Source organism: Pseudomonas sp. PH1b, assembly GCF_000633395.1.
Classification (GTDB): Bacteria; Pseudomonadota; Gammaproteobacteria; order Pseudomonadales; family Pseudomonadaceae; genus Aquipseudomonas.
The window spans coordinates 169,987-226,424 of the sequence record NZ_AYMU01000003.1 but is presented as its reverse complement, the minus strand read 5'-3'; the positions used below and the strand labels follow the sequence as shown (position 1 = coordinate 226,424).

The window sequence follows — 56,438 nt, the reverse complement described above, 5'->3', positions numbered from 1 at the left end:
CCCGCAGCGCAAGCAATCGCCGATAAAGCTGCAACAACGCACTGCGTCACAGTTTTTCAGCCCTCGGCCTCGCCGTTGCCCGAGCCGTGCTGGAGTTCGAAGAGCAGCAGCGAGCGCCCGGTGACCGAGTATTCATGGTCAAAGGCAAAGCGCTCCTGGCCACGCACCGCGGGCTGATTGGTGTCGATCATGCAGGTCCAGAACTCTCCGGCGGGCACCTGGGGCAGGCGGAAGTTGACAATGTCGTGGTGGGCGTTGACCACCAGCAGCACCGTGGCATCGGCCCCGGGGCGACGAATTCCGGTTTCCTGGGCGCGACCGTCGAGGAGCATGCCCAGGCAGCGGCCGTGGGCATCCTGCCAGTGCTCGGTGGTCATTTCCGTACCGTCCGGGGCCAGCCAGGTGACGTCCTTGACCCCGATGTCCTCGTTGTAGTTGCCCACCAGGAAGCGCCCGCGCCGCAGGATCGGGTAGCTCATGCGCAGCTTGATCAGGCGCTTGACGAACTTGAGCAGCGACTTGCCGTCGGCGTCCAGGTCCCAGTTGACCCAGCCGATCTCGCTGTCCTGGCAGTAGGCATTGTTGTTGCCGTGCTGGGTGCGGGCGAACTCATCGCCGGCCACCAGCATCGGTGTGCCCTGGGCCAGCAGCAGGGTGGCGAAGAAGTTGCGCATCTGGCGCAGGCGCAGGGCATTGATCTCGGGGTCGTCGGTGGGGCCTTCGACGCCGTGGTTCCAGGACAGGTTGTTGTTGCTGCCGTCCTGGTTGTTCTCGTCGTTGGCTTCGTTGTGCTTGTCGTTGTAGGACACCAGGTCGTGCAGGGTGAAACCGTCATGGGCGGTGACGAAGTTGACCGAGGCATAGGGCCGCCGGCCGCGCTGGTTGAACATCTCGCCGGAGGCGGTCAGGCGCCCGGCGAAGTCTGCCAACTGGCCGTCGTCGCCTTTCCAGAAGGCGCGCACGGTGTCGCGGAAGCGGTCGTTCCATTCCATCCAGCCCGGTGGGAAATTGCCCACCTGGTAGCCGCCGGGCCCGCAGTCCCAGGGTTCGGCGATCATCTTCACCTGGCGCAGCAGCGGGTCCTGGCGACAGGCCACGAGGAAGCTGTGGCGCTCGTCGAAACCGTCGTGGTAGCGCCCGAGGATGGTTGCCAGATCGAAGCGGAAGCCGTCCACGTGCATTTCCGTGGCCCAGTAGCGCAGCGAGTCGGTGACCATCTGCAGCACGCAGGGGTGGCTCAGGTCCAGGGTGTTGCCGGTGCCCGAGTCGTTGATGTAGAAGCGCTTGTCATCGGGCATCAGGCGGTAGTAGGAGGCATTGTCGATGCCGCGCATGGACAGGGTCGGGCCTTGCTCGTTGCCTTCGGCGGTGTGGTTGTAGACCACGTCCAGCAGCACCTCCAGCCCGGCCTCATGCAGGTGCGCGACCATTTCCTTGAACTCGGCGATCTTGCCGCTGGCCAGGTAGCGCGGGTCGGGGGCGAAGAAGGCGATGCTGTTGTAGCCCCAGTAGTTGGTCATGCCCTTGTGCAGCAGGTGCTGGTCGTTGACGAAGGCGTGGATCGGCAGCAGTTCCACCGAAGACACCCCGAGCTTGCGGATGTGCTCCAGCACATCGTCCACCATCAACCCGGCGAAGGTGCCCCGCAGGTGCTCCGGCACCGCCGGGTGCCGCATGGTAAAGCCGCGCACGTGGGTCTCGTAGATCAGGGTCTTGTCCCAGGGCACGCTGACCCGCTGGTCGTTGCCCCAGGTGTGGGCCGGGTCGATGACCTTGCACTTGGGCACGAAGGGCGCGCTGTCGCGCTCGTCAAAGCTGAGGTCGGCATCGGGGTGGCCGATGGTGTAGCCGAACAGCGCCTCGGACCATTTCAATTGGCCCACCAACTGCTTGGCATAGGGGTCGATCAGCAGCTTGTTGGGGTTGAAGCGGTGACCGTTGGCCGGATCGTAGGGGCCGTATACCCGATAGCCGTAGATCAGCCCGGGATGGGCGTCGGGCAAGTAGCCGTGGAAGATTTCGTCGGTGTACTCCGGCAGTTCGATGCGTTCGAGTTCCACTTCACCGGCGTCGTCGAACACACAGAGCTCGACCTTGGTGGCATTGGCCGAGAACAGCGCGAAATTGACCCCCAGGCCGTCCCAGGTGGCGCCGAGGGGGAAGGGCAAGCCTTCACGAATGCGCGAGGCGTCGCACTCGGGAGTGGAGGTTTGGGGCGGCTGGGGTCGGGTCATGATTGCTCCTGCAGTCAAGGTGTGCGCGGTTACTGGGCCGGGTGACGGGCCAGGTCGTCGGGTTTGTTGCGGGCGCGCGCGGTGGTTGTGGCGCCGCACGGCACCACGGGGGCACGCCAACGATCAGGGCGGGAGCGGTGTCAGTTGGCGGGCGGCTTGCGCGGTGCCCGGGGTTTCTTCGCCACCTGCGGCTGTTCGCCCGGCGGCACCACCAGGGCAGCGGCCGACTTGGCCTTGGGCTTGGCGGCGGCCTTGGCTGGCGCAGGTTTGGCCTTGCCGGCCCTGGGCGATTTGCTCGGCGCCAGGGCCTCGGCCTCGGCGAGCTTGCGCGCCATCTCCCAATGACGGGCCTCGTGGCCTTCAGGCTTGCCTTCCGATTCCCAGATCTGATAGGCAAACTCTCGAATGCGTTTGTCGTCGGTACTCATCGCAATGCTCCTGGACTGAACTCAAGGTTGGATCAAAAGGTTGAGCGCAAAATCTTGCAAAACGGCACTGATCATCAGCTCCCTGTGGGGTGTGACTGCCCCCATCGGAAAAAGTCCATTCAAGTTGCGAGCCGAGGCGGCGAACGGTAGCTGCACCCGGGTATCGCCCCAAAGTGGCGCATCCACCTGGGGCCGTGCGCTGTGCTCCAGCAGCCCGGCGACCTGGATCGGCACGATCACCAGCAGCCGTTGCGCCTGGTATTCGCGCATGAAGGCCAGGACCCGCCCGGCCTGTTCACCAAGCACCGGCAAGGGCTGGTAATGCCCCCGGCGAAACAGCTCCGGGTATTGGCGGCGCAGGCCCAGGGTGCGGGCAATCAGGCCTTGCTTGATACGCCCGTCGCGCCACTGGGCAAGCCACTCGCGTGGATCGTCCGGGCCCTCCAGTGCCCGTTGCCGGGCCAAGTAGTCCACGGGCCGGCGGTTGTCCGGGTCGACCAGGCTGAAGTCCCAGAACTCGTTGCCCTGGTACAGGTCCGGCACCCCCGGTACGGTCATGCGCAGCAAAGTTTGCGCCAGGCTGTTGAGGGCCCCGGCCGGGGCGATGGCCTGGACTGCCGCAGCGATCGACTGGCGCAGCGCCAGGCCCCGGGGTGAACGCAGCAGGACCTCGACGAAGGCCTGCACCGCGCCTTCGTATTCCGGGTTCGGGGCGGCCCAGCTGCTGTGCAGTTTGGCTTCGCGCAAGGCCTTGAGCTGCCATTGCCAGATCCGCCCGGCGTATTCTTCCAGGGCCTCGGGATCGTCGGCCTGCAGGTCCAGGGGCCAACTGCCCAGCAGGCTCTGGTAGAGGATCAGTTCATCGCCGGCAGAGGGGGCGTCGGCACGCTGGCGCAAGGCCGTCGCCTGCTGGCGCCAATCGGCAACCTGGCGTGCGTACCAGTCGGCGCGCTCACTGAGCACCGCCAGGCGCGCCCGGCTGTCTTCACCGCGCTTGTGGTCATGGGTGGCGGTGCTCAACAGGTTGTCGGGGAAGGCCTCCAGGCGCTGTTCGCAAGCCCTGTGGAAGGCCGCCGGCGGGGCGCTGAACTGCTCGGGGTTGAAGCCCACGTCGTTGCGCGCCAGCAGCACCGCGCTACGGTAGAAGGCGGTGTCCTCCACCGCCTTGGCCGCCGCCGGTGAAGTAAGTTGCTGGAAGCGCACGCAGGCATGGCGCAGCAGCTTGCGCGGGCGGCCGGGCGGCTGGCGGCGCCAGCCCTGGCCACCCAGCCAGTGCTGCAGGTAGTCGAGCACCGGCCAGTCGGCCTCGCTCAGGCGGGACCGGGCGCCGTCCAGGGCCTGCTGGAAAAAGTGCTGGTCCTGCCGGCCTCGGCCGCAGGCGCTGATGTAGGTGCGGTACACCGGGAAATGCACGATCAGCTCCTGCAGGGCCCGGCGGATCGCGCCCAGGGTCAGGTCGCGGCTCATCAGGTCCAGCCGCGCCACTTGCAGCAGGGCCTGGGCGACGCTTTCAAAGTCGCCGGCCAGGGAGCCGTTGAGGATCTGCTGGCGCGCCAGCCGGGCCTCGGCCTCGAAGTCGGCCGGGCGCTGGCTGTGCCGGCTCCAGAGCTCAGCCAGCAGCGGCTGGCCACTGGGCGCCTGTTGCAGCAGCGACAGCTGGTTCATGAATTCGTAGCCGGTGCTGCCGTCCACCCCCCAGTCGCGGTGCAGGGTCTCGCCGGCGCCAAGGATCTTCTCGACGTAGATCGGCAGGTGTTCGCCGGGGCGCAGGGCATCGACCCGCCGCCGCAGCTTGCGGCAATAGCCCCGGGGATCGGCCAGGCCGTCGACATGATCGATGCGCAGCCCGTCCACCAGGCCCTGTTCGATCAACTCGAAGATCTTCGCGTGGGTGGCCTTGAACACCGCCGGACGCTCGACCCGCAGGCCCCCCAGTTCATTGACGTCGAAGAAGCGCCGCCAGTTGATGTCGTCGGCTGCGGTACGCCAACTGGCCAGGCGGTAGCTCTGCTGCTCCAGCAGCTGATGCAGGCGGTTGAAACCTTGCGGCTGCCGGGAATCGTAGTGCTGCAGGTGGCCCTCAACGGCCTGGCGCAGCGGCGCCTGCTGCAGCCGTTGGCCCAGGGCCTGCTGCAAGGGCTGGGCCTGGGCATGGGCGTCGCTGTTGAAGCGCAAGGCGGCAAAGCCGTCGGCCAGGTCCTTCAGGGCGGCGGCCGCGTTGCTGTCCAGGAGGCTGTCCAGCCGCAGCAGTTCCCCGTAATCGGTGGGGCAGATCGGGAAGCAGTGTTCGTGGTGCTGCACATGAAAGCCTTGCAGGTCGTGGTCCAGCTGCAGCTGCAGGCTGCCTTCCTGCAGGGCCACGCCGTAGTCGCTGGCAAGGAAGGGCAGCAGCAACTGGCCTTCCATCAACGGGTCCGGGGAGTGCCACTGGATATCGAAGAACTCGCCGTACGGGCTCAGGCGCCCCCATTGCAACAGGTCCAGCCACCAGGGATTGTCGGCGCCGCCCACGGCCATGTGGTTGGAGACGATATCCAGGATCAGGCCCATCTGCTGCTGGCGCAGGGCCGCCACCAGGCGTCGGAGCGCAGCTTCGCCGCCAAGCTCCGGGTTGACCCGGGTCGGGTCGACCACGTCATAGCCGTGCATCGAACCGGCCCGGGCGCACAGCAGCGGCGAGGCGTAGAGGTGGCTGATGCCCAGGCGAGCGAAATAGGGCACCAGGGGCACGGCGTCGTCGAGGGTGAAGTCGCGGTGGAACTGCAGGCGCAGGCTGGCTCGCAGGGTGGGTTGGCTCGGCTCGTTCATCGATCACGCTCAAGGGCTTGTTGCCGGGCGCAGGCCAGCAGTTCCAGGCGCCGGGCGGCGTCGGCGTCGTCCAGCAGGTGCCGGCTGGCACTGGCCAGGCGCCGGCGCCAGTTGGGGTGAGTGTCGAGGGTGCCGGGCAGGTTGGCCTGCTCGTCGATGCCCAGGGCGTCCTCCAGCGGCAGCAGGACCAACGGGGCCCGGGTATGGCCAAGGAAGCGCACGCTGGCGTCCAGCACCTGGTCGGCTTCGTGGGCCTCTTCGCGAAAGTTCTGCGGGTCCTGGGCGAGGGCCTGGCGCAGGCCCTCGCGTTCACGCTGGCGGTGTTCGCGCCACTGCAGCGCACCGGGTTCGTCCACCAGGCCCAGGCGCAGGTTCCAGTCGATGTCGCGGCCGTGCCACCAGCCGTTGAGGGTCGGCAGGTCGTGGGTACTGGTGGTGGCCAGGGCATTGTCCGGCCAGTCGAGGATGGGTTTGAAGTGGCAGCCGTGGTCCTGTTCGAACAGCAGCACCCGCATGCCGAGCATGGCCCGGGCCGCGAGTTTCTCCCGCAGGCCGTCGGGCACTGTACCCAGGTCTTCGCCCAGGACAATGGCCTGGTGACGGTGGGATTCCAGGGTCAGCAGGCGCAGCAGGTCGTCCACGGGATAGTAGAGGTAGGCGCCGTCACTGGGAGGGGCGCCGAGGGGAATCACCCAGAGCCGCTGCAGGCCCATCACATGGTCGATGCGCAAGCCACCGGCGTGGGCGAAGTTGGCCCGGAGCATCTCGATGAAGGCGCGAAAGCCATGGCGTTGCAGGCCCTCCGGGGAAAAGGCGGAAATCCCCCAGCCCTGGCCCTGGCGATTGAGGATGTCCGGTGGCGCGCCCACGGTCAGCGCCGCCAGCAACTGGTCCTGGCGGCTCCAGGCCTGGCTGCCGCCGCCGTCGGCGCCCACCGCCAGGTCGGCGATCAGGCCGATGCCCATGCCGCTGCTGCGGGCTGCGCTTTGCGCCCGTTGCAGGTTGCGTGCGATCAGCCACTGGCAAAAGGCATGGAAGCCGATTTCCTCGGCCTGCTCCTCGGCGAAGCGAGCCAGGGCCGGGCTGGCCGGGTCGCGCCAGTGTTCGGGCCACTGGCGCCAGTCGAGGGGCTCGCCCCGGGCCGCGCGCTGGGCCTGGATGGCTTCGAAGCGGCAGTGGTTTTCCAGGGCCTCGCCGGCGGCCTGGCGGTAACTGGCGAAGTCCGGATGCAGTGGGTGCTCACTGTGGCAAAAGCCCTGGTACAAGGCACGCATGGCCTGCAGCTTGGCCTGGGCGGCCTGGGGCCAGTCGATCAGGGGCTGCTGCTCCAGTGCCTGCCACTGCTCGCTCAAGCCGCAGCTTTCGATCGCGTTGCGCCAGGCGCGCTCGCCGAAGATCGCCCCGGGGGCGGCGTACAAACTATTGAGGAACAGGCGGCTGGAGGGGGAGTAGGGGCTGTAGCGCTGGGGGTCGCTGCTGAACATCGCATGCAGCGGGCTGATGGCCAGGGCCTCGGCGCCACGTTCGGCAGCCTGGCGGGCCAGCTCCTCCAGGGCCTGGGCGTCACCGAAACCGCCGTCGCCGCTGCGGCGCAGGGCATAGAGTTGCACGCTCAGGCCCCAGGCCCGCGGGGTGGCCTGGTCCACGGCGTCGGCCACGCTGTAGCAGCGCTCGGGGGCCACGGCGAGGATGAAGCGCTCGTCCTCGACGTTCACCTGGTGGTAGCCGGGGGGCAGCAGCCCGGTCAGCCGGCTGGCGTCATCGAGTTGCAGTTGCAGGGCCTGGCCGTCTTCCAGTTGCACCTGGCATGGCGTCAGGGGCGCGAAGTAGCGGGCCAGGTCCAGGGCCTGGCCGACATCGGCGGTCAGCAGCGGTGGCAGGTGGCGGCTTTGTTGCTGTTGTTGCAACTGCTGCAGGCTGTCGCGGATCTGCTGGTCGTCGTCGGCCGGGTGACCGAGGCCGGCCAGCACCGCCCGCAGTACCCGGTCCTCGACCTTTTGCGGGCGGCCGTTGGCATCGATCCAGTCCACGGCCAGGCCGGCGCGGCTGGCGAGTATTTCCAGTGGCGCGTTGCTCATGGGCGTTCTCCATCAGGGGCGGTCTTGTCGTCCAGTTGCACCCGCACGCTGAAGGCCGGCAGGAATGGCGGGGCGCCGGTCGGGTGGGCCTGTGCTGGATGCTCGAAGCACAGTCGAGCGCCGCTCAGGGGGGCGCACTCGACCCGGTGCGGGCTGAGGTTCAAATCGATGCACAGCAGGCTGCCGTCGCCCAGGCGCCAACCTGCACTCAGGGCGCCTTCGGCCAGCACCCGAGCGCCCAGGGCGCGGGCGCCGGGCAGCCGCGGGATCAACTCGCGATGGCGGATCTGCAACAGACTGCGGTACCACTCGCGGGTCACCGCGGCCTGTTGCGCCAGGGCTTGCGGGCGCGAGGCGTGAAAGGTCGAAGGGGCATTCGGGTCGGGGATGCGCTGGCGTTGCCCGGCGTCGGCAAAGGCACTGAACGCGGCGAACTCGTTGCGCCGGCCTTCGCGCACCGCCTCGGCCAGTTCGCCCTGGTGGCTGGTGAAGAACAGGAACGGTTCCTGGGCGGCCACTTCGTCGCCCATGAACAGCAGCGGGATCATCGGCGACAGCAGCAACAGCGCGGTGGCTGCCTGCAGCGCCTGGGGCGGCGCCAATTGGTTGAGGCGCTCGCCAAAGGCGCGGTTGCCGATCTGGTCGTGGTTCTGCAGGAACAGCACGAAGGCACTGGGGGGCAGGTGCCCGCTGGGTTCGCCGCGGGATTCACCGTGGCGGTTGGCCTGGCCCTGGAAGGCGAAACCCTGGCTCAGGCAGCGGGCCAGTTGCTCGGTGGGCCGGTCGGCGAAGTCGGCGTAGTAGGCGTCGGTTTCCCCGGTCAGCAGCACGTGCAGGGCGTTGTGCCCGTCATCGTTCCACTGCGCATCGAAACCCTGCTGCAGCAGGCTGGCCTGGTTGAACTCGTTTTCCAGGTTGAGCCACACGTGACGTTCGGCCGGCACCGCCTGGCGCACTCGTTGGGCCAGCTCCACGAGAAAGTCCGGGTCGTCGATGGCGTGCACCGCATCCAGGCGCAGGCCGTCGAAGCGGTACTCCAGCAGCCACATCAGGGCGTTGTCGATGAAGAATTCGCGCACCGGGCGCTGGCGAAAGTCGATGGCTGCGCCCCAGGGGGTGTGCAGGTCGTCGCGAAAGAACGGCGCGGCATAGCGCTGCAGGTAATTGCCATCGGGGCCGAAGTGGTTGTAGACCACGTCGAGGAGCACCGCCAGGCCCAGGCCGTGGGCCGCGTCGATCAGCGCCTTGAGGTCTTCGGGAGTGCCGTAGGAGGCTTCCGGGGCATAGGGCAGGACCCCGTCATAGCCCCAGTTGCGTTCGCCGGGAAATTCCGCCAGGGGCATCAGCTCGATGGCGGTCACCCCCAGTTCCACCAGGGCTGGCAACGCCTGGCGGACCGCCAGGTAGCCGCCCATGACGCCCACGTGCAGCTCGTAGATCACCGCCTCGTGCCAGGGGCGGCCGCGCCATTGCTGGTGCTGCCACTGATAGGCCGCCGGATCGACTACCCGGCTGGGGCCGTGGACATCGCCATCCTGGGACCGGGACGCGGGATCCGGCACCTGGAGTTGGCCGTCGATGGAAAAGCGGTAGCGGCTGCCTGCCGGGCAATCGGCCTCGAGCACGAACCAGCCCTCGGGCCGCGGCTGCATGGGCAGCGACCGGCCGTGGTCCAGCTCGACGCTGACCGAGCCCGCATCCGGCGCCCACAGGGCGAAGCGGGTGCGCGCAGGATCCAGCAGCAGGGCGCCGTGGGTCCAGGTTTGCACGGTGCTTGGCGGCATCGGTGGGGCCTCCCTACTGCCGGGCGGCTTGTCCGAGGGCCTTGGCCACCAGTTGTTCGTAGAGCTCGGCGTAGGGCTCCACCGCCTTGCACCAGTTGAAGGGGGCCGCCATGGCGCGGCAGCGCATGGCGTTGAGCAACGCCGGATAGGCGAACACCTTGAAGGCCCGGGTCAGGGCTTCCTGGTAGCTGGCCACGGTGGACTCATCGAAGAGAAAACCGGTGACGCCATTCTCGATGGTGTCCGCCAGGCCGCCGGTGTTGCGCGCCACCGGCAACGAGCCAAAGCGCTGGGCGTACATCTGGCTGAGGCCGCAGGGCTCGTAGCGTGAAGGCATGAGCAGGAAGTCGCTGCCGGCGAACATGCGCCGGGCATCGGTCTCGTTGAAGCCGATGTGCACCCCGATGCGCCCCGGGAAACGCCGGGCCAGGGCGCTCATGGACTGCTCTTCTTCGGGTTCGCCGCGACCAATGATGGCGATCTGGCCGCCAGACTCGACAATGAACTGCGCCACGGCTTCGGTGAGGTCCAGGCCCTTCTGGTAGACCAGCCGCGAGACCACGGCGAACAGCGGGCCATCGCTGGGCTCCAGGCCGAACAATTGCCGCACGTGGCTGGCATTGGCGGCCTTGCCCTCCCAGTCACCGAGGCTGAAGGGGCAGAACAGATGTGGATCGGTGGCGGCGTCCCAGCTCTCGTCGATGCCATTGGGAATGCCGCTGAGCAGGCCCTGCTGGGTCTTGCTGGCAAGAAAGCCGTCCAGCCCGCAGCCGAAGGCCGGGGTGGTGATTTCCTGGGCGTAGGTGGCGCTGACCGTGGTGATGTGGCTGGCGTAGGCCATGCCAGCCTTCAAGAACGACAGCTTGCCGTAGAACTCCATGCCTTCCTGTTGCAGGGCGTGTTCGGGAATCCCCAGCTCCGGGCACGAGGCCAGGCTGACCACGCCCTGGTAGGCCAGGTTGTGGATGGTGAACAGGGTCGGGGTACGTTGCCCGCGCCAGTGCATGTAGGCCGGAGTCAGGCCCGCAGGCCAGTCATGGGCGTGCACCAGGTCGGGGCACCAGTGGATCTGCGCCAGGTTGGCGGCGATGTCGGCCGCTGCCAGCCCCAGGCGGGCGAAGCGGATGTGGTTGTCCGGCCAGTCACGGCCGTTGTTGGCGCCGTAGGGGGTGCCTTCGCGCTCGTAGAGCTCAGGGCAGATCAGCACATAGATCACCAAGCCGTCGGGCATGTCCATGCGCCCGATCTTGCACGCTGGCAGCGCCGCATGGCCGCCCAGTTCGCCGATGACATGGATCGGGTTCTCGCTGTGCAGCACCTGGGGGTAGCCGGGGATCAGCACCCGTACGTCATGCAGATGGGCCATGGCCCGGGGCAGGGCGGCGGAAACGTCGCCCAGGCCGCCGGTCTTCACCAGGTCGGCGAGCTCCGAGGTGACGAACAGCACCCGCTTGCGGTTGGGGTTCTGCCGTGCCAGCGGCAACAGGGTCTTGCCCCCCGGAACCGGTGTCGAGGGGGCGGCACGTTCACCGGCTGGCTGTTGAGGATGCTCTCCCTGAGTGTCCAATACGGCGCTGATCATATGTCTCTCCCGTTTTTTATCGATCTGTTCCTGTGCCTCAGCCGATGCTGTCGGCCAATTCCTGTGGCCGGGCGCAAGGCGCCACACTTCGATCAGCCTGAGCTGCTCGAATGCTGAAGCAGAAAGGGTGGAGGAGCCGTTGCAAGGAATGCACCAGTGGCAGCGACCCTACCTTTAAGCTGACCGTGGGCCGAAGCGAAAAGTTTCGACTTTTTCATGGCCGATGTGACTGCCCGGTCACGCGGCGAAAACCAGTCTAGGACAGAACCTAGAGCGGTGCCGAGCCGAGCGGTTTTTTTACCGTGCCCGGGAGAGCTGGGTGGATTTCTCCCGACGAAAGGTCGGCCGTGCACTGGCCCGGAGCGTGGCGTTGGCGCTGCCGGCACGAAAACGGTGAGGGGACGCAAGGGGCTGGTGCGCCGCCCCCCGGGCACTGCCCGAAAACGGGCAGCGTGGGGCGCGCCCGGGCGTTCAGTTGAGCCGGCGGATCGGCTGGCCGGCGTGCCAGGCTTGTGCGTCTTCGATCATCTGCGAAAAGAACTGGCGGTAGTTCTGCTGGCTGACGTAGCCGATATGGGGCGTGGCCAGGACGTTGGGCAGGCGCCGCAAGGGGTGGTCGGCAGGCAGTGGCTCCTGGGCGAACACATCGAGGGCGGCGCCGGCCAGCCGACCTTGCTCCAGGGCGGCGATCAACGCCGTTTCATCGACGATCGGCCCCCGGGCAGTGTTCACCAGCAGCGCCTGGGGCTTCATCCAGGCCAGGGCCTGGGCATCCACCAGGCCGCGGCTGCGCTCGCTGAGCACCAGGTGCACCGAGAGCACATCGGCCTGTTCGAACAACTGCTGCTTGCTGACATAGGTGACACCCGCAGCGCTGGCACGCTCGGCGGTAAGGTTCTCGCTCCAGGCAATCACGCGCATGCCGAACACCTGGCCGAACTGCGCCACCCGCTGACCGATGCTGCCCAGGCCGAGGATGCCCAGGGTCTTGCCCTGCAGATCGCCCCCCAGGCCCTGTTGCCAGTGGCCATTGCGCAGGGCGTTGGCTTCGTTCACCAGGTTGCGGCTCAGGGCCATGAGCAAAGCCCAGGTCAGCTCCGGCGCGGCGTGCTTGTAGCTGTCGGTGCCGCACACCTGGATGCCCAGGGCCGTGGCCGCCTGGAGGTCGATGGCGGCGTTGCGCATGCCGCCGGTCAGCAGCAGCTTGAGCTGGGGCAGGCCGCGCAGCAGCGGTTCGTCGAAGGTTGTGCGCTCGCGCATCACGCAGATTACCTCAAAGGGCTGCAGGCGCTGGATCAGGGTCGCGGTGTCCGCCGGGTAGTCGTGGAGGAAACTGACCTGGCCGATGTTCTGCAGCAGCGACCAGTCGACCACGTCGCGGGCCACGTCTTGCCAATCGTCGATTACCGCAATCTGCAGGGGCATGTCCGGGCTCCTCGGTCAGGGACCTTTCAACCAGCCCAGCAGGGCCTGGTGAAAGGGTTCGGGTTGTTCCATCTGCGGTGCGTGGCCCAACCCCGGGAACTCGATCAGGGTCGAGTGGGGGATGCGCTTAGCCACCTGGCGGCCCAGGTCCTGGTAATGGCCGATCCGCGCCTTGACCTCGGGCGCGGCGATATCGCTGCCGATCGCGGTGCTGTCGGCGGTGCCGATCAGCAGCAGGGTCGGCACCTTCAGGTCCTGGAACTCGTAGTACACCGGCTGGGTGAAGATCATGTCGTAGATCAACGCCGAATTCCATGCCACCAGGCGCTTGCCGGGGCCCTGGTTGAGCCCGGTGAGCATGTCCACCCAGCGCTGGTATTCGGGCTTCCAGCGCCCGGCGTAGTAGGTCTGCTGTTCGTAGGCCCGCAGGCCCTCGGCGCTTTGCTGCAATTCCCGCTGATACCACTGGTCGACGCTGCGCCAGGGGACGCCGAGGGCTTTCCAGTCCTCCAGGCCGATGGGGTTGACCAGGGCCAGTTGCTGCACCTGGTCCGGGTACTGCAGGGCATAGCGGGTAGCCAGCATGCCGCCGGTGGAGTGCCCGAGCAGGCTGGCCTGGTCGATTCCCAGGTGGTCCAGCAGTTGATGGGTGTTCTGCGCCAGTTGCTGGAAGCTGTATTGGTAGTGCTCGGGTTTGCTGGAGCTGCAGAAGCCGATCTGGTCCGGGACTATCACCCGGTAGCCAGCGGTGCTCAGGGCCTTGATCGAGCTGTCCCAGGTGGCGCCGCAGAAGTTCTTGCCGTGCATCAGCACCAGGCTGCGGCCATTGGCCGGCGCCTTGGCCGGGACGTCCATGTAGCCCATCTGCAGGGACTGGCCCTGAGACTGGAAATCGAAGTGCTGCAACGCATAGGGGTAGGCGAAGCCCTGCAACTGCGGGCCGTAGACCGGCGCCTCGGCCCCCAGGGCAGGCAGGGCCATGGTCAGCAGCAGGGGGCTCAGCCAACGAGGGGCAATGGGCAACATGGAAGCACTCCTGAGGGTGTGGGCGATGCTGGAATGGTGCGATTAGGGCAACGTTAAGCACAGGCAGCCCCGGCCGCCAAAGGTTCAACGGGGTCGCAGGAGTGGTGGGCTCAAGCCGCGGCAGGGGTTGCAGCCCCGCCAGGTAACGGGCTCAGGGTCAGCCGATCCAGCCCAGGGTCAGCCACACCAGCAGCGCATAGCGCAGGCCCTTGGCCAGGGTGACGATCAGCACGAAGCGCTTGAGCGGCTCGCCCATCACCCCGGCCACCAGGGTCAGCGGATCGCCGATCACCGGCATCCAGCTCAGCAGCAGCGACCAGTGGCCCCAGCGCTGGTAATGCACCCGGGCCCGTTCCAGGTGGCGCGGGCTGACCGGGAACCAGCGACGGTCCTTGTAGTGTTCGAGGCGCAGCCCCAGCCACCAGTTGACCAGGGAGCCCAGCACATTGCCCAGGGTCGCCACCAGCCACAGGCCGAGGACGGCGGCCTGACTGTTGAGCAGCAACCCTACCAGCAGCGCTTCCGATTGCAGGGGCAGCAGGGTGGCGGCAATGAACGCCGCCCCGAACAGGCTGAAGTAGGCGCCGAGGATCAACGGGCCGGGTAGTCCGCGACCACTACGTCCCGGCCTTCACGGGTCAGGCCGATGACCTGGAATGCGTCGGCGCCCATGCCGTCCATTTCCATGCCGGGCGAGCCCATGGGCATGCCCGGGGCAGCGATGCCCAGCAGGTCGTCGCGCTTGCGCAGGGCCAGCACCTGTTCGGCGGGCACGTGGCCCTCGACGAACTTGCCGTCGATCACCGCGGTGTGGCAGGAGCCCAGGCGGGGCGCGACGCCCAGGCGCTGCTTGACCGCGCTCATGTTGTCCTCCACATGGTCGGTGACGGCAAAGCCGTTGTCCTGCAGGTGCTCGATCCATTTCTTGCAGCAGCCGCAGTTGGCGTCCCGGTGCACGTCGATGGGGATCAAGTCGCCTGCCTGGGCCAGGGAGGTGAGGAACAGTGCGGACAAGGCCGCCAGACGCAGGGAGTGTTTCATGCAGTGTCTCGTGTTGAGCGAAAGAGAAGGCCCGGGAGGCCCGGGTGGATCGTCATGCATTTTGCGGTTTTTAACGCGCCAGGAGCGAGGCTTGTGTATCAAAGTTATACCAATCAACTGCGGGCGCTGGTCGGGCTCAGGGTGCCCAGCCAGGCCACCAGGCAGAGCACCAGTACTGCCAACGATGCCTCCAGTGTCAGGCTGCGGCGCAGGGCGGCGATCGCTGCCCGGTGGTCGCCGCTTTGGATCGAGCGCTGCAGTTGGGGTGTCAGCTGCCAGCGGTTGAGTGCGGCGAGCGCGAGCATGACGGCGAACAGCAGTAGCTTGAGCAGCAACAGCGAGCCATAGAGGCCGTCCTGCAGGGTGATGAACTCCGGGCCACTGACCAGCAGGTGATTGAGTACCCCACTCAGCAGCAGGCTGAACACGATCAGCCCACCGGCCTGCTCGAACCCCCTGAGGCGACTGGCCAGCAGGCGCACCTGTGCTTCGTCGGCCGGGGCCCGGCTGTACAGCAGCAGGAGGAATGCGGCCAACGCGCCGATCCAGGCTCCGGCCGCCCACAGGTGGAGGATGTCGTTGAACAGGTGCAGGACATGGCGCGTCCCTTCGCTCATGGCGCCATGCCCGGCCCAGGCCAGGGTCGCCAGGGCGATGCCTGCGCAGCCGAGCGCGATCCAGCGTCGGAGGGATGCCCGGGCATGGCCGGCCAGGGCCAGGACCGCCAGCAGCATCAGCAGGCGTACGCCCCAGCTCTGGCCGACGGCGGTTTGCGTCCACAGCATCCACAGCGTCTGGGCCTGCAACTCGCTGACGTGGCTCAAGCCGCTGAGGTCCAGGGCCAGCTGCAGCATGGCGGCCAGCGATAGCAGCAGGCCAAGCAGCGCCAGGCCCGGCACCAGGCGTTGCAGGTGCCGCGACTGGCAGGCTGTGGGGGTGTGAAAGAGCAGCAGGCCGAACAGCAGCATCAGGTCCAGGTACAGGGCCAGGCGCAGGCCGATGGTGATGGCAGGGTCCATAGCTCAATCCACGGTAAAGGTAACGGCACCGGTGATCGGGTGGGTGTCGGCGGAAACCGCCCGCCATTCGACCTTGTAGCCACCGGCTGCCAGGCGGCTGGCCGGGGTGATGATCATGGTCTTGGGGTCGCTGCCCGGCGCGATGCCGGCCTTGATCGGCATCGGTGGGTGAGCCATGCCGGGCATGGCGGTCATCATCAGCCGGGCGCCAGAGAAGGCCGGGGTGAGGCTTTCCGAAAACTTCAGTTCGATGCGTTCCGGCGCAGGGCCGCGAGCGCCTTCGCTGGGCAGCGAGGACAGCAGTTTCGGGTGGGCCTGGGCGATTCCGGCCAACAGCAGTGAGCAGCCGAGAACAAGGCTGAGTTTTTTCAGGTAGGGCATGCAAGGCTCCTGACGACAAGGGAGAGAGGTGGGGGATTGCTGTTGAGGTGCGGGGTACAGGCTCAGAACCACAGGCGCAGGCCCAGGACCCAGCGCGCCTCGCTGCGCTTTTCGCCTTCTTCGTGGCGATAGTCGGCGGTACTGCCATAGCTGCGGTTCCAGGTCACCCCCACATAAGGCGCAAACTGGCGGTGCAGTTCATAACGCAGGCGCAGGCCGGCTTCGGTTTGCGCCAGCCCGGAGCCGCTGCCGCGCTGCGGGTCGTTGCGGCTGTAGAGGTTGACCTCGGCTGTGGGTTGCAGGATCAGCCGGTTGCTCAGCAGGATGTCGTAGTCGCCCTTGAGGCGCAGGGCGGTCTGGCCAGCTTCGCCTATATAGAAGGTGGCCTGGCTCTCGAAGTTGTACAGGGCCATGCCTTGCAGGCCGAACGCGGCCCAGGTCTGCGGCGAACCGGGCTTGAAGTCCTGGCGCACGCCACCAACCAGATCCCACCAGGGGCCGATGGCGAGTCCCCAGAGGGCCTCGAGTTCGGCTTTTTCGGTGACCCCCGCGCTGCGTTCGCCTTCGCTGCGCAGCCACAGGCGATCGATGTCGCCACCGACCCAGCCGTTCAATTCCCAGGCCAGGGCGCTGCCCTGGTCGGCGTCCTGGTACTCCAGCTGATTGAGCAGCCAGAACGAGTTGATGGCCTTGTCATGCACGCCATGCCCGGACACTTCGGGAAAGGCGGCCCGGCGATCGGCATCGGTCGGTGTCGGTATCGGCGTGCGCGAGGTGCTGCGCGCCGGGGCGCTGTCCATGGCCTGCCAGCCATCGTCGGCCATTGTGTTCATCTGCAGCTGTTCGCCGGCACCGGAGGCTGGCCGATGGTCGGCGGCCTGGGCGCTGCACAAGCCGAGGCCGAGCAGGGCCCCGGGCAAGAGTCGGGAGAGTGTGAGCTTCATGCCGGGACCCTCGCTTCCTCGATTCGTACTTCGCGGAACATGCCCATCTCCATGTGGAACAGCAGGTGGCAGTGATAGGCCCAGCGGCCCAGGGCGTCGGCGGTGACCCGATAGCTGCGCCGGGTGCCTGGAGGCATGTCGATGGTGTGCTTGCGCACCAGGAAACGCCCTTGCTCATCCTCCAGATCGCTCCAGACCCCGTGCAGGTGGATGGGGTGGGTCATCATGGTGTCGTTGACCAGGGTGATGCGCACCCGCTCGCCGTAGGTCAGGCGCAAGGGCTGGGCATCGCTGAACTTGATGCCGTCGAAGGACCAGGCGAACTTCTCCATGTGCCCGGTCAGGTGCAGCTCGATGGTGCGGCTTGGCTCACGGCCATCGGGATCGTCGAAGGTACTGCGCAGGTCGGCATAGGTCAGGACCCGTCGACCGTTGTTGCGCAGGCCGATGCCCGGGTCGGCGAGCTTGGGCGCAGGGCTCATGGTTTGCATGTCCACCAGCGGGTTGCCGCTTTCCGATGCCGGATGGGACTGCATCGGGGCCATGCCGCTCATTGCTCCATGGTTCATGCCGGCCATCTGGCTGTGGTCCATGTTCGGCATGCTGTCGATCCTGGACGGGGCGCTGTGGTCCATGCCGGCCATCTGCTCCTGATCCATGCTCTGCAGCTCGCCGATGCCGGCTGAGGCACCGTGGTCCATGCCCGCCATGCTGCTGTGGTCCATGCCCATGTCGGCCATGCTGATCAGCGGACGCGGGTCCAGGGCCGGAACCGGCGCGCTGAGGCCCTGGTGCACGGCGAGAGTGCCGCGGGCATAGCCGCTACGGTCCATGGACTGGGCGAAGAGGGTATAGGCCGGCTCCCGGCCCGGCTCGACCAGCACATCGTAGGTTTCGGCCACGGCAATGCGCAGTTCGTCGACGCTGACCGGATGCACGTATTGGCCATCGGCGGCGACCACGGTCATTTTCAGTCCGGGAATCCGGACATCGAAGTAGGTCATGGCCGAGCCATTGATCAAGCGCAAGCGCAGGGTTTCCCCCGGCCGGAATAGCCCGGTCCAGTTACTGCCGGGAGTCTGGCCATTGAGCAGGTAGCTGTAGGTGGCGCCGCTGACATCGGCCAGGTCGGTGGGGCTCATCTTCATTTCGGCCCACATCTTGCGATCGGCGACGGTGGCGGCCCAGCCGTCGCGGCTGACATCCTCGATAAAGTCGCCAACAGTGCGTTTGTGCTGGTTGAAGTAGCCGGACTGCTTTTTCAGGATGTGCATCAGGCGTTCCGGTGCCTGGTCGCTCCAGTCGCTGAGCATCACCACCTGTTCGCGGTCGTACTTGAAGGGTTCCGGTTCACGGGCATCGATCACCAGGGGGCCGTAGACCCCGGCCTGCTCCTGCAGCCCGGAATGGCTGTGGTACCAGTAGGTGCCGTTCTGCCGTACCTGGAAGCGGTATTCGTAGAGGCCATCCGGTGCGATGCCGTGGAAGCTCAGCCCCGGCACCCCATCCATGTTGGCCGGCAGGAGAATGCCGTGCCAGTGGATGGAGGTGTCCTGGTCGAGGCGGTTGTGCACACGGATGGTCACGGTGTCGCCTTCGCGCCAGCGCAGCAAGGGGCCGGGCAGGCCCCCGTTGATCGTCATGGCGGTGCGCGGGCTGCCGGTGAAGTTGACCGGTGTTTGAGCTATGAACAGGTCGAACTGGCGGCCGCTCAGTTGCTGGGGGTAGCTGCCGCTGTCCTGGGCCCACACTGGTTGCCGCCAGAGTCCGCTGCCGGTCAGTACCGCACCGGCGGCCAGGCCTTTGATCACACTGCGTCTTGTTGGATTGCCATGCATGCCGATAGAGCCCCGTCAGTCCTGGAATTGCAGATTGGTTGCCAGGCTAATCAACGGTGGCTGTCAGCAAACTGAGGTTCAGGTTACATAATTGTCAGCCCAGGGCTTCAGGCCCAGGGCTGCACGGGCCGGCTCAATGGCTGCGCCGTGGCCTCGGTGGCCTGGAACGGAGATGGATTTGCGAGCGTTAGGGCACCGCTCGGTTGCAGCGGTACAGGGGCGAGGCAGACACGCCTGACGGCTTGCCCTCAGTTGCCTGGGGTTTCCAGGTGCTGCTTGAGGTTGGCCATGGCTTGCGCCGAGAGTCGCTCCATGCGGGTTCGCAGGCCGCTCAGTTGCAGGTCGGTGGCATAGCTCAGGGTGCGCCTGAACAGCGTGCCATCGCTCAGCTTGCTCAGTTGGAAGAGCACCGAGCCGTCCAGCGCGGTGGAGCTGAAGACGGTCTTGAACTCCTTGGGAAAAACTGCGCTGAGCACCCGGTGGCTCAGGGGCATTTGGACCCCGAGCAAATCCAGGACCTCACTGAAACGATGGCCGGCGGGCAGGGAACCGCACAGGCCGGTATCGGCCCGCAGGGAACTGGGGTGCCATTCCGGCCAGCGATCCGGCTGGGTCACGTAGTAGTAGACGGTGTCGATGCTGGCCTGGATGAACAGCTCATGGCTGATCTGCTCTTGCAACAGGTGTGTCTGGCGCTGACCCATGATGCACCCCACTTCCTTGTGACCGGAGGCTGCAAATATAGCCCCGCCGTGGCGCCTTGCCAGCGACGGGGGCAGACCGTTCAGCGGACTTTGAAGCGGCCCATCAAGTGGCTGACCTGGGCGTTGGCCTGCAACAGGCTCTGGGTGTTGCTTTCACCGGCCCGGGCGCTTTGCACCAGTTCCTCGACCATGTGTCGGATGCTCACCATGCTGCGGTTGATCTCCTCGGTCACCGCGCTCTGCTGTTCGGCGGCGGTAGCGATCTGGGTGCTGAGGCTGTTGATCTGGCTGACCGAGTCGGCCATCTGGTCCAGGCCGCTGTTGACCCGTGCCGTGGCATCCGCCGCGGACTGGCAACTGCTCTGGGTGTTCTCCATGGCGCTTACCGAGGCGCTCACGCCCTGGGTCAGGCGGGCCAGCATTTCGTTGATCTGCGAGGTACTGTCCTGGGTCCGCCCGGCCAGGGCACGCACCTCATCGGCGACCACCGCGAAACCGAGCCCCTGTTCCCCGGCCCGGGCGGCCTCGATGGCGGCATTCAGGGCCAGCAGGTTGGTCTGCCCGGCGATGGCGCCGATCACCCCGAGGACCTCGGTGATGCGCTGGGCGTCGGCCTGCATGGCTTCGACCTGGTGGGTGGCCTCGGCGACCTCGTCGATCAGCGCGATGACGCTGCCGGAGGCTTCGCCCACCACCACCCGCGAACGCTCCGCATGCTCGTTGGCGCGACGGGTGAAGTCGGCGGTCTGTGCCGCGTTGGCGGCGACGCTGTCGGCGGTGCTGCTCATCTGGGTGATGGCGGTCACCGTCTGGTCGGTTTCCGAGGCATGACGCAGGAGAATCTGCTGGCTGTGGGCCGAACTCTGCTGCAACTGTTCGAGACTGCCGGCCATGGCCGTGGTGGCCTGGGTGACTTCGCCGATCATGCCCTGCAGGTACTGGATGAAGCGGTTGACCGAATGGCCGATGGCCCCCAGTTCATCCTCGGCGCGGATGGTGATGCGCCGGGTCAGGTCGGCGTCGCCGGTGGCCAGGGCGTCGATATTGCCCTTGAGGACCTTCATCCGCTGCACCAGTTGGCGGATCGCATAGATCTGCAGCAGCACCAGCAGGATCACCATGGGAATCTGCAACAGGCTCAGGGTGCTCAGCACCTCATCGCGCTGGGCCGTGAGCAACTGGGTCGGCAGGACGCTGGCGAGAAACCAGGGCGTGCCTTGGATGGCGCTGATGAAAAAGGTGCTGGGCACCCCGGCATTATCGAACTCGGCGCGCTGCGCACCGCTGTCGTGCCGGGCCAGGGCGGCCTGGACCTGGGCGGCGAATGGCGAGCCGCTGCTCAGGTCGCGGATGTTCTTGAGGACGATCTGGCCATTGATCCGCGAGCTGTTGCTGATGATCTTGCCGTCGGCCTCGACGATCAGCATCTGGGCGTTGAGGGCTTTCTCCTGGCGGGCCACCAGCTCGTTGAAGAAGCCCAGGGTCACGTCGATGGTGGCCACGCCCCAGGGCTGGCCGTCGCGCTGGATGGCCATGGCGCAGTTGGTCCGCGGCTCGGCGCTGGCGTCGTCCTTGTAGGCTGCGGCCCAGGCACACTGGCCGGGGGTGGTCTGCAGGCCGCCGCGGTACCAGGTCTGCTCGTAGTAGTTGGGCGCCGGGTCGCTGTTCCAGAAGCCGTTGACCACCAGCTTGCCGGAGGCGTCGCGGTGCCAGAAGGTGCTGTGCTTGGTGCGGCCCGGGGTGCGCTGGCCGGGCAGGGGCCAGATGCCGCCGCCGAAGACTTTCTGTTCGCCGTACTGGTCCACCAGGCCCGGCAGGACCTTGTCGATGCTGTCGCTGTCGAGCAGGGGAATGGTCTGGGTGATGCTGCGTTGCTGGGCCTGGACCTTGTGCAGTTCGCCCTGGATGCGCTGCGCCACTTCGGCGATGCGGTTGAGGACCACCTGTTCTTCGGTATGCCGCAGCTTGGGGGCGACCAGTTGGCTGATGCCGGTCACCGTAAGTACCAGCATCAAGACAATGAACAGGACCAGAAACAGCGTGTAGCGGGCTTGAATCGTGCGCAAAGCGGGCATGGGGCCTGTCCTTTCCGAGCGTTTTTATTATTCGGGTCGTGAGCCTTTTCAGGGCATCCACAAGGTGTCGGCGCAAGCATGCTTGGCTTTAGTACGATCGTGCAAAAAAGTCACATTCAGCGTCGAGCCTGCCGGCGCCGAGCTATTGACCAATCAGGTTGGCGCTGCCTAAAAACCCAGCACCTCTGAGTAGGCACCTGTGGATACAGTTGACGCTTGTGTTTCAGTTGCAGTGTTGAAACCCACCGAATTGGGGCTTTCAAGGAAATGTGTCGAAAATGTACAATATTTGTAAGTATCGGAAATAAATCGTTGTTGGTGCGTAGTTCGGGCGTGGATACTGGCGCCCAGTCAAATGAATCAATTCGCTCTTACGTCCATTGCAGAGCCTTCGCAAGCGTTCACGCGCGGTGTTGGAGGGGGCGCAAAGGGGCAAGGGCGGCACAGGAGTGAAGGCATGGCAATCGGATACGTCGGTGGTTGGACCAGCAAGGCTGGCCTGCTGGTTCGCGAGGATGGCGGTACCCGCTCCAGCAAGCCTGTATCGCAGAGCGTCAAAGTCCGGCAAATGCTGGCCCTGGTGGGCAGCGATCCAACAGTGCTCAATACCCGCAAGATGGACGAGCTGAAGCTGCACAAACAGATCAAGGGCTTCGATCCAACCAATGTCACGTCCAAGTCCCTGGGAGGCATGAGTACTTTCCTCAAGAACAATGGCCTGATCAGTGATGTGACGGCGTTGAACCTGATCAATGCTGGTGATCAGTTCGATCGTTTTGGGATTCCCAAGGATCCGGAGCAGTCATTCAATGCTTTGGAGTACTTCGCCATGAAGCTCGAGGATATTCAGAGCAACAACCTCAAGGGCAACAAGTACGCCAACTACCTGATTCCCGAGTACAAGAAAGCCATCTACGTACTCCAGGGCCTGCAGAACTACGGCAAGGGCAACGGCACCACGGTGACCGACAAGAACGTCTCCGCCAAGGCCTGATCGCTCGATCCGGTCTCTGCAGCGAGGCAGCGTTCACCCTTCGAGCGCTCCCTCGCGGTTTTGCCTCAACGATCCAGCAACGCCATCACTTCCTCGGCATAGCGCGAGCCGGACGTCGTCTGCGGGCTGAAAATCTGCTCCAGGGACTCCAGCTCGCTCGGATTCAGATGAATGTCCAGCGCTGCCACGTTCTCTTCCAGATAACGCCGTTGCTTGGTGCCGGGAATCGGGATCAGGTAGTCGCCCTGGGCCAGTACCCAGGCCAGGGCCAGTTGCCCGGCGCTCACGCCCTTGTCCGCGGCTAGTTGCTGCACCTGCTTCACCAGGCGCAGGTTGCGCTGGAAGTTCTCACCCTGGAAGCGCGGGCTGAAACGCCGGTAATCGTCGGCGGCAAAGTCGTCCGGGCTTTTCAGGGCACCGGTGAGAAACCCCCGGCCCAGGGGGCTGTAGGGCACGAAGGCAATCCCCAGGCGCTGGCAGGCGGCGAGGCAGCCGTTGTCTTCCTGGTCGCGGCTCCACAGCGAGTATTCACTTTGCAGGGCGCTGATGGGGTGCACCTTGTGCGCCCGCTCCAGAGTGGCTGCCGAAGCCTCGCTCAGGCCCAGGTAGCGTACCTTGCCAGCCTTGACCAGCTCAGCCATGGCGCCGACGGTTTCCTCGATGGCCACCTCCGGATCGACCCGGTGCTGGTAGTACAGGTCCAGGGTTTCCACGCCCAGGCGGCGCAGGCTGCCGTCGATGGCGGCGCGAATGTACTCAGGGCGGCCATCGACCCCACGGGCGCCAGGGTTGGCCGGATCGCGGACGATGCCGAACTTGCTGGCGAGGAACACCTGCTGGCGCTTGCCGCGAATCGCCTGGCCGATCAGTTCTTCGTTGCTGTGGGGGCCGTACATGTCGGCGGTGTCCAGCAGGCTGACGCCCAGTTCCAGGGCGCGGTGCAGGGTGGCGATGGATTCCCGCGGATCACTGCCGGTGGTGTAGAAATCGCTCATGCCCATGCAGCCCAGGCCAATCGCGGAAACCTGCGGGCCGTTGTGGCCCAGTTGTCGAGTGCGCATCGTCGATGACTCCGGAGTAGGGGAAAGAGCGTTCATTGTGCTACTCGACAAAAAGCCGATAAACCGGCTAAAAGCACTATCACTATTTGGATTTTCCAAACAATCTTCGAGTGGCCTTTCATGGACCGTTTCAACGCCATGCGCGTCTTCACCCGGATCGTCGAGCTCGGCGGCTTTGCCCGGGCTGCCGACAGCCTGCAACTGCCCCGAGCTTCGGTGACCATCCTGATCAAGCAGCTAGAGGCCCACCTAGGGGTGCAACTGCTGCATCGCACCACCCGGCAGGTCAGCCCGACCCTGGATGGAGCGGCCTACTACCAGCGTTGTGTGCGCCTGCTGGCGGACCTGGAAGAGACCGAGGCGGCTTTTTCGCTGGCTCGGCACAACCCCCGGGGCACCTTGCGCGTCGACATGCCGGCCGGTATCGGCCGGCTGATCGTGATTCCGGCGCTGCCGGAGTTCTCCACCCGCTATCCGTTGATCGAGCTGGAGATCGGCCTCAACGACCGTCCGGTGGACCTGGTCCGCGAAGGCGTCGACTGTGCCCTCAGAGGCGGCCCCGCCCTGGATGAGAGCCTGGTGGCGCGGCCGCTGGCGCAGTTGCAGCAGGTGACCTGTGCCAGCCCCGGCTACTTGCGCCAGTACGGCACTCCCCAGTCGCCGGACGCCCTGGAGGGGCACCGGGTGGTGGAGTATTTCTCCAGCGTCAGTGGCAAGCGCTATGGCCTGGAGTTCTTCTTTGGCGATGAGTTGCGCCCGGTCGAGCTGCCCAAGCAGGTAGCGGTCAACAGCGCCGATGGCTACCTGGCCGCCTGCGAAGCCGGTTACGGGTTGGTACAGACACCCTACTATCACGTTGCCCGAGAGTTGCAGGCCGGGACCTTGCAGGAAGTGCTGGAGGCTTTTCCGCCGCCGGCGCTGCCCTTGACCGCGCTTTACCCGCCCCAGCGGCACCTGTCTACCCGAGTGCGGGTGTTCATCGATTGGCTGGTGGAAGTGTTTGCCCGTCCGGGCAGCCATGCCAGGCGTCCATGAATGTGGCTGGGGCAATCGGCAAAACGCCCGCGGCGGGGCGGGCGTTGTTTGTGGGGGCGGGGTGGCCGGTGCACTGGCCGGATGACTCAGCGGTGGTAGTAGCCAGGGCCTGCGTCGTAATAGCGATGGTGCCCGCCATCGCGGGGCATGATGATGCAGCCCGACAGGGTCAGCAGGGCCAGCAGGGGAATCAGCAGTGTGATTCGACGAAGCATTTCTCAATCCTCAAGCACTCGGGAACAGGGCAGGTCGACAAAGGCAGAAAAAACTCCTTTGCGCCTGTACCATGTGACCCCGATTTCCCCGCTCCATCCCCGAATCCGGGTATGGGCTTGGCATCGTTCTTGATACACAGCAGATACAATTTTCAGCTTCAGGACCCGGCAATGACTCAGTCACAACGTTTGAAATACTCGATTCTGATTTCCCTGGTGGTACTGGGAACCATGCTTGGCCTTTCCTACCTGCAGAATCACGGGGTCATCAGTGAAAAGACCTTCCAGTACATCGCCATCGCGGTGGCGGTGATCGTGGTGGTGATCAACGGCGTGATGCGTCGCAAGGTCAAGCCCTGAGCCGGGCCTGACGGCCTCAGGCGAGGCCGTCGAGGACCGCTGCGGCCTGCTGGTGCAGGCTGTAGCTCTTGTCCGGGTTGAGGGTGATGACACCTTCGCTGCACAGCCGCTTCAACACTTCCCGCACGCTTAGAAACGACAGGGGAATATCCAGCTCCAGCAGTTGGCTGTGGATGCCGCGTACCCCCAGCGAGCGTTCGCTCTGGGCTGCTGTGAGCAGTGCGTCGATGACTTTCAGGCGTATCAGGCTGGTGCGCAGGCCGAAGCTTTTCAGCAGGTGCTTGATGCGATCGTTACTGTTGCGCTCGGCGTTCTTGCCGAAGACACCGGCGCCGGCATTCAGGGAAGGCGGATTGTTCACGGTGTTGCCGTCCATTGGCAGTTGCTGGTTGTACATGCAAAAACTCCTTATCAGAGCCTGATCAGGAAAAGAATGATGGGTGCTCTAGTTACTAGACGAACGAGCACGGCAAATCATGAGGCGGCAGATGTAGAAAATTTGTCGGTATCAAGTCGCTGACATGTCACGGCGCATCGTTTGGCGCCGCGCTGGGCTAATTTTTCTCCTTCGACTTCGTCTTTATGGGCAGGCAGGCGCCGGATCATCCGTGCGCGGCTGATTCCCAGACTGGCGGCATTGCTCCCCCGCGCCCTGCACGCCAGTCCTGGTTCTGTTCTTTTGCATCAGGAGTCGGCGTGATCATTTCCAGGCAGTTACCGAATTTTTGCCTTGCAGCCCTGTTTCTCAGCCTCAGTGGTGGCGCCTTCGCGCTGGCGCAGCCCGAGCAGACCCGTGCCGAGATTCGCCGCACCAGCTTTGGGGTGCCGCACATTCGCGCGGCCGACGAACGCGGCCTGGGGTATGGCATCGGTTACGCCTATGCCCAGGACAACCTGTGCCTGATGGCCAATGAAGTGCTGACGGTGAACGCCGAGCGGGCGAAATATTTTGGCGCCGAGGGCCAGACCCTGGAGCAGCGTGACAACCTCAGCAGCGATGTGTTTTTCAGTTGGCTGAACACCCCGCAGGCGGTGGCCGGCTTCTGGCAGGCGCAGACCCCGGCGGTGCGCGAGCGCATGCTGGGTTATGTCGACGGCTACAACCGCCAGTTGGCCGAGCGCCGGGCCCAGGGCCTGCCGCAACAGTGCCAGGGTGAGTGGGTGCGGCCGCTGACCAGCGCCGACCTGGTCAAGCTGACCCGGCGCCTGCTGGTGGAAGGCGGCGCCGGCCAGTTCGCCGAGGCCCTGGCCGGTGCCACGCCACCGGGGGCCATGGCGCAGGCTGCGCGGGCGGACAACCGCTGGCAACTGGCGGCGGCACGCCAGCAGCGTTTTGCCCTGGACCGTGGCAGCAATGCGGTGGCCATCGGCAGCGAGCGTTCGTTCAACGGCCGTGGCCTGCTGCTGGCCAACCCGCACTTTCCCTGGGTCGGCGGTATGCGCTTCTATCAAATGCACCTGACCATCCCCGGGCAACTGGACGTGATGGGCGCGGCCTTGCCCGGCCTGCCGCTGATCAATATCGGCTTCAACCAGCACCTGGCCTGGACCCATACGGTGGACGCTTCCAAGCACTTCACCCTGTACCGCCTGCAACTGGACCCGAAGGATCCGACCCGCTACCTGCTGGATGGCCGCTCGCTGCCCCTGGAACGCCAGACGGTCAGCGTGCAGAGCAAAGGCCCCGACGGCCAGTTGCAGAGCGTGTCGCGAACCCTCTACAGCTCGGCCTTTGGCCCCATCGTGCAATGGCCCGGTGAGCTGGATTGGGACCGCCAGTACGCCTACAGCCTGCGGGACGCCAACCTGGACAACACCCGGGTGCTGGCCCAGTGGTACGCGATGAACCAGGCCGCCAGCGTCGCCGGGCTGCAGGACAGCGTGCACCAGCTGCAGGGCATCCCCTGGGTCAACACCCTGGCAGTGGATGACCAGGGCCGCGCCCTGTACATGAACCAGTCCGTGGTGCCCAACGTCACCCCGGCCAAGCTGGCGCTGTGCAGCGACCCTCGGGCGGGCACCCAGGTCATCGTGCTTGATGGCTCCCGCAGTGCCTGCGCCTGGGATATCGACCCGGCGGCGGCCCAGCCGGGCATCTTCGCCGCCAGCCAGTTGCCGCAGCTGGCCCGCAACGACTACTTGCAGCATTCCAACGACTCGGCCTGGATGGTCAACCCGGCGGCGCCGCTGCAGGGCTTTTCGCCGGTGATCAGCCAGCAGGACGTGCCCCTGAAGATGCGCGCACGCTTTGCCCTGGATCGCCTGAGTCGCCTGCACCAGGCCCGGCCCAGCGATCTGCAGCACCTGGTCAGCGACGATCAGGTGTACCTGGCCGGCCAGGTGATGCCGGACCTGCTGCAGTTCTGCGAACAGGACCTGGGGCAGGACGCCGAGCGACTGGCGTCGCTGTGTTCCAGCCTCAAGACCTGGGACCGTAGCGCCGGTTTGCAGGCGGGCCTGGGCTTCGTGCATTTCCAGGGGATCATGCAGCCACTGTTGCAGAACCCGGACATCTGGCGCGTGGCCTTCGATCCCCGGGACCCGCAACATACGCCGAGGGGGCTGGCCATCAGCCGTGCGCCAGTGGCCCAGGCCTTGCGCGAGGCGATGCTGGCGTCGGCGCAGCAAGTGATGCAGGCCGGGCTGGGCAGCGAGGTTCGCTGGGGTGACATCCAGCAGGTGAGCCAGGGCGGAAAGCCGACCCCGGTGCCCGGCGGCCCGGAAAGCCTGGGGGTGTACAACGCCATCCAGAGCGTGCCGGGGGCTGACGGCAAGCGCGAGGTGGTGAGCGGCACCAGCTACCTGAACGTGGTCAGCTTCGACGAGCAGGGGCCGCGGGCCCTGGGACTGCTGGCGTTTTCCCTGTCCAGCGACCCGGCCTCGGCGCACTTTCGCGATCAGACCGAGGCGTTCGCCAAGAACCAGTGGAGTGTGCTGCCCTTTACCGAAGCGCAGATCCGCGCCGATGGCCAGTACCAGTCGCAGGTGATCAGCGAACCGCGCAAGGACTCGACGCCACTGGCGCAGCAGTAAGTCCAGGCAGTGGCTGCGACGGCAGGCCGCCCCGGTAACGGGGCGGCCTTCAGTTTTTTGCCGGGGACTGCGGCAGCGAGTTGATCACCGGGTTGCCGTCGCGGTTGCGCGTCAGGTACACCGGCAGCACCTTGGGCAGGGAGGTCAGCAGGCTGCCGATTTCCCGGGTGTTGTAGATGCCGCCGACGCGGATCTTGCCGGTGTTGCTGTCAGCCACCTGCACGGGGTTGTCCAGGTAGCGGTTGATCAGCGGCAGGGCCTCGTGGAGGGACAGGTTGTCCAGGACCAGCTTGCCGCTGCGCCAGGCCAGGGAGCTGTCGTTGCTGTAGGTCTGGCTGATCTGCGGCTGGTAGTCGCCGGCCTTGTAGCGGGCCTGCATGCCGGGTTCGAGGCGAAAACCCTCGCCGGGCGCGGCACTGTCGCTGGTGACCAGGACCGAACCCTGGAGCAGGGTGACTCGCACCTGGTCCTGGTACATCCACACGTTGAAGCGGGTCCCTGTGACCTTGATCTGGCCGCTGGCGGCCTTGACCACGAACGGATGGCTGCTGTCGTGGCTGACCTCGAAGAAGGCCTCGCCCTTTTTCAGGATGGCCCGGCGTTGATGCTTGTAGTTGCTGTAGACCAGGGTGCTGCCCAGGTTCAGTTCCACCTGGCTGCCATCGGCCAGGGTCAGGTGGCGCACGCTGTCACCGGCTTCGAAGCGCTCATAGGAGGAGGGCAGCCAGCCCAGCTCCCAGCCACTGTAGGCCGCCAGGGGCAGGGCGCAGAGGGCGATCGCTGCGGCCACGCCGTAATGCTGCCAGGCACGCCGGCGCACCGGCTTGCTCGGCACCGAAGAGGTCAGGGTGGAAGGCGGCAGTTGATCGGCCACTTCCCATATTTCTCGCATCGCCTCGTATTCGAAGGCGTGCACGGGGTCGGCATCATGCCATTGCTGAAAGGCCAGACGCTCCGCATCGCTGCAGTCGGCTTCATGCAGGCGCATGCACCATTGCGCCGCAGCTTGGGTAATGGCGTCGTATTCGGCTTCTGAGAGGATGTGTTCGCTCATTGACTCTTCCTGATTTCCCGCATTCTACCCTTCAAGGCAAGCCTTGTAGAACAGCCGTCATGGCTAATGAGTATCAAAGTCGACTTATTTCACCTGCGTTCTTTCTGATTCCACCTTGTCAAGACCCGGGGCAGTCATGTGGAGATCCAGGTGATCAAAATGCCCTGTGGCCGGCAGCCTCCGTGGGTGTCACCGACGGTGGTTGACAGGGCTGGAGTGTGCCGTTGTTTAATCGTCGATCGCATGCTGTTGCCCCCTCCAACAATGACAATGGAGCTTCAGATGTCTGCATCGTCCCCGGTTGTTGAAGTACCCTCTGAAACCCTTTCGCTGCCCGCCCTGGTGCAGTTGCTGCAGACGATTTTCCAGCGTCATGGCTGTCGCGCGGAAGTGGCCCGCTGCCTGGCCGAGAATTGCGCCGCTGCCGAGCGTGACGGCGCCCACAGTCATGGCGTGTTTCGCATCCAAGGCTACGTTTCGACCCTGGCCAGTGGCTGGGTCGATGGGCGGGCGCTGCCGGTGGTGGAAGATGTGGCCGCGGCGTTTGTCCGGGTCGATGCTGCCAACGGGTTTGCCCAGCCGGCCCTGGCCGCTGCTCGCCAGTTGCTGGTGGACAAGACCCGTAGCGCCGGCATTGCACTGTTGGCGATCCGCAATTCCCACCACTTCGCGGCGCTCTGGCCGGATGTCGAGCCCTTTGCCGAGGAAGGACTGGTGGCCTTGAGCGTGGTCAACAGCATGACCTGCGTAGTGCCCCATGGCGCCGACCGGCCGCTGTTCGGCACCAATCCCATTGCCTTTGCCGCGCCCCAGGCCCAGGGCCAGCCGATCGTCTTCGACCTCGCCACCAGTGCCATTGCCCATGGCGATGTGCAGATTGCCGCGCGCAAGGGTGAGCGCCTGCCACCGGGGATCGGTGTCGACAGCCTGGGGCAGCCGACCCAGGACCCCCGGGCGATTCTCGAAGGCGGCGCCTTGCTGCCGTTCGGTGGGCATAAAGGTTCGGCGCTGTCGATGATGGTGGAGTTGCTGGCCGCGGCGCTGACGGGGGGCAACTTCTCGTTCGAGTTCGACTGGTCCGATCATCCCGGGGCCAGGACCCCGTGGACCGGGCAGTTGCTGATTGTCATCGACCCGAGCAAGGCGGCCGGGCAGAGTTTCGCCGAGCGCAGCCAGGAACTGGTGCGGCAGATGCATGCGGTGGGGCTCAAGCGCCTGCCGGGAGAGCGCCGCCAGCAGCAGCGCGAGCGTTCGCAGCAGCATGGGATCGCCATTGCCGTCGAGCAGTTGCAGCAACTGCGGGCGCTGGCCGAAGAGGGGTGAATGGCCCGGGGCCAGGGCGTCGCTGACGTGCCTGGCCCCGGGCAAACGGTTTTACGAACGACGCCCCAGCAGCAGGCCCACCACCAGGCCGACTCCGGCGGAAATGGCCACGGTCTGCCAAGGGTGGCCGCCGATGTACTGCTCGGTCGCTTGCACCGCCGGCTTGCTGCGTTCACGCACGCTGTTCACCGAGTCCAGCGCCTGCTTGAGCTTCAGGCTCACTTGCTGGCGCAGGCTTTCACCTTCTTCGCCCACCAGGGTGGCGCTGCCCTTGAGGAGCTTTTCCGATTCCTCGATCAATGCCTGCAGGTCACTGAATGCCTGGTCCTTGATTTGATCGTTTTCCGCTTGCGCGGCAGATTTGCGAGCCATGAAGTGGTTCCTTGTCAATGTGGCCTGTGGTGCAGGAGCGGGTCTCCTGCGTACCGGGTGCCGCCCAAGCCGGCGGCAGTGGCTACAGGTTACCGGGTACAAGCAATGGAGTCTGGCGCGTGGGCAAAAGTTGCAGCTGTTTTGCGCATCCTTCGCTACCCCGGGGTAAAACCCTCAGCCGCCACAGTGTAAGATGGCGCCTATTTTACGCAGCAGGAATTTTCCATGAGCTTCAATCTGGCTAACAAGTCCCTGGCCGAGCGCGCCGCCATCGAGGATGAAAAATCCCGTCTGTTCGAGTTGTGGCAGAGCAACCTGGGCAAGGCCAAGGGCGAGGCCGCACGGCTGTTCGGCGAGCGCGGCAAGCGCAAGGGCAAGTGGGCCGAGTGGGTTCGCGCGGAACTCGACGGCATGTCGCCGCCGGAGTTCTCGAACATGGTGCGCAGCGAAGTCAATCGCCTGATGGCGGCGAACAAGTAACCGCGAAACTCTCGACGATCGCCTCCCGTACCTTCACCAGCAACGGGTCGGTCTGCGGGCTGGTGCGCCAGCCCAGTTCAATCGGATAGCGCGGCAGCGCCAAGGGGCAGGGCAGCAGCTGCAGCCCGGTGAGCTCGGCGATGCGCCGGGCCGCATGGGCCGGAATGGTCGCCACCGCCTGGCTGCCCTTGAGCAGGAAGGGCAACGCAGCGAAGTGCGTGGTCGAGGCGCACACCTGGCGACTCAGGCCCAGGTTCGCCAAGCCTTCATCGGTAATGCCAATAAAGCCCTGGGACGACACCAGCAGGTGTTCGCGCTCGACGAAGGCCTCAAGGCTGATGGCCTGCTGGCCGGGGCTCAGGCTCGCCGGGTCCGCCAGGCACAGGTAATCGCCTTCCCCCAGTACCTGGCGGCTGAGCAGGCGCTCGGCAAAACCGCCGGCGCTGATGGCCAGGTCGATGCTGCGCTGCAACAGTGCTTCGGCGACGATCTGGCTGTGGGTCTGGCGGAAGATCAGGCGCAGCTTGGGTGCCCGCCGCGCCACCGCTTCGATCATCTGCCGGCCGTAGGCAATCTCGAAATCATCCGACAGCCCCAGGGTCACCGAGCGTCCCTGATAGTCGGCGGCGTCAGGGGCGACCATGGCCAGGCTCTGGCGGCACTTGTTCAGGGCTTCGCTGACCACCGGCTTCAACTGATTGGCCCTGAGGGTGGGGGCCAGGCCGCGGCCGGTACGCACGAACAGCGGATCGCCATACAGCTCGCGCAGGCGGCGCAGGGCCGCGCTCATGGCTGACTGGGTGACCCCCAGGCGCAACGCGGCACGGCTGGCACTGGATTCGTCATGCAGGGCCTCGAAGGCCTTGAGCAGGTTGAGGTCGACGCTGGCGATATTCATCTGGTTCATATCATTAAGCACTGAAATTGGGTTTATCGATGATCGGTGGCCGCAGCAGAATGGGCAACACCTGATCGTTGAAGGAGTCACCGTATGCCCAAGTCCATCGTCGCCGCGCTGCAGATCGGTTCCCTGCCCGAGGGCAAGGCCGCCACCCTGGAGCAGATACTGTCCTACGAGGCCGCCATCGTCGAAGCCGGCGCACAACTGGTGGTGATGCCCGAGGCGCTGCTCGGCGGCTATCCCAAGGGTGAAGGTTTCGGCACCCAGTTGGGTTATCGCTTGCCTGAAGGTCGCGAGGCCTTTGCCCGCTACTTTGCCAATGCCATCGAGGTGCCGGGGTTGGAGACCGAGGCCCTGGCCGCGCTTTCGGCCCGCACCGGGGCCAACCTGGTGCTGGGCGTGATCGAACGCAGCGCCAGCACCCTGTACTGCACCGCGCTGTATTTCGACCCGCAGCACGGGCTGGTGGGCAAGCATCGCAAGTTGATGCCTACCGGCACCGAACGGCTGATCTGGGGCAAGGGTGACGGTTCCACGCTGCCGGTGCTGGACACCCAGGTGGGTCGGGTCGGGGCGGTGATCTGCTGGGAAAACATGATGCCGCTGCTGCGCACTGCAATGTACGCCCAGGGCATCGAGGTCTGGTGCGCGCCGACCGTGGACGAGCGTGAGATGTGGCAAGTGAGCATGCGCCATATCGCCCATGAGGGGCGCTGCTTCGTGGTCAGTGCCTGCCAGGTGCAGGCCTCGCCCGAGGAACTGGGCCTGCAGATTGCCAATTGGCCGGCAGAGCGGCCGCTGATTGCCGGGGGCAGTGTGATTGTCGGGCCCATGGGCGATGTTTTGGCCGGGCCGCTGGTGGGGCGCGCCGGGTTGATCAGCGCGCAGATCGATACCGACGACCTGGTGCGCGCCCGCTACGACTATGACGTGGTCGGCCACTATGCGCGCCCGGATGTGTTCGAGCTGAGCGTGGACCAGCGCCCCCGTCCTGGCGTGCGCTTTACCTGAGCTGCGCGGCGCCTCGGCGCAAGCCGCGCCATTCCTCGCGGCTGATCTCCCAGATGTCCAGGGGGAAGTGGCCGCTCACGAACTCGCCGCTTTCGGAGCGGATCAGGCGCATCCCGCCGCGCTCGGAAATCCGTCGCGAGCCCTGGTTCGGCGCGGCCTTGGGTACCCGCATCAGCGGTTGCTCAAGGACCTCGAACCAGTACTCGTCCACCACCTGGCAGGCTTCGCTCATGTAGCCGTGGCCCTGCCACTGCGGCGCCAGCCAGAAACCGCGGTTATTGTCGGCCTCCAGCATCAGGCTGATGCTGCCGATCAGTTGCTCGGGTGCACTGTGCAGGCGGATCGTCCAGTGCCATTCCTCGCCCCGGGCCATGGCGGGCAGGGCGACATCTTGCAGGAAGCGCAGGGCGCCGTCGGCCGGGTAGGGCCAGGGCACCTGGGCATTCAGGTAGCGCACCACTTCCCACTGCGGGAACAGTTGCTGGATGGCCTGGGCATCCGCCCGTTCCAGGGGGCGCAGCAACAGGCGTTCGGTGGCGAGGGCGGGCGTTGGGTGCAGGTCCATCGGTGCAGGGTCCTGAATCGTCAAGCGGGTGTGCATACTCCCTGCAAAGCCCTGGCTGAATCAAGCCGGGCGGATTTGACGGGGCTCGGGCGCTGCCGTTGAATAGCGCCCTCGGTTCACCCCTTGCGAACTACCGGAACCCGCCGTGCTTAGAAACGTCACCGATATGGACCTGCGTCTGCTGCGGATTTTTTCCGTGGTGGTCAAGTGCGGCGGCTTCACCGCTGCCCAGGCCGAGCTGAACATGAGCCAGTCGAACATCAGCATGCACATCTCCAGCCTGGAGAAACGCCTCGGCTATCGCCTCTGCGAGCGGGGCAAGGGTGGTTTCCGCCTGACCGAGAAGGGCCAGCGCATCCTGGCGGCCGCCCAGGCCCTGTTTGGCGCGGTGGAGGTGTTTCAAAGCGAAGCGCAGGAGTTGTCCGGGCGCCTGGTGGGTGACCTGTACCTGGGGCTGGCAGACAACATCGCCACCTTGCCCGCGGCACGGATCGACGCGGCAATTGCGCGTTTTTACCAGCGTGAGCATGACGTGCACCTGCACGTGTTCATCAACTCGCCCACTGAACTTGAGCGGGCGGTGATCGATGGTCAGTTGGACATGGCGATTTCCTACTTCAGTCGCAGCCTGCCGACCCTTGACTACCAACCGCTGTATCGCGAGGAGATCGGCCTGTTCTGCGGCGCGGCGCACCCGCTGTTCGCCATCGAGCACCCCGGGCTGGAACTGATCAAGGCCTGTGACTGGATCAGGCACGGCTTCCTGCCGGCCAACCAAGTGCTGCCGGTGATTGCGCAGCGCGCCTCTGCCACCGCCTATCACATGGAAGCGGTGGTGCACGGGGTGCTGGCCGGTACGCACCTGGGCTATTTACCCCATCACTCTGCCAAGCCCTGGGTGCAGGCCGGGCAGATGCGCGTGCTGCACCCCGATGCCCTGCGCTACGAGGTGCAGCACAGCCTGATCACCCATGCCGGGCACCCCCACGGCGAAGCGCGGCGGGCCTTCATCGAGGATTTACTGGCCGAGCATCCGGGTTGAGTCCGGCCGGCAGGGCGCAGCCTGGTCCAGCTGATGCCGGCTGGCTGCGGGCAGGTGGTAATGCATCGCCCAGGGTTGGGGCGTAGGCCGCAATCCGTGGCGGGCCGGCGCCGGCCAGCTAGCTGCCGTCGATGTAGAGGCCGGGCCTCATGCCGGGGCTCTCGGCAGTACGCCGTGCACGGCGTTGCGAAAGATCTGGCTGTAGTCGGCCGCGCTCAGCGGGCGGGCGTTGGTGTCGGAGGAGGAAATATCCGCCAGGGCCTGGGCCCCGACCCACTCGGCGTCGCCGCTGTCCAGGCCGATGTCCGCCAGGCAATGGGGAATGCCCAGTTCCGCGCGCAGCGCCAGCAGCCAATCGAGAAAGCCTTGGAAATCAGCCCGGGGCAGTTGCAGGTACCGAGCCAGGCGGGCGATGTCCTGGGCGATTGCCGAACGGTTGGCCACCAGCACATAGGGCAGCAGGATGGCGTTCAGCAGGCCGTGGTGGCGGTGGTAGCGGGCCCCCAGGGGATGGGCCAGGGCATGCACGCCGCCCAGGCCTTTCTGAAAGGCCACCGCCGCCATTGCCGAGGCCACCAGCATGCCTTCCCGGGCGTTGAGGTCCTGGCTGTTAGTCACTGCCTGGAGCAGGTGCTGCTGCACCAGGCGGATGCCTTCCACCGCGACCCCGCTGGACATCGGGTGGTAGAGCGGCGAGCAGAAGGCCTCGATATGGTGGGTCAGGGCGTCCATGCCGGTGGCGGCGGTCAGGGCCGGGGGCAGGCTGCGGGTCAGCAGCGGGTCGAGGATCACGCAGGCGGGGAGCATTCCGGGGTGACTGATCACCCGCTTGATCTGCTGCTGGCTATCGGTCAGGACCGCTTCGCGCCCCAGCTCCGATCCGGTGCCGGCAGTGGTGGGCAGGGCGATCAGCGTGGGCAGCTGCAGACGGGGGAAGTCGGCGAGGCTGGGGTAATGCTCGATCACCCGGGACCACTCGAAGTGCTGCAGCCCCTCGGGAGCCACGGCCAGCAGGGCAATGCCCTTGGCGGCGTCCATGGCGCTGCCGCCGCCCAGGGCGATCAGCGAGTCATGGCCGCCGGCGTGGAAGGCCAGGACCCCACGCTGCACGTCTTCCAGGCTGGGGTTGCTGGCCAGGTCGCTGAATACCCCATGTTCCTGGCGACTCTGTTGCAGGTGTGCGCTCACCAGCGCGTAGGGTTCGAGCGCCAGCATTCCCGGGTCGGTCACCAGCAGGGGCTTGCGCATGCCCAGCAGGGCGCAGCGTTGGGCCAGGCCATGCAGGGCCTCGGCGCCACAGAAAATCTCGGTAGGGTAATTCCAGTAATGCACAGAAGGGGGCATCGATTGTCTCCACAACGAAAGGGCCGGGCCGGCTGACCGAGAAGCGGCCACCCGCCCCGGCAGAGGGCGCGATCAGGAGCGGCGCGAGGAAATGGCCGGAGGCTTCAGCGCCGTTGCTCAGGCTTGGCCAGGACCATGTACAGCAGGCCCAGCAGGGCCAGGGACGAGAACACCAGGAGCACCGCCCAGACCTGGAACCAGGGCGCGCCGGCCGGTGCCAGTGAGGCCCGGGGCCAGGCAACGTTGACGCTTTCGAACAGCAACCAGATGAACGCCAGCAGGTTCACCGCCAGGCCCCAGCGCCCGAGGCTGAAGACCCCGGGCTCGGGTTGCCAGCGCCCGCGCAGGCGATGGCGCAAGGCGCAGCCGATGACGATCAAAAAGACCATGAAGAAGCCGCCGCTGCCGAAGGCAATCAGCGTGCCGACGGCCGTGGCATTGAGTCCCAGCACCAGGCCCAGGCTGGCCAGCAGGGTGCTCACCAGCATCGCGGCAAATGGCACTTTGCGCCGATCCACCCGGCGCAGCAGGCGGGATGCCGGCAGCATCGAGTCGCGAGCCATGCCGAACACCGCTCGGCCGATGTAGGTCTGCACCGACACCACGCAGGCGATGAAGGCCACCAGCACCACGGCGACAAAGGGCCGTTCGGCCCAGGCGCCGAAGGCGTCCACCACGGCCGGGGTCACCGGGTCTATCACCTGGCCCGCCACCAGTGCCCCGGTGTCCTGGAACGACAGGGTCACGGCAAAGGCGGTGAGCATCACCGTCAGGCCCACCAGGAGCATCGAGCGCAGGATCGCCCGAGGCGTGGAAGTGCGCGCATCGGCGGTTTCCTCGGACACCTGGGAGCAGGCATCGAAGCCGAGGAAGGCCCAGCCGCCCACCGCCATCGCGGTGACGAAGCCGCCCAGGTAGGAGCCCTCGCCGCTGCCGAAAGTGCTCAGGCCTTCGAACAGCAGCGACCAGGAGTGATTGCGAAAGAACAGCAGGAGCAGCACGCCGATGCCGATCGACGCGATGGCCTCGGCGATGATCCCGGCGTTGACAAAGTACTTCAGCGGGTTGATGCCCAGCAGATTGATGCCCAGCCCGAGGACCAGCAGCACCGCGCCACTGAGCACCTGGGCATTGGCCGCAGGCGGCTCGCCGGTAGCCAGCAGCCAGAGCCAGAACCCGCCCAGGTAGGACACGGTGGTCAAGGAGGCGAGGGCCGAAGCCAGGTACATGAACCCGGTGAACCAGCCCCAGCGATCACCCGCCAGGCGCCTGACCCACTGGTAGCAGCCACCGGCCAGGGGGTACTGGGACGCGAGCTCGGCGTAGACCAGGGCCACCAGCAGTTGCAGGGCCAGGCACAGCGGCACGATCCAGACCCAGGACGGGCCGACGCTCATTGCGCCCAGGGCCATCACCGAGTAGATGCCGACCACCGGCGACACCGTGGCAAAGCCCACCGAGAAAGACGACCAGAGGGTCAGGCCGCGGTGCAGTTCCTGGCGGTAGCCCTGGCGTTGCAGCAGATGTTCGTCGCTGCCTTGGATCATCGGCTCAGTCATGGCGCACCTCGTCCAGCGAGGGGGCGTGAGGGTGCAGGCCGCGGGCGTACCGGCGGCATCGAAGCAGATAGGGCATGGGGATTCCTGGAGTCGGCAGATCAGATTGTTATTGGGATGGCCTTTTAGCTGTTGTTTTTGGCGTACCGACGTTGCCTGGCCTGCTGGTGCAGGACAGGGCCAGATTACGGAGGGGAAACATCAATGTGAATATCAGTATTGGTAAGCTGAGATCAGCTTTTATTGATGTATGCGGGCGTGGCGACAGGCTGCCGATGAGGCCTGGAAGGGGCGCGCGGTCAAGGCTGCCCGGTGCCTTTGCCGAGCACCAGGCGTTGACTGAGGAAGTCGACGAACACCCGCAGCTTGGGCAGCAGGTGGCGGCTGCCGGGCCAGAGGATGGAGAAGGTGCCGCGCTCTTCCTGGTAGTCGTCCAGCACCGCCACCAGGCTGCCCTCGGCCAGGGCGCCAGCGACCACGAATTCCGGCACATAGGCGAGGCCCAGGCCCTGGGTGGCGGCATGGATCAACGACTCCAGGTTGTTGCTGGTCAGGGCACTCCCCAGCACCAGGGGCGGCGCACCTTCGGCCAGGCGCAGGCGCCAGGGCTGCAGCTGGGTGCCGCCGGGAAACCTGTAGCGCAGGCAGGCGTGGTGCTGCAGGTCACCGGGGGTGTGTGGCGTGCCCCGCCGGGCAAAATAGCCGGGAGCGCCGATCAGCACGAAACCGAAAGGCCCGAGGCTGCGGGACTTGAGTTGCGAATCCGCCAGTGCGCCGCTGCGGATCACCGCGTCAACGCCTTCGGCGATCACGTCGATCAGCCGGTCATTGAAATCCAGGTCCAGTTCGATGTCCGGGTAACGGCTGGAAAACTCTGGAAGGATCGGCAGCAGCATGCGATAGCCGATTGCTGGCAGGCTGACCCGCAACCGGCCCCGGGGCGTGTCGCTGATACGCGCCAGTTCGGTCTCGGCTTCCTGCACCTGTTCGACGATGCGCTGGCCGCGCTCGTAGAACAGCGCGCCTTCGTCGGTCAGGCTGATGCGCCGGGTACTGCGGTTCAGCAGGCGCACCCCAAGGCGCTGTTCCAGGCGCGCCAGGGACTTGCCCACCGCCGAGGCCGATAGCCCCAGGCGCGCGCCGGCGGCCACCAGGCTGCCACTCTGGACCACGCAGACAAACACCTGCAGACCGTTGAGGTTGTCCATTGCTCACCTTGATTCAAGCGTTTCTGTCCGTAAAGACCGGAAGAATGCCCTGTTTTTCGTCGATTGCGGCATCCCTACCATGGATTTTTTCCGGCAACCCTGATGGCCAGGGCGTGGAGGTGAGTGTGGATCCTGAACTCGAATTATCCCTGGGGGCGGCGACCCATCGGCGTGAAAAAGCCGCCAACGGTGTGTTGGCGGCGGTGTGCCTGGCGGCGCTGATGCTGCCCCTGACCTTTGTCGGGGTGGCCGTGGCCACTCCGGCCATCGGCCGTGAACTGGGGGGCAGCCCCCTGGCCCTGAGCTGGACCACCCAGGCCTTCATGCTGAGTTTCGGCAGCCTGCTGATGGCCGCCGGCACCCTGGCCGACGAGTTTGGCCGCAAGCGCGTGTTCAGCCTTGGGGTGGCGCTGTTCGGGCTGACCTCCCTGGCCCTGGTGTTCGTGCCGTCGCTGCTGTGGCTGAACCTGCTGCGCGGGGTCCAGGGGCTGGCCGGCGCCGCCGCCCTGGCGGGCGGTTCGGCGGCCTTGGCCCAGGCCTTCGAGGGCCGCGCGCGAACCCGTGCCTTCAGCTTGCTGGGCACCACCTTTGGTGTCGGCCTGGCGTTCGGGCCGATCCTTGCCGGGGTGCTGGTGGAGCATGCCGGCTGGCGCGGGATATTCGTTTCCGGGGCCTTGATTGGCGGCCTGTCCCTGGGGCTTGGCGTACCGCGCATGGAAGAGTCCAGGGACCCCGAGGCCCGGGGTGTGGACTGGCCCGGCACGGCAAGCTTCACCCTGGCCCTGGTGCTGCTGACCTGGGGCATCCTGCAGGCGCCGCAAAGCGGCTGGGGCACTCCCTGGGTCTGGTTGCTGCTGGGGGCGGCCGGGCTGGCGCTGTGGCTGTTCATTGTCGTGGAGCGCCGGGCGCTGCGGCCGATGCTCGATCTGTCGCTGTTTCGCTACCCGCGGTTTGTCGGCGTGCAGGTGCTGCCCATCGCCACCTGCTACTGCTACGTGGTGTTGCTGATCCTGCTGCCAATCCGCTTTATCGGCGTCGAAGGCTACGGCGCCATCGACGCCGGGTTGCTGATGCTCGCCTTGTCGGCGCCGATGCTGGTGGTGCCGCTGGCGGCGGCCTGGCTCAACCGCTGGTTCAGCGCCGGCAACCTGTCGGCCCTGGGCCTGGTGCTGGCGGCCGGCGGTTTGTTCTGGTTGAGCCGGGTGGCCCCAGGGCAGGGCCCCGGGCCGCGGGTCTGGCCGCTGCTGCTGATCGGCCTGGGCAGCGGGCTGCCCTGGGGCTTGATGGATGGGCTGTCGGTGAGCGTGGTGCCCAGGGAGCGGGCGGGCATGGCCAGCGGCATTTTCAGCACCACGCGGGTTGCTGGCGAAGGCATTGCCCTGGCCCTGGTGGTGGCGCTGCTGACGGGGCTGTTGCAGCAGGCGCTGGAAGCGGCGGCAAGCCCCGGCGAGCCGGTGCTGCTGGCCGCCCGGCAACTGGCCGGTGGTGACCTGGCGGCCAGTGTGGCGTCCTTGCCCGGGATCGAACGGCAACAGTGGCAGGCCGTTTATGCCGAAGCCTTCAGCCGGCTGTTGCAGGTGTTGATGGTGATCACCCTGTTGGCGGCACTGGTGGTGCGGGCGACGCTGCACGAGGGGCGCCACCCGCAGGGCGGGGCTGACTGATCAGCGGAACTCGAAGAACTCGTAATGCAGGTTGCCTTCGGGAATCCGGCATTCGCTCATCAGCTCCCGCACTCGGCCCAGCAGGCCCTTGGGGCCGCAGAAGCTGATCTGGATTTCCTTGGGGTCGGTTTCTGCCGCTGCACGCTTCAGGGTCTGGGCCAGGGCCTCGACGCCGCCGCTGTTGCCAACGAAGGTCGCCCCCCGGGCCTGGGCCATGCCTTGCAGGGCATCGACGCTGGGAAAGGCCCGGGACGGGTTGTAGCAGTAGACCAGGGTGGCCTTGTCGAACTGCCCCGCGGACGCATCCTGCAGCCAGGAAATGAAGGGCGAGATGCCGACCCCGCCACCGATCCAGATTTCCCGGGTGCCGGCCTCGGGGCGCTTGAAGCGGCCATAGGGCGCATAGATATCGGCCCGCATGCCGACCTTCACCTGCTGGCGCAGCCGTTGGGTGTAGTCGCCCAGGGCGCGGATCACGAACTCGATGCGTCCGTCGTGGGCCTCGGCGCTGGCAATGGTGAACGGGTGGGGTTCGCGCAAGCCCTTTTCCTGGAGCGAGAGAAAGGCGAACTGCCCGGCCTTGAAGGGGAAACCCCGGCCCTCCGGCGTCAATTCCAGGTGCAGGGAGTGTTTTTCCACCTTGACCGAGGTCACCCGGTATTCGCCGACCTTGGCCACCCAGGGGTAGAGCAGCAGCTTGTACAAGGCACCGAGCACGCCGAGGGTACACAGCACGGTGAGCCAGATGCCCGACGGCGTGTCCAGGGCGATCGGCGACTTGAAGCTCAGCCAGTGCAGGATGACGATCAGGAACAGCGGGCCGGACAGCTTGTGCCACCAGCGCCACTGGCTGTAGGGGATGTTGCGGTTCAATGCCAACAGAACGATCAGGCCCAGGGCCACGTAGCTCAGTTGGCGCACCATGCGCGTCCAGTATTTCGACAGTTCGAGGATCGGCACGCTGTTCCATTGCTCGAGGTTGGCCTTGAACACCAGGTGATAGCTGGCGAATGCCAGGGCCCAGATGCCCAGCCACTTGTGTGCCTCGTAGACCCGGTCCAGGCCGCCGAACAGGCGCTCGACGAAGCCCCAGCGGCTGGCCAGCAGGCAGGACACGGCCATGTAGGCCAGGGCCGCGCTGCCGAGCACCAGGCTCAGGGTGGCGGAGGTCAGCCAGGTATCGGCGGGGATCTCCAGCAGGAGAGTGAAGGTGGTGATCAGCAAGATGCCGATGATCGTATGCCAGGTTTTCAAAGGTGCATGACTCCGATGAGGAAATGCCGTCATGGCGTAAGCATCGACTGTTGCAGTGGGGCCGCTGAAAACGACTCGGGTGCTGTTCAAGGGCGCGATGCACGAAGCGGTGGCTGGCGGCAATTAAGGCGGTTGTGACAGGTTTTTGCACGCGAACCGGAGAGTATTCTAGCTTGTAATGCCTGTTTCAAGGTGATCTGTGTCAGCAGTCTATTGGCTTTTTAATTGTTGGAAATGATCGAATATCAATTGCATTTCGATTCATTTGTGCGGATTTCCCTATCCGTGCAGGTGCGCCAGCAAGGGCGGCCCTGGCCTGTTTCTGCGCTGGTCCTGCCCTGGGTTGCCGGTTGACTGTGCTGCGCGGGTGCCGGCGTGCGTCTAGCAGCCATAGCCCCGCAGCCGTATCGGGGCCCGTGATGATGAGCCCGACCATGCAAGCGTTGTTGAACCAGATCCTCGATGAAGTCCGTCCCCTGATTGGCCAGGGCCAGGTTGCCAATTACATCCCGGCCCTGGCGGATGTGCCGGCCAATCAGTTGGGAATTGCCGTGTATGGCAACGACGGCCAGGTGTTCAGTGCCGGGGACGCCGATACCTTGTTCTCGGTGCAGAGCATTTCCAAGGTCTTCAGCCTGGTACAGGCCATCGGCCATTCCGGCGAGGCGATCTGGCAACGCCTGGGCCATGAGCCTTCCGGCCAGCCGTTCAACTCCCTGGTGCAGTTGGAGTTCGAGCGTGGCCGGCCGCGCAACCCCTTCATCAACGCCGGGGCCCTGGTGATCTGCGACATCAACCAGTCGCGGTTTGCCGCGCCGGTGCTGTCCATGCGCGACTTTGCCCGACGTTTGTCGGGCAACCCGCAGGTGATGGTGGACGGCAAGGTCGCCGAGTCGGAATACCAGCACCGTGCGCGCAACGCGGCCATGGCCTACCTGATGCAGTCCTTCGGTAATTTTCACAATGATGTGGAAGTGGTGCTGCGCAGCTATTTCAGCCATTGCGCCTTGCGCATGAGCTGTGTCGACCTGGCCCGGGCGTTCTGTTTCCTGGCCAATGACGGCTTTTGCAAACACAGCGGCGAGCAGGTCTTGACGCGCCGCCAGACTCAGCAGGTCAACTCGATCATGGCCACCAGCGGCTTGTACGACGAGGCCGGCAACTTTGCCTATCGAGTCGGCTTGCCGGGCAAGAGCGGGGTGGGCGGGGGGATTGTCGCGGTGGTGCCGGGGCAGTTCACGGTCTGCGTGTGGTCGCCGGAACTGAACGCCGCGGGCAATTCGCTGGCGGGCATGGCGGCCCTGGAGCTGCTCAGCCAAAGGATCGGCTGGTCGGTGTTCTGAAGGCGCCTTACCAGGCGCCCGGGTTGTTCAGGCTGATCTGCCCGCGGTCGATGAAGCGCTGGGTGCCGAACAGCCCGCCGGCGAGCTTGCCGCGCAGCACGTAGGGCAGGTTGTCCAGGCTCTGGGTCTGGCTCAGGCCCAGGGTCTGGCGCAGCACCGAGAAGGCCGAGACGCTCACCGGAATCACCAGGATTTCTTCGGAGTAGCGGCCGATGCGGCCCTGCTGGTCGCTGACCCCCGAGGCCAGTGGCCGGCCGTTGACCTCAAGGTCCAGGGCGATGCCGTTGTAGTCGATGACGTTCTCGTTGGGGTTCTGCAGGCGCAGCTTTACCGCAAAGCGCATCTCCAGCTCCTGGCTCGGCAGCGGTTCTATGCCCACCACGTTGATCGCCAGGGGATCACGGTTGGGCAACAGGGCGCAGGCGCTCAGGCTGAGGAGGACCAGGGTCAGGGCGATGAGTTTGCGCATGGGCTACCTGTCTGCAGGAGGGCGGGTGAGCAGGGCGCGGGCCCTGCCGAGTAGCGGCGCGCTGGCAAGGCCGGCGCCGACTGTGGGGCCCCGGGACGGGGCCGCACGCAGCATAGACGCCGAACGGCTTCAGGAGTTCGCTTTGGCGCTCATGTCCGGGTCCTGCATGACCTTCAGGGTCGCGGCTTCCGGGTCGAACTCGTCCTCTTCCAGTTCGAGGAATTCTTCCGGCAGGAAGATGTTGAGGAAGATCGCGCAGAAGGCCCCCACGGTGATCGGCGATTCGAAGATATTGTGCAAGGCCTTGGGCAGCTCGCGCAGCACCTCGGGCACCGCCGCGACCCCCAGGCCCATGCCTAAGGAGATGGCCACGATCAGCACGTTGCGTCGGTGCAGCCCGGCTTCGGCGAGGATCTTGATCCCGGCCACCGCCACGGTGCCGAACATGATCAGGGTGGCGCCGCCCAGCACCGGCTTGGGCATCAGTTGCAGCACCGCGCCGATCACCGGGAACAGCCCCAGCAGCACCAGCAGCCCGGCAATGAAGTAGGCCACGTAGCGGCTGGCCACGCCGGTCAGCTGGATCACCCCGTTGTTCTGGGCGAAGGTCACCATCGGCAGGCTGTTGAACACCGCCGCCACCGCCGAGTTGAAGCCGTCCGCCAGCAGCCCGGACTTGATGCGCTTGATGTACAGCGGGCCTTTCACCGGCTGCTGGGAAATCATCGAATTGGCGGTCAGGTCGCCGGCGGCTTCCAGGGGCGAGATCAGGAAGATCACCGCCAGGGGAATGAAGGCGATCAGGTCGAAGGAGAAACCGTACTTGAACGGCACTGGCACGCTGACCAGGGGCACCTCGGGCATCGCCGCCAGGTCGACCCGGCCCAGCAGCCAGGCGACGAAGAAGCCCAGGGTCAGGCCGATGACGATGGAGCCCAGGCGCAGCATCGGGTGGTTGAAGCGGTTGAGCACCACGATGGTCAGCAGTACCAGCGCCGCCAGGCCCAGGTTGCTCGCTGCCCCCAGGTCGCTGGCGCCGTAGCCGCCGGCCATGTCGGTGACCGCCACCTTGATCAGCGACAGGCCCATCAGGGTGATGATGGTGCCGGTGACCACCGGGGTGATCAGCTTGCGCAGCTTGCCGATGAACTGGCTGAGGAACATCTCGATGAAAGCCGCGACAAAGCAGATGCCGAAGATGGTCGAGAGGATGTCTTCAGTGCTGCCGCCACGGCCCTTGACCATGAACCCGGCGCTGAGCAGCACGCTGATAAAGGAAAAGCTGGTGCCCTGCACGCACAGCAGCCCGGAACCGATCGGCCCCAGGCGCCGGGCCTGGACAAAGGTGCCCAGGCCCGAGACGAACAGCGCCATGCTGATCAGGTAGGGCAGTTCGCTTTCAAGGCCCAGCACGCCGCCGAAGATCAGGGTCGGGCTGATGATCCCGACGAAACTGGCCAGCACGTGCTGCAGGGCGGCGAAGATCGCCGCGCTGAAATGCGGGCGGTCGTTGAGACCGTAGATCAGGTCGGACTTGTAGCGGGGCGGGGAGCGATCAGGTGCGGTCATGGAAAAGGCCTGCCAGTGGCGTGTGCAGACAACGGGCGCACACGCCGGAAAGTGGACGGGACTTGGGCCGCAAAAGCGGGGCATCGGCCACAGCTTGCGAGCCCGGTCGGAAAAAAGGAGGCGCAGGATGCCAGAAAGGCGCCGCAGCCTGAAGGGCAAATCGGCGAAAACCCGTTACTTTGCAGGGATACGAAAGATACTGTTTCTCATTTGCCTTTGTGGAATAATCCCCGGCCCCGATTTGCGGACCGCCCCTCGATGCTGCCGACACCCAGCCTGCTGCGCAGTTTCCAAGAGCACTACGACGACCTGCTGAAGTTTCTCACCCGGCGCATGAGCGATCGCCAGCGGGCGGCCGACGTGGCCCAGGAAACCTACCTCAAGCTGCTCAAGGTCGATCAGCAGAGCGTCGAGGTGCACAACGACCGCCGTTTCATCTTCCGCGTGGCCGGCAACCTGGCCATCGACACCCTGCGCCGCGAGCAGCGCCTGGCGGCCAGCCACGGCGACACCGGGGAGCACACCGAAGCCGTGGAACCGGCACCGGCACCGGAGGCCGTGCTGCTGGCCAAGGAGCGCCTGGCGGTGCTCGACGAGGCCCTGGCGCAACTCTCGGAGAATGCCCGCCAGGCCTTGCTGCTCAATCGCCTGGAAGGCCTGACCCAGGCGCAGATCGCATTGCGCCTGGGCGTTTCCGAAAGCATGGTGGCAAAATACATCGGCCAGGCCCTGCGCCATTGCCGCGACTGGCTGAAAGTCCATCATGAGTGACGCCTCCTTGCCTGCCGCCGACAACACCCTGCCCGAACACCCCGAGAACCTCGACGACGCTGCCATCGACTGGCTGGTGCTGCTGCACTCGGGCCACGCCACGGCGGCTCAGCGCATGGCCTTCCAGCAATGGCGCCAGCGCAGCCCGGCCCACGCCGCGGCGGCCGAAGAGGCGGAGCAATTGTGGGGTGACCTGGGGCACACCCCAAGCGCCGTGGCGCACCAGGCGGCGCAACGAGCCCCCCAGCGTCGGCGCTGGTGGCCGGCCGTGGCGGCCAGCGTGCTGCTGGCCCTGGGCACCGCCATCGGCTGGCAGCAATGGCCGGGGCTCATGGCCGATTACCACACCGGCGTCGGCCAGCAGCGCACCCTGATCCTGGCCGATGGCTCGACCGTGACCCTCAACAGCGCCAGTGCTGTGTCCGTGGCCTACTCCGAGCATGAGCGCAAGGTGATCCTGCGCGGCGGCGAGGCGCTGTTCGAACCGCTGGCCGATGCCCGGCGGCCCTTTGTGGTGGTGGCCGAGGACCAGCGCCTGCAAAGCGCCGCCAGTGCCTTCAGCGTGCGCCGCGACGGCAGCCGGCTGACGGTGGTGGTGCGCGATGGCCAGGTGCAGTTCACCGGCGACCATCCGCCCTTGCTGCTGCAGGCCGACCAGCGCGTGGACTACCAGGCCGGCCAGCCGCTGTATGCCCAGCAAAAGGTCGATGCCACCAGCCAGACCGCCTGGCAGCGCGGCAAGCTGATCTTCAACGGACGTCCGCTGGGTGAAGTGATCGCCGAGCTGGAGCGGTACCAGCATGGGCGGATCCTGGTTTCCGACTCGCAACTGGCGGCGCTGGCCATCAGTGGTGTGTTCGATTTGCGCGATCCCCAGGGCTCGCTGCATGCCCTGGAGCAGCGCTATCCGCTGAAGGTCACCTACCTGCCGTTCCTGGCGGTGTTGCACTGAAGGCAATTTATTTGCGCAGGGCACTGCAAGTTCTGCCTCGGACAATCGTCGTAGTGAGACTGAGAAGACAATCATTCTCATTGACGTCATTTCAATTGGCCGGGAAAGAACACGTGAAAGCTATGTTCAAGCAGTCGACAGTGGCACGCGGTACCGAGGTGGTGCGCCGCACATTATTGGCCCAGGCGGTATTGGCCGGAGCCTTGGCGCCGCTCCTGGTGCAGGCCGAGGAGGGGACTTCCGCTCGCCAGGGCAGTGCGCTCCAGGAGCGCCAGGTGTCCGTGGCGCTGCCGGCCCAGTCCCTGGACCAGGCGCTGACCCGCTTTGCCGACCAGGCCAACCTGCGCCTGCTGTACACCACCAGCGATGTCGATGGCCAGCAGTCGCCGGCGCTGAATGGCCAGTTCACCGTGGCCCAGGCCCTGCAAAGCCTGCTGGCCGGCAGTGGCATGAGCTGGTCCTTCAGTGATGGGCGCACGGTGATCCTGCGGCGCGCTGCTGCGCCGGCGGCCAGCCTCAACCTCAAGCCGACCCAGGTCACCGTGGCGTCGCGCACCAGCACCGCCATCAGCGAGATTCCCGGCACGGTGTGGGTGGTGGAGCAGAGCCAGCTGCGCGAACAGCTGGAAACCGGGGTCAGCCTCAAGGAGGCCATCGGCAAGCTGGTGCCCGGCCTCGACCTGGCCCCCGAGGGCCGCACCAACTACGGCCAGAACATGCGCGGGCGCAACGTGCTGGTGATGATCGACGGGGTCAGTCAGAACAGCTCCCGGGGCCTGTCCCGGCAGTTCGACAGCCTCTCGCCGTTCAACGTCGAGCGGGTGGAAGTGCTTTCCGGGGCCAGCGCCATCTACGGCGGCGGGGCCACTGGCGGCATCATCAATATCGTCACCAAGAAGGGCGAGCCGGGGCCGGCGCGTTTCGAAACCCAGCTCGGCGCCAGCAGCGGCTTCAACAACAGCGACGACCTGAGCACTCGCATCGCCCAGTCGGTGAGCGGCGGCAGCGAGGCCATCAGCGGCCGGCTGGCGGTGGCGGGGGAGCAGAATGAAGCCTTCTACGACGGTGCCGGCAAGCAGATCTTCATCGACAACACCCAGACCGACCTGCAGTACAATCGTACCCTCGACCTGATGGGCAGCCTGGCCCTGCAGTTCAACGAGGAGCAGAGCCTGGACCTGCTGGCCCAGTACTACGACTCGGGCAACCACGGCAGCACCGGGATCTATTTCCCCAACCTCAAGTACAAGGCACCGTCCAACCTGAATGACGCCGAGTTGCGGGGCGGCTATTCCACCGACCTGGAGCCGCGCACCAAACGCCTGCTGCTCAACGCCAACTATCACCACAGCGATGTGCTGGGCCAGGACTTCTACCTGCAGGCGTCCTACCGCAAGGAAGACGACAACTTCTTCCCGTTCCCCTATTACAACAGCGGCTCGCCGGTCGGATCCAAGGGCGTGTACTTTGCCGCTTCGCAGCAGAACTTCGAGGTCACCAGCCTCAAGGCACTGTTCGCCAAGGAACTCGACGCGTTCAAGCTGACCTATGGCGTGGACCTGGACCGCGAGCGCTTCAATGCCGAGCAGAGCACCTTCGACCAGGGCCTCTCCTCGGGCAGTGGCGGCCTCGACCTGGTGACCGCGAGCAAGGCCCCGCGCTATCCCAGCTACCGGGTCGACGGGGTCTCCGGCTACGCCCAGCTGGACTGGCACGCCACTGACAACCTGACGGTCTCCGGCGGTTACCGGCGCCAGCAGATGGACGTCGACGTCGGCCAGTTCAAGAACGTGCCCGGCGGCAGCAACGACTACCAGGTCAACCTGTTCAACCTGGGCAGCATCTACGACTTCAAGAACGGCCATCAGGTCTGGGTCAACTACGGCGAGGGCTTCGATCTGCCGGACCCGGCCAAGTTCTACGGCAAGCCGGGCCTGAGCGTCGACGACAACCCCCTGGCGGGGATCAAGAGCCGCCAGGTGGAAACCGGCTGGCGCTTCTCGGACAGCGACTGGGACGCCCAGGCGGCGCTGTACTACATCTGGTCGGACAAGGTGATCACCACCGACAGCGCCACCCTGACCATCGACGTGAAAGACCAGAAGAGCCGCGACTACGGCTTTGAAAGCGCCCTGACCCGGCACTTCCAGAGTGGCTGGGAAGCCGGTGGCACCCTGCACCTGGTGCGTTCCGAGGAGGAAGGCCCGAACGGCGGCTGGATCAAGCGCGATGCCCGCTACGCGTCGCTGTCCAAATCCACCGCCTTTGTCGGCTGGAAGGGCGACAGCCGCAGCGCGCGCCTGCAAGGCAACCACGCCTTCACCCTCAAGGACGATGCCGATCACACCATTGACGGCTACACCACCTTCGACCTGCTGGGCAGCCAGGAAACGGGCTTCGGGACCTTCAGCGGCGGCATCCAGAACCTGCTGAACAAGCAATACAGCACGGTCTGGGGCCAGCGCGCCAAGTTGTTCTACTCGCCGACCTACGGCCCGCAATACCTCTACGACTACCAGGGGCGCGGCCGCACCTACACCCTGAGCTGGTCCATGGCGTACTGAGGGGCGAGGCCTCAGGCGAAGGCCCGCAGCAGGTCTTCCTCGAAGGCTTGCTGGGCGTCGCCGGGCACCTGGGCACGGTGGCGGGCCAGGTGAAAGTCCACCTCGAAGTTCAACTGCGCCGCCCCCAGCGCCTTGAGCTGCCCGGCCTTGACCCAGGGTTCGGCGAAGTGGCTGGGCAGGTAGCCGATGTGTTGCGCGGAAAGGATGAACGCCAGGGTGCCCTCCACCTGTTCGGCCCGGGCCGAGCAGCGCTGGCCCTGGAAGGGTTCGTCGGCGCGCAGGAAGCGGTAGGGGTGGTCCACCCGGTCGGCGCGGTGCAAGGCTGCAAGATCCGGGGCTGGGTCATCGAACAGCGGGTGACCCAGCCCGCAGTACAGCTGCTGGGTCTCGCTGAACAGCCGGCGGTAGTCGAAGGCCCGCTGCACCTGGGAAAAATAGCCGATGGCCAGGTCCAGGCGCTGCTGCAACAGCAGACGCTCCATTTCGCCGGGCATGGCGCTCATCAATTCGATCCGCACCGATTCATCGCGCTGGCGAAAGTGCCGGATCGCCGTGGCGACCTTTTGCAGCACTGAACGGTCCAGGGCTTCGGACAAGCCCACCCGCACCTCGCCAATCAGGCGTCCGGCCACACCGTTGGACTGGTGACGGAACACTTCAATGGACTGGAACAGGCTGCGGCAGGCACTGAGCAACTGCTCGCCCTTGGGCGTCAGCTTGAAACCGGCCTTGCCACGGCTGCACAGGCGGTAGCCAAGGCGGGTTTCCAGGCGCGCCATCTGCTGGCTGATGCTCGACTGGCTCAGCCCCAGTTCGCCCTGGGCGGCGCTGAAGCCGCCGTACTCCACCACGCTGACGAACAGGCGCAGCAGTTGCAGGTCCAGATCGTGCAGTTGACCCAGCATCAAACATTACTCCGGCGCAATCTCAGGTTAACAAACTTGGTATTTTTGTAATGTATAGCGCCGGGCAAGCTGCAGCCACTTCTTCCTCGCAGGTGGTTGCCATGCATTCGCTCCTTCGCCGCTTCCTTCCTCTTGTGCTCCTGGCCCAGGCCTCGCTGGTCCGGGCCGAGGAGCCGCTGCTCAACCTCTACAGCTGGGCCGACTACGTCCCCCCGCAGACCTTGCAACGCTTCACCGAGGAAACCGGGATCCGCGTGCGCTACGACACCTTCGACACCCCGGAGGTGCTGGAAACCAAGCTGCTCACCGGTGGCAGCGGTTATGACGTGGTGGTGCCGTCCTCCAGCGTACTGGCCCGGGCGTTGATGGCCGGGGCCCTGCAGGAAATACCCCGCGAGGGGCTCAAGGGCTATGCCAATCTCGACCCGGACCTGCTGGCAAAACTGGCCGCTGTGGACCCGGGCAACCGCTACGGCGTGCCCTACACCTGGGGCACCCTGGGCCTGGGGATGAACCTGGAAGCGGTGCGCCAGCGTCTGCCCGAGGCACCGCTGGACAGCCTCGACCTGCTGTTCAAGCCGCAGTACGCCGAGCGCCTCAAGGACTGCGGCATCGCCATTCTCGATTCGCCTCAGGAAGTCATCGGCCTGGCCCTGCATTACCTGGGCAAGGACCCCTACAGCAGCGATCGCGCCGACCTGGCCCAGGCCGAGGCGCTGCTGCGGCAATTGCAACCCAACGTGCGCTATGTGGCCACCGGGCGGCAGATCAATGACCTGGCCAACGGCAGTGTGTGCCTGGCGCTGACCTACAACGGTGATGCCGGCATGGCCGCGGACCAGGCGCGCAAGGCCGCCAAGGCCTACCAGATCGTCTACCGCATTCCCCGTGACGGCAGCCTGGTGTGGCAGGACAACCTGGCCATACCCAAGGACGCGCCGCACCCGCAGGCCGCCCGGGCCTTTGTCGAGTTCATGCTGCGCCCGGACTCGGTGGCGGCGCTGACCAACAGCCTGTTCTTCGCCAACGCCAACCAGGCGGCCACGCCCCTGGTGGACGCGGCGATCCGCAATGACCCGGACATCTACCCCGGGCCCCTGGTGCGGGCGCGGCTCTACGCCGACCGCAGCATGGGCCTCAAGGACATGCGCCAGCGCACCCGTATCTGGACCACTTTCCGTAGCCGCCAACCCTGAGGAACCCCCATGGACATCGCCGACCTCAACGATCAGGCCCTGACCCGCGACAGCCTGTACGGCACCCGCGCCGAAACCACCTATGCCGGCATCACCAGCTTCATGCGTCGGCGCTACAGCCGTGACTTGCGGGGCGTCGACCTGGTGGTCAGCGGCGTGCCGTTCGACACCGCCACCACCAACCGTCCCGGCGCCCGCTTCGGGCCGCGGGGGATTCGCGCCGCATCCGCCGGCATCGCCTGGGAACGCCACTGGCCCTGGGCGTTCGACCCCTTCGATCATCTGGCGGTGATCGACTACGGCGATTGCGCCTTCGACCATGGCACCCCGCAGTCGGTGCCGGACAGCATCGAGGCCCATGCCCGGCAGATCCTCGACGCCGGCTGCGCGATGCTGACGTTCGGTGGCGACCACTTCATCAGCTACCCGCTGCTCAAGGCCCACCACCGTCGCCACGGCCCGCTGGCGCTGATCCACTTCGACGCCCACAGCGACACCTGGCCGGATGAAGAGGGCCAGCGCATCGACCACGGCACCATGTTCTGGCACGCCGCCAGGGAAGGGCTGGTGGACCCGGCGCGCTCGGTGCAGATCGGCCTGCGCACCACCAATGATGACCACCAGGGCTTCCAGGTACTGGATGCGCGCCAGGTGCACCGACGCGGCTGCGAGGCGATTGTCGCGGCGATTCGCGAGCGGGTGGGCGATCACCCGGTGTACCTGACGTTCGACATCGACTGCCTGGACCCGGCGTTCGCCCCCGGCACCGGAACCCCGGTATGTGGCGGCCTGAGCACCACCCAGGCGCTGGAGATCCTCGGCGGCCTGCGGGGGATCAACCTGGTGGGCATGGACCTGGTGGAAGTGGCGCCAGCCTACGACCACGCCGAGATCACCTCCCTGGCGGGCGCGACCCTGGCCATGGAGATGCTTTGCCTCTACGCCGCGCGGCACAAGGTCGATGTCTGACCGGCTGACGCTGGCAGTGCTCGCGCTCCGATGCCGGGGGGCTGGGCGGATGCAACACCCGCGCTAGCCCGCTCGGCGGGGCGGATTGCCGGTGGCCCGCCAGGCTTCCTGTGACCGAGGACCCACACAGGGTACGCAGACGTTCCTCCTGACAGTTTCTGTCAGGAGGCTTTGCTATCCTGCGCCGGTGTTTTTCAGGGAGTTCACCCCACGTGTCGCGAGCCAGTCGTCTACTCACCCTGTTGCAGATGCTGCGCGGCAAGAGCCGCCCGGTCACCGCGGCCAACCTGGCCCGGGAGCTGGAGGTTTCCGAGCGCACCCTGTACCGCGACATTGCCGAGCTCACCGCCCTGGGCGCGCCCATCTATGGCGAGGCCGGGATCGGCTATGTACTGCGCAGCGGGCTGTTCCTGCCGCCGCTGATGCTCAATGCCGATGAAACCGAAGCGGTGGTCCTGGGGTTGCGCTACGTCGATCAGCGCGGCGATGAGGAGCTGAGCAAGGCCGCCGCCGATGCCATGGCCAAGATCGCCGCGGTACTGGCCCCGGCGGCCCAGGATGCGTTGCGCAACCCGACCTTGCTGCCCGGGCCGGCGGGCTATGGCTTTCCCGACAACCCGGTGTCGCTGAACGTGTTTCGCCAGGCCATCCGTCACCAGGGCAAGCTGCTGATCGACTACGCCGACGTCAACCAGACCCCCAGCCAGCGGCTGATCTGGCCCCTGGCCCTGGGCTTTCTCAACGAGGCCCGGGTGATCGTCGCCTGGTGCGAACTGCGCGAGGATTACCGGACCTTTCGCACCGACCGCGTGGCCGCGGCCCAGGAGCTGGGCGAGGTCTACCCGGGGCGGCGCAGCGACTGGCTGCGGACCTGGCGCAAGCGCCTGCAAGGGGATGAAAACAGCCGCTTCACTCCTGACAGGAAATGACGTGGAGGCGTCTTAGCATTACCTGCACCTTCACTCAAAAGGAACCTTGGTCATGTCAGGTATCGACCCTTCGCTGGCCCCAGCCATCATTGCCTATGTGGCGGCCACCAATGCCGGAGACAGCTCCCGGGCGGCGTCGATCTTCGCTGCCCGGGCGCAAGTCTTCGATGAGCGCGAACACCGCGTAGGCCCCGAGGAAATCGCCCGCTGGATGGATGACACCGGGCGTCGCTACCGCCCGCGGCTGGAGATTCTCGGCGTGCAGCAGCGCACCGGCAAAGTGCTGCTGGACAACCTGATTTCCGGTGATTTCCCCGGCAGCCCCCAGGCCCTGCGCTACACCTTCCGCCTGGACCCCCAAGGCAAGATCGAACGCCTGGATATCTCGGCCGGGCACTCCTGAGTTTCGCGCTGCAAGCCTCAAGCCTGGATCTTGCCGCTCTCAGCCCTGGCATACTGTGACCCTTTGCCAGGAGGCCAGAGCCCCATGCCATTCGACTCACCCTTGAGCGCCTATCAGCATGCCCTGGAGCACGACGGCTTCGTCGCCGATGCCGCACAGGCGCGGGCGGTGCAGGCCCTGCAACACTGTCATCAAGCGCTGCACCAGGGGCGTGGGCCGGTGCAGGGGGTGTACCTGTGGGGTTCGGTGGGGCGTGGCAAGACCTGGCTCATGGATCAGTTCTACCAGAGCCTCAGGGTCCCGGCGCGCCGTCAGCACTTCCATCACTTCATGGGCTGGGTGCACCAGCGGTCCTTCCAGTTGACCGGCACCCCCGACCCTTTGCAGGCCCTGGCCCGCGAGTTGAGCGAGGAGGTGCGGGTGCTGTGCTTCGACGAATTGTTCGTCAATGACATCGGTGACGCGATCATTCTCGGGCGTCTGTTCCAGGTGATGTTCGAGCAGGGCGTGGTCATGGTCTGTACCTCCAACCAGCCGCCCGAGCAGCTCTATGCCGAAGGCTTCAACCGTGAGCGCTTCCTGCCGGCGATCAGCGCCATCCGCCAGCACATGGCGGTGGTGGCGGTGGATGGCGAACAGGATCACCGCCTGCACCCGGGGGCGGCAACGCAGCGCTATTGGGTCGGCGTCGCGGGCCAGCCCAGCGCGCTGGAACCGCTGTTCGCCCAGCTCAGTGCCGGGCAGCCGGTGTCCGGCGAGCCGCTGTTGATCGGCTATCGCCCGGTGACCGTGGTCAAGGCCGCCGAGACAGTGATCTGGTGCCGTTTTGCCGATCTGTGCGAGCAGCCGTTCTCGGCCATGGACTTCATGGCCTTGTGTGACCGTTTCCAGGCCATTCTTCTCAGCGAGGTGCCCAACCTCAGTGCCCAGCCACGTCCGGGGCGGATTGCCCGGGGCACCGAGGACGGTGCCCAGCGGGTGGCGGCCGGGGATCGCCAATTGCCGCAACTGTCGATCCATGACGATGCCGTGCGGCGTTTCATTGCCCTGGTGGACGAATGCTACGACCGCAAGGTGCCGCTCTACCTGGAGGCCGAAGTGCCGATGACTCGGCTATATACCGAGGGCTACCTGGAGTTTGCGTTCCGTCGCACCCTCAGCCGCCTGCAGGAAATGCAACGGCAGCGCTTTGGCGCGGCGCCGCGAGCTTGAAGGAGGGAAGCCATTCCTGCTGCAGGTGCGCCTGGTCATTGCTTAGGGTTTTTCTGCCGCAAACAGGTGAAAAATCTTCGTTTGGTCAAATGCCCCAGCCTACAATCGAGGCTGCCTGAGCCCTGAGGCTCACTTTCAACCCGTTGATCGAGGATGAACATGGACGTTGCCGATGTCGTGGTGCTGCAAGCCAGCTACAGCAACCCGGTGCATGCCGAAGCCATAGGCGTGCTGCTCAATCACTATGCCGAAGATCCCATGGGCGGTGGCCAGTCCCTGGCACCGGACCAGCTCCAGCAGTTGCCGGCGGAACTGGCCAAGCGGCCCCAGGCCTTCAGCGTGCTGGCCTTTGCCGGTGGCCAGCCGGTGGGGCTGGTGAACTGCTTCGAGGGGTTTTCCACCTTTGCCTGCCGGCCCCTGGTGAATGTCCATGACGTGGTGGTGCTGGACGGTTTTCGCGGCCAGGGCCTGAGCAAGCGGATGCTGCAGAAGGTCGAGGACATCGCCCGCCAGCGCGGTTGCTGCAAGATCACCCTGGAGGTGCTGGAGGGCAATGCCTCGGCCCAGGCCGCCTACCAGGCCAGCGGATTTGCCAGCGCCATGCTCGATCCTGCCCACGGCCGCATGCTGTTCTGGAGCAAAGCCTTGTAATGACCGACGTCAGGCCCCCGGCGCATGACCAGGGCAGCCACACGGACTCGCCCTGGCAGGTGTTCCTGGTGTTCCTGCGCCTGGGCTTGACGTCGTTCGGCGGGCCGGTGGCGCACCTGGGATATTTTCGCCAGGAGTTCGTCTTGCGCCGACGCTGGCTGGGGGAGGCAGCGTATGCCGAGCTGGTCGCGCTGTGCCAGTTCCTGCCGGGGCCGGCCAGCAGCCAGGTCGGCATTGCCCTGGGCCTGTCCCGCGCCGGGGTGCCGGGCGCCCTGTGCGCCTGGGCCGGCTTTACCCTGCCTTCGGCCCTGGCCCTGACCTTGCTGGCCCTGGGCGTGGGGGCCGGTGTTCCACCGGGCGTGCTCAAGGGGCTGCTGCTGGTGACCGTGGCGGTGGTGGCGCAAGCCCTGTGGGGAATGGCCCGCAGCCTGTGCCGCGGTCCCTTGCGGATTGCCATCGCGCTGCTGGCGATGTTTCTGGTGGGGCGCTGGCCGGGCCTGGGCGGGCAGTTGCTGGTGATGCTGCTGGCCGCGCTGTTGGGCCGGCTGTGGATCAGCCCCGTGCTGGACGTATCGCTCCAGCAGCAGCCCGCGGCATCCAGTCGCCGCCTGGGTGCCATGTGCCTGGGCTTGGCGCTGCTGTTGCTGCTGGTCCTGCCGGGGCTCG

The 56,438-nt window shown here is 65.9% G+C and carries 49 protein-coding genes and 2 pseudogenes (1 of these 51 running past the window's edge); 20 read left to right on the top strand and 31 right to left on the bottom strand.

The annotated features are described in order from the left end of the window. Positions 1-56: 56 nt before the first annotated feature. The 17 genes and pseudogenes from glgX to U873_RS37490 form a co-directional block, all read right to left on the bottom strand. Positions 57-2,234 (bottom strand): glycogen debranching protein GlgX, encoded by a 2,178-nt coding sequence (glgX, locus tag U873_RS0106585; RefSeq protein ID WP_025127489.1) that lies wholly within the window; start codon positions 2,232-2,234, stop codon positions 57-59. Positions 2,235-2,374: 140 nt separating this feature from the next. Continuing rightward, positions 2,375-2,662: a DUF2934 domain-containing protein gene (locus U873_RS0106580; protein WP_025127488.1), complete on the bottom strand. Its 288-nt coding sequence runs from the start codon at positions 2,660-2,662 to the stop codon at positions 2,375-2,377. A 21-nt stretch (positions 2,663-2,683) separates the two neighbouring features. Continuing rightward, on the bottom strand, positions 2,684-5,470 hold the full coding sequence (locus U873_RS0106575) for a malto-oligosyltrehalose synthase (protein WP_025127487.1): 2,787 nt from the start codon (positions 5,468-5,470) through the stop codon (positions 2,684-2,686). Beyond that, a complete protein-coding gene (gene malQ, locus U873_RS0106570) occupies positions 5,467-7,548 on the bottom strand; it encodes a 4-alpha-glucanotransferase (RefSeq protein WP_025127486.1) in 2,082 nt (693 codons plus the stop codon). Before malQ ends, U873_RS0106575 begins: the two co-directional genes overlap by 4 nt. After that, positions 7,545-9,332 (bottom strand): malto-oligosyltrehalose trehalohydrolase, encoded by a 1,788-nt coding sequence (treZ, locus tag U873_RS0106565; RefSeq protein WP_025127485.1) that lies wholly within the window; start codon positions 9,330-9,332, stop codon positions 7,545-7,547. The genes malQ and treZ overlap by 4 nt, the downstream gene beginning before the upstream one ends. Positions 9,333-9,345: 13 nt before the next feature. Then, the gene (gene glgA, locus U873_RS0106560; RefSeq protein ID WP_025127484.1) at positions 9,346-10,914 is read right to left on the bottom strand and encodes a glycogen synthase GlgA; all 1,569 of its coding nucleotides are present in this window, start codon (positions 10,912-10,914) and stop codon (positions 9,346-9,348) included. A 471-nt stretch (positions 10,915-11,385) separates the two neighbouring features. Next, positions 11,386-12,339 (bottom strand): D-2-hydroxyacid dehydrogenase family protein, encoded by a 954-nt coding sequence (locus tag U873_RS0106555; protein WP_025127483.1) that lies wholly within the window; start codon positions 12,337-12,339, stop codon positions 11,386-11,388. Positions 12,340-12,354: 15 nt separating this feature from the next. Further along, positions 12,355-13,365, bottom strand: coding sequence for an alpha/beta fold hydrolase (locus tag U873_RS0106550; RefSeq protein WP_029978204.1), 1,011 nt, complete (start codon positions 13,363-13,365; stop codon positions 12,355-12,357). A 157-nt stretch (positions 13,366-13,522) separates the two neighbouring features. After that, positions 13,523-13,960, bottom strand: a complete 438-nt coding sequence (locus U873_RS0106545; RefSeq protein ID WP_025127481.1) for a YqaA family protein — start codon at positions 13,958-13,960, stop codon at positions 13,523-13,525. After that, entirely contained in the window at positions 13,957-14,406 is a 450-nt protein-coding gene (locus U873_RS0106540; RefSeq protein ID WP_025127480.1) for a DUF411 domain-containing protein, read from the bottom strand. Before U873_RS0106540 ends, U873_RS0106545 begins: the two co-directional genes overlap by 4 nt. Before the next feature lie 113 nt (positions 14,407-14,519). Further along, entirely contained in the window at positions 14,520-15,425 is a 906-nt protein-coding gene (copD, locus tag U873_RS0106535) for a copper homeostasis membrane protein CopD (protein ID WP_025127479.1), read from the bottom strand. A 3-nt stretch (positions 15,426-15,428) separates the two neighbouring features. Beyond that, the gene (gene copC / locus U873_RS0106530) at positions 15,429-15,806 is read right to left on the bottom strand and encodes a copper homeostasis periplasmic binding protein CopC (protein ID WP_025127478.1); all 378 of its coding nucleotides are present in this window, start codon (positions 15,804-15,806) and stop codon (positions 15,429-15,431) included. A gap of 62 nt (positions 15,807-15,868) precedes the next feature. Next, on the bottom strand, positions 15,869-16,750 hold the full coding sequence (locus U873_RS0106525; protein WP_081818614.1) for a copper resistance protein B: 882 nt from the start codon (positions 16,748-16,750) through the stop codon (positions 15,869-15,871). Beyond that, positions 16,747-18,588, bottom strand: coding sequence for a copper resistance system multicopper oxidase (locus tag U873_RS0106520; protein WP_025127476.1), 1,842 nt, complete (start codon positions 18,586-18,588; stop codon positions 16,747-16,749). Before U873_RS0106520 ends, U873_RS0106525 begins: the two co-directional genes overlap by 4 nt. A gap of 248 nt (positions 18,589-18,836) precedes the next feature. Continuing rightward, positions 18,837-19,292: an SRPBCC family protein gene (locus U873_RS0106515; RefSeq protein ID WP_025127475.1), complete on the bottom strand. Its 456-nt coding sequence runs from the start codon at positions 19,290-19,292 to the stop codon at positions 18,837-18,839. Between the two features lie 80 nt (positions 19,293-19,372). Then, positions 19,373-19,888 (bottom strand): annotated as a pseudogene (locus U873_RS37495) (methyl-accepting chemotaxis protein); the annotation flags it as partial. 345 nt (positions 19,889-20,233) lie between these two features. Continuing rightward, a pseudogene (locus tag U873_RS37490) lies at positions 20,234-21,304 on the bottom strand (cache and HAMP domain-containing protein); the annotation flags it as partial. Between the two features lie 520 nt (positions 21,305-21,824). Between U873_RS37490 and U873_RS0106505 the strand changes: the two are divergent. Further along, on the top strand, positions 21,825-22,361 hold the full coding sequence (locus U873_RS0106505; protein WP_025127473.1) for a hypothetical protein: 537 nt from the start codon (positions 21,825-21,827) through the stop codon (positions 22,359-22,361). Between the two features lie 65 nt (positions 22,362-22,426). Here U873_RS0106505 and U873_RS0106500 read toward each other — a convergent pair whose 3' ends face one another. Then, entirely contained in the window at positions 22,427-23,422 is a 996-nt protein-coding gene (locus U873_RS0106500) for an aldo/keto reductase (RefSeq protein ID WP_025127472.1), read from the bottom strand. 120 nt (positions 23,423-23,542) lie between these two features. Between U873_RS0106500 and U873_RS0106495 the strand changes: the two genes are divergently transcribed. Further along, entirely contained in the window at positions 23,543-24,457 is a 915-nt protein-coding gene (locus tag U873_RS0106495; protein WP_025127471.1) for a LysR family transcriptional regulator, read from the top strand. An 86-nt stretch (positions 24,458-24,543) separates the two neighbouring features. Here U873_RS0106495 and U873_RS37150 read toward each other — a convergent pair whose 3' ends face one another. Continuing rightward, positions 24,544-24,672 (bottom strand): hypothetical protein, encoded by a 129-nt coding sequence (locus U873_RS37150; protein WP_256244291.1) that lies wholly within the window; start codon positions 24,670-24,672, stop codon positions 24,544-24,546. A 171-nt stretch (positions 24,673-24,843) separates the two neighbouring features. On the opposite strand from U873_RS37150, the gene U873_RS0106485 reads away from it, so the two are divergent. Beyond that, the gene (locus tag U873_RS0106485) at positions 24,844-25,032 is read left to right on the top strand and encodes a hypothetical protein (RefSeq protein ID WP_025127470.1); all 189 of its coding nucleotides are present in this window, start codon (positions 24,844-24,846) and stop codon (positions 25,030-25,032) included. Between the two features lie 16 nt (positions 25,033-25,048). On the opposite strand, the gene U873_RS0106480 is transcribed toward U873_RS0106485, so the two are convergent. Continuing rightward, complete coding sequence (locus U873_RS0106480) at positions 25,049-25,429, bottom strand: fe2+ zn2+ uptake regulation protein (RefSeq protein WP_025127469.1); 381 nt, start codon at positions 25,427-25,429, stop codon at positions 25,049-25,051. 299 nt (positions 25,430-25,728) lie between these two features. Here U873_RS0106480 and U873_RS0106475 point away from each other — a divergent pair, with 299 nt between their 5' ends. Beyond that, the gene (locus tag U873_RS0106475) at positions 25,729-28,065 is read left to right on the top strand and encodes an acylase (protein WP_025127468.1); all 2,337 of its coding nucleotides are present in this window, start codon (positions 25,729-25,731) and stop codon (positions 28,063-28,065) included. Positions 28,066-28,114: 49 nt separating this feature from the next. Here the strand turns inward: U873_RS0106475 and U873_RS0106470 are convergent, their stop codons facing one another. After that, positions 28,115-29,119, bottom strand: coding sequence for a FecR family protein (locus U873_RS0106470; protein WP_025127467.1), 1,005 nt, complete (start codon positions 29,117-29,119; stop codon positions 28,115-28,117). A 282-nt stretch (positions 29,120-29,401) separates the two neighbouring features. Here U873_RS0106470 and U873_RS0106465 point away from each other — a divergent pair, with 282 nt between their 5' ends. After that, positions 29,402-30,442, top strand: coding sequence for an Ldh family oxidoreductase (locus U873_RS0106465; protein WP_025127466.1), 1,041 nt, complete (start codon positions 29,402-29,404; stop codon positions 30,440-30,442). Positions 30,443-30,493: 51 nt separating this feature from the next. On the opposite strand, the gene U873_RS0106460 is transcribed toward U873_RS0106465, so the two are convergent. Beyond that, on the bottom strand, positions 30,494-30,814 hold the full coding sequence (locus U873_RS0106460) for a YqjD family protein (RefSeq protein ID WP_025127465.1): 321 nt from the start codon (positions 30,812-30,814) through the stop codon (positions 30,494-30,496). A gap of 225 nt (positions 30,815-31,039) precedes the next feature. On the opposite strand from U873_RS0106460, the gene U873_RS0106455 reads away from it, so the two are divergent. Then, positions 31,040-31,294, top strand: a complete 255-nt coding sequence (locus tag U873_RS0106455; protein ID WP_025127464.1) for a hypothetical protein — start codon at positions 31,040-31,042, stop codon at positions 31,292-31,294. Here the strand turns inward: U873_RS0106455 and U873_RS0106450 are convergent. Further along, positions 31,266-32,201, bottom strand: a complete 936-nt coding sequence (locus U873_RS0106450) for a LysR family transcriptional regulator (protein ID WP_025127463.1) — start codon at positions 32,199-32,201, stop codon at positions 31,266-31,268. The two genes, U873_RS0106455 and U873_RS0106450, sit on opposite strands and share 29 nt — an antisense overlap. 84 nt (positions 32,202-32,285) lie before the next feature. Between U873_RS0106450 and U873_RS0106445 the strand changes: the two genes are divergently transcribed. Beyond that, a complete protein-coding gene (locus U873_RS0106445; RefSeq protein ID WP_025127462.1) occupies positions 32,286-33,206 on the top strand; it encodes a carbon-nitrogen hydrolase family protein in 921 nt (306 codons plus the stop codon). On the opposite strand, the gene U873_RS0106440 is transcribed toward U873_RS0106445, so the two are convergent. Further along, entirely contained in the window at positions 33,199-33,771 is a 573-nt protein-coding gene (locus tag U873_RS0106440) for a GNAT family N-acetyltransferase (RefSeq protein WP_025127461.1), read from the bottom strand. The two genes, U873_RS0106445 and U873_RS0106440, sit on opposite strands and share 8 nt — an antisense overlap. Before the next feature lie 145 nt (positions 33,772-33,916). Here U873_RS0106440 and U873_RS0106435 point away from each other — a divergent pair, with 145 nt between their 5' ends. Next, the gene (locus U873_RS0106435) at positions 33,917-34,813 is read left to right on the top strand and encodes a LysR family transcriptional regulator (RefSeq protein ID WP_025127460.1); all 897 of its coding nucleotides are present in this window, start codon (positions 33,917-33,919) and stop codon (positions 34,811-34,813) included. Between the two features lie 147 nt (positions 34,814-34,960). Here U873_RS0106435 and U873_RS0106430 read toward each other — a convergent pair whose 3' ends face one another. The 3 genes from U873_RS0106430 to U873_RS0106420 form a co-directional block, all read right to left on the bottom strand. Next, positions 34,961-36,157, bottom strand: coding sequence for an iron-containing alcohol dehydrogenase (locus U873_RS0106430; protein WP_025127459.1), 1,197 nt, complete (start codon positions 36,155-36,157; stop codon positions 34,961-34,963). 104 nt (positions 36,158-36,261) lie between these two features. After that, a complete protein-coding gene (locus tag U873_RS0106425; RefSeq protein WP_029978200.1) occupies positions 36,262-37,716 on the bottom strand; it encodes an amino acid permease in 1,455 nt (484 codons plus the stop codon). 296 nt (positions 37,717-38,012) lie between these two features. Beyond that, a complete protein-coding gene (locus U873_RS0106420) occupies positions 38,013-38,921 on the bottom strand; it encodes a LysR family transcriptional regulator (RefSeq protein ID WP_025127458.1) in 909 nt (302 codons plus the stop codon). A gap of 125 nt (positions 38,922-39,046) precedes the next feature. Here U873_RS0106420 and U873_RS0106415 point away from each other — a divergent pair, with 125 nt between their 5' ends. Continuing rightward, complete coding sequence (locus tag U873_RS0106415) at positions 39,047-40,585, top strand: MFS transporter (protein ID WP_029978199.1); 1,539 nt, start codon at positions 39,047-39,049, stop codon at positions 40,583-40,585. On the opposite strand, the gene U873_RS0106410 is transcribed toward U873_RS0106415, so the two are convergent. Further along, positions 40,586-41,839 carry a ferric reductase-like transmembrane domain-containing protein gene (locus U873_RS0106410; RefSeq protein WP_025127457.1) on the bottom strand — a complete coding sequence of 418 codons (1,254 nt, stop codon included), beginning with the start codon at positions 41,837-41,839 and terminating at the stop codon, positions 40,586-40,588. Positions 41,840-42,273: 434 nt separating this feature from the next. Between U873_RS0106410 and glsB the strand changes: the two genes are divergently transcribed. After that, positions 42,274-43,182, top strand: coding sequence for a glutaminase B (glsB, locus tag U873_RS0106405; protein WP_025127456.1), 909 nt, complete (start codon positions 42,274-42,276; stop codon positions 43,180-43,182). A gap of 7 nt (positions 43,183-43,189) precedes the next feature. On the opposite strand, the gene U873_RS0106400 is transcribed toward glsB, so the two are convergent. Both U873_RS0106400 and U873_RS0106395 read right to left on the bottom strand, forming a co-directional pair. Then, positions 43,190-43,651, bottom strand: a complete 462-nt coding sequence (locus tag U873_RS0106400) for an LEA type 2 family protein (RefSeq protein ID WP_025127455.1) — start codon at positions 43,649-43,651, stop codon at positions 43,190-43,192. A 129-nt stretch (positions 43,652-43,780) separates the two neighbouring features. Next, entirely contained in the window at positions 43,781-45,220 is a 1,440-nt protein-coding gene (locus U873_RS0106395) for a nucleobase:cation symporter-2 family protein (RefSeq protein ID WP_025127454.1), read from the bottom strand. Positions 45,221-45,478: 258 nt separating this feature from the next. Between U873_RS0106395 and U873_RS0106390 the strand changes: the two genes are divergently transcribed. From U873_RS0106390 to U873_RS0106380, 3 genes are all read left to right on the top strand, one after another. Then, a complete protein-coding gene (locus tag U873_RS0106390; RefSeq protein WP_025127453.1) occupies positions 45,479-45,991 on the top strand; it encodes an RNA polymerase sigma factor in 513 nt (170 codons plus the stop codon). Further along, complete coding sequence (locus U873_RS0106385; RefSeq protein WP_051586061.1) at positions 45,984-46,943, top strand: FecR family protein; 960 nt, start codon at positions 45,984-45,986, stop codon at positions 46,941-46,943. Before U873_RS0106390 ends, U873_RS0106385 begins: the two co-directional genes overlap by 8 nt. Positions 46,944-47,065: 122 nt before the next feature. Further along, positions 47,066-49,507: a TonB-dependent receptor gene (locus U873_RS0106380; RefSeq protein WP_025127451.1), complete on the top strand. Its 2,442-nt coding sequence runs from the start codon at positions 47,066-47,068 to the stop codon at positions 49,505-49,507. Positions 49,508-49,518: 11 nt separating this feature from the next. Here the strand turns inward: U873_RS0106380 and U873_RS0106375 are convergent, their stop codons facing one another. Beyond that, positions 49,519-50,412, bottom strand: coding sequence for a LysR family transcriptional regulator (locus U873_RS0106375; protein WP_025127450.1), 894 nt, complete (start codon positions 50,410-50,412; stop codon positions 49,519-49,521). 101 nt (positions 50,413-50,513) lie between these two features. Between U873_RS0106375 and U873_RS0106370 the strand changes: the two genes are divergently transcribed. The 7 genes from U873_RS0106370 to chrA all read left to right on the top strand — a co-directional run. Further along, entirely contained in the window at positions 50,514-51,608 is a 1,095-nt protein-coding gene (locus U873_RS0106370) for a polyamine ABC transporter substrate-binding protein (RefSeq protein WP_025127449.1), read from the top strand. Positions 51,609-51,617: 9 nt separating this feature from the next. Next, a complete protein-coding gene (speB, locus tag U873_RS0106365; protein ID WP_025127448.1) occupies positions 51,618-52,577 on the top strand; it encodes an agmatinase in 960 nt (319 codons plus the stop codon). A gap of 212 nt (positions 52,578-52,789) precedes the next feature. Next, entirely contained in the window at positions 52,790-53,506 is a 717-nt protein-coding gene (locus U873_RS0106360) for a YafY family protein (protein WP_025127447.1), read from the top strand. Between the two features lie 52 nt (positions 53,507-53,558). Next, positions 53,559-53,909, top strand: coding sequence for a ketosteroid isomerase (locus tag U873_RS0106355; protein WP_025127446.1), 351 nt, complete (start codon positions 53,559-53,561; stop codon positions 53,907-53,909). An 84-nt stretch (positions 53,910-53,993) separates the two neighbouring features. Beyond that, a complete protein-coding gene (gene zapE / locus U873_RS0106350) occupies positions 53,994-55,121 on the top strand; it encodes a cell division protein ZapE (RefSeq protein ID WP_025127445.1) in 1,128 nt (375 codons plus the stop codon). A 159-nt stretch (positions 55,122-55,280) separates the two neighbouring features. Then, positions 55,281-55,772, top strand: coding sequence for a GNAT family N-acetyltransferase (locus tag U873_RS0106345; protein WP_025127444.1), 492 nt, complete (start codon positions 55,281-55,283; stop codon positions 55,770-55,772). Further along, a protein-coding gene (gene chrA, locus U873_RS0106340) for a chromate efflux transporter (RefSeq protein ID WP_025127443.1) crosses the window boundary here: on the top strand, positions 55,772-56,438 show its 5' portion. It continues 530 nt past the right edge of the window; only the first 667 of its 1,197 coding nucleotides appear in the window; it begins with the start codon at positions 55,772-55,774; the stop codon falls past the right edge of the window. Before U873_RS0106345 ends, chrA begins: the two co-directional genes overlap by 1 nt.

Excerpts from the sequence above, each read along its gene's own strand:
- U873_RS0106425 (WP_029978200.1), bottom strand. The coding sequence starts at position 37,716 with ATGACTGAGCCGATGATCCAAGGCAGCGACGAACATCTGCTGCAACGC.
- U873_RS0106420 (WP_025127458.1), bottom strand. The coding sequence starts at position 38,921 with ATGGACAACCTCAACGGTCTGCAGGTGTTTGTCTGCGTGGTCCAGAGT.
- U873_RS0106540 (WP_025127480.1), bottom strand. The coding sequence starts at position 14,406 with ATGAAACACTCCCTGCGTCTGGCGGCCTTGTCCGCACTGTTCCTCACC.
- speB (WP_025127448.1), top strand. The coding sequence starts at position 51,618 with ATGGACATCGCCGACCTCAACGATCAGGCCCTGACCCGCGACAGCCTG.
- U873_RS0106375 (WP_025127450.1), bottom strand. The coding sequence starts at position 50,412 with ATGCTGGGTCAACTGCACGATCTGGACCTGCAACTGCTGCGCCTGTTC.
- U873_RS0106380 (WP_025127451.1), top strand. The coding sequence starts at position 47,066 with ATGTTCAAGCAGTCGACAGTGGCACGCGGTACCGAGGTGGTGCGCCGC.
- U873_RS0106470 (WP_025127467.1), bottom strand. The coding sequence starts at position 29,119 with ATGAGCGAACACATCCTCTCAGAAGCCGAATACGACGCCATTACCCAA.
- malQ (WP_025127486.1), bottom strand. The coding sequence starts at position 7,548 with ATGAGCAACGCGCCACTGGAAATACTCGCCAGCCGCGCCGGCCTGGCC.
- copC (WP_025127478.1), bottom strand. The coding sequence starts at position 15,806 with ATGCCCTACCTGAAAAAACTCAGCCTTGTTCTCGGCTGCTCACTGCTG.
- U873_RS0106495 (WP_025127471.1), top strand. The coding sequence starts at position 23,543 with ATGGACCGTTTCAACGCCATGCGCGTCTTCACCCGGATCGTCGAGCTC.
- treZ (WP_025127485.1), bottom strand. The coding sequence starts at position 9,332 with ATGCCGCCAAGCACCGTGCAAACCTGGACCCACGGCGCCCTGCTGCTG.
- glgX (WP_025127489.1), bottom strand. The coding sequence starts at position 2,234 with ATGACCCGACCCCAGCCGCCCCAAACCTCCACTCCCGAGTGCGACGCC.
- U873_RS0106450 (WP_025127463.1), bottom strand. The coding sequence starts at position 32,201 with ATGAACCAGATGAATATCGCCAGCGTCGACCTCAACCTGCTCAAGGCC.
- U873_RS0106555 (WP_025127483.1), bottom strand. The coding sequence starts at position 12,339 with ATGCCCCTGCAGATTGCGGTAATCGACGATTGGCAAGACGTGGCCCGC.
- glgA (WP_025127484.1), bottom strand. The coding sequence starts at position 10,914 with ATGATCAGCGCCGTATTGGACACTCAGGGAGAGCATCCTCAACAGCCA.
- U873_RS0106525 (WP_081818614.1), bottom strand. The coding sequence starts at position 16,750 with ATGAAGCTCACACTCTCCCGACTCTTGCCCGGGGCCCTGCTCGGCCTC.
- U873_RS0106460 (WP_025127465.1), bottom strand. The coding sequence starts at position 30,814 with ATGGCTCGCAAATCTGCCGCGCAAGCGGAAAACGATCAAATCAAGGAC.
- U873_RS0106465 (WP_025127466.1), top strand. The coding sequence starts at position 29,402 with ATGTCTGCATCGTCCCCGGTTGTTGAAGTACCCTCTGAAACCCTTTCG.
- U873_RS37150 (WP_256244291.1), bottom strand. The coding sequence starts at position 24,672 with ATGCTTCGTCGAATCACACTGCTGATTCCCCTGCTGGCCCTGCTGACC.
- glsB (WP_025127456.1), top strand. The coding sequence starts at position 42,274 with ATGCAAGCGTTGTTGAACCAGATCCTCGATGAAGTCCGTCCCCTGATT.
- U873_RS0106445 (WP_025127462.1), top strand. The coding sequence starts at position 32,286 with ATGCCCAAGTCCATCGTCGCCGCGCTGCAGATCGGTTCCCTGCCCGAG.
- U873_RS0106500 (WP_025127472.1), bottom strand. The coding sequence starts at position 23,422 with ATGCGCACTCGACAACTGGGCCACAACGGCCCGCAGGTTTCCGCGATT.
- U873_RS0106385 (WP_051586061.1), top strand. The coding sequence starts at position 45,984 with ATGAGTGACGCCTCCTTGCCTGCCGCCGACAACACCCTGCCCGAACAC.
- U873_RS0106580 (WP_025127488.1), bottom strand. The coding sequence starts at position 2,662 with ATGAGTACCGACGACAAACGCATTCGAGAGTTTGCCTATCAGATCTGG.
- U873_RS0106400 (WP_025127455.1), bottom strand. The coding sequence starts at position 43,651 with ATGCGCAAACTCATCGCCCTGACCCTGGTCCTCCTCAGCCTGAGCGCC.
- U873_RS0106520 (WP_025127476.1), bottom strand. The coding sequence starts at position 18,588 with ATGCATGGCAATCCAACAAGACGCAGTGTGATCAAAGGCCTGGCCGCC.
- copD (WP_025127479.1), bottom strand. The coding sequence starts at position 15,425 with ATGGACCCTGCCATCACCATCGGCCTGCGCCTGGCCCTGTACCTGGAC.
- U873_RS0106355 (WP_025127446.1), top strand. The coding sequence starts at position 53,559 with ATGTCAGGTATCGACCCTTCGCTGGCCCCAGCCATCATTGCCTATGTG.
- U873_RS0106345 (WP_025127444.1), top strand. The coding sequence starts at position 55,281 with ATGGACGTTGCCGATGTCGTGGTGCTGCAAGCCAGCTACAGCAACCCG.
- U873_RS0106370 (WP_025127449.1), top strand. The coding sequence starts at position 50,514 with ATGCATTCGCTCCTTCGCCGCTTCCTTCCTCTTGTGCTCCTGGCCCAG.
- U873_RS0106390 (WP_025127453.1), top strand. The coding sequence starts at position 45,479 with ATGCTGCCGACACCCAGCCTGCTGCGCAGTTTCCAAGAGCACTACGAC.
- U873_RS0106515 (WP_025127475.1), bottom strand. The coding sequence starts at position 19,292 with ATGGGTCAGCGCCAGACACACCTGTTGCAAGAGCAGATCAGCCATGAG.
- U873_RS0106505 (WP_025127473.1), top strand. The coding sequence starts at position 21,825 with ATGGCAATCGGATACGTCGGTGGTTGGACCAGCAAGGCTGGCCTGCTG.
- zapE (WP_025127445.1), top strand. The coding sequence starts at position 53,994 with ATGCCATTCGACTCACCCTTGAGCGCCTATCAGCATGCCCTGGAGCAC.
- U873_RS0106575 (WP_025127487.1), bottom strand. The coding sequence starts at position 5,470 with ATGAACGAGCCGAGCCAACCCACCCTGCGAGCCAGCCTGCGCCTGCAG.
- U873_RS0106455 (WP_025127464.1), top strand. The coding sequence starts at position 31,040 with ATGAGCTTCAATCTGGCTAACAAGTCCCTGGCCGAGCGCGCCGCCATC.
- U873_RS0106440 (WP_025127461.1), bottom strand. The coding sequence starts at position 33,771 with ATGGACCTGCACCCAACGCCCGCCCTCGCCACCGAACGCCTGTTGCTG.
- U873_RS0106480 (WP_025127469.1), bottom strand. The coding sequence starts at position 25,429 with ATGTACAACCAGCAACTGCCAATGGACGGCAACACCGTGAACAATCCG.
- U873_RS0106430 (WP_025127459.1), bottom strand. The coding sequence starts at position 36,157 with ATGCCCCCTTCTGTGCATTACTGGAATTACCCTACCGAGATTTTCTGT.
- U873_RS0106395 (WP_025127454.1), bottom strand. The coding sequence starts at position 45,220 with ATGACCGCACCTGATCGCTCCCCGCCCCGCTACAAGTCCGACCTGATC.
- U873_RS0106485 (WP_025127470.1), top strand. The coding sequence starts at position 24,844 with ATGACTCAGTCACAACGTTTGAAATACTCGATTCTGATTTCCCTGGTG.
- U873_RS0106550 (WP_029978204.1), bottom strand. The coding sequence starts at position 13,365 with ATGTTGCCCATTGCCCCTCGTTGGCTGAGCCCCCTGCTGCTGACCATG.